This window comes from Chlorogloeopsis fritschii PCC 6912 (assembly GCF_000317285.1).
Classification (GTDB): domain Bacteria; phylum Cyanobacteriota; class Cyanobacteriia; order Cyanobacteriales; family Nostocaceae; genus Chlorogloeopsis; species Chlorogloeopsis fritschii.
In genome coordinates, this window is sequence record NZ_AJLN01000100.1 from 288,357 (window position 1) to 336,181 (window position 47,825).

Below are 47,825 nucleotides of genomic sequence, written 5' to 3' on the forward strand. Positions count from 1 at the left end.
GCCAAATTGACGCTGAGAGTCGTTTTGCCGACACCACCCTTCATATTTGCAGTTGCAATTACATATCCCATTGCTTAATTCCTCTGATGAAGCATTCCCATCTAGGTAGCTTACACGTCCTGTTATCCCGTAAAAATTTTTGCTAAATTTAACATTTCCGACACTCAACAATTTAGCGTCGGTGGTAGTGCCTTGGTTAAGCAGTCAGATTATACCAGTCAAGGGATGTTTTTGCTCTCACAATAGCTCGTAATTTACAGTTTATACCCCTAGCCAGTAAATATTGAACATGACTGTACTTTAAGCAATATCTATAAGTTATTGAAAAAATATTTAGCCATTTATCATTTTTTTACTTTTTTAAAAGTAATTTATACTACACAAAATCATTTTTGATGCAATAAAATATAATGTATTAAATAACACTTTAACTCAAGGCTTATCCTTACCCTTACTTAACTAAAACATAGAAGAATTTACTCTCTCTAGAATTTAATCAGAGATAGGAAGTCCAAGAAAAACATTAAATAACCGAGAAGCATTCAGTTATCAGTACTTACTAATGGTTCCTATTTTTTAGAGGTAGAACGAGATTGTCTTTTAATCCTGAACTTTGCCGTAACGAAAGCGAAGTTGAAAGTAAACTAATCGTCCAATACTTGCTACCACAACTGGGTTATACTCCTGATACCTGGCATCAAGAGATTACATTTGGCAAGATTCGTTTAGATTTTTTAGCTTTTGCCGCGCAGGCTATTCCCTTTGTGTTGGATGCTAACTCACCTTTGAGTTTGGTAATGGAGGCAAAAAGTCCCAAGCAGAATTTAAATAATCATGTTCATCGACTTAAGAATTATTTAATCAGCTTGAATGTAGAATATGGGTTGCTTACAAATGGCAAAGAAATTAGAATTTATCAAAAATCTCAAGATGATATTCAGCTAGTATTTCAATGTGCTGGCAAAGAATTAGACCACAGAATAGAAGAAATAAAAGCTTTAATTGGCAGGGATAGCTTAAAAGAGAAAAAATCCACAGACAATTCAGAGACTCAAACTACTGAGAAGAATAAACCAAATCCTCAAACAATTTCTGATCCTAGTTCTGAAACTAAGAGGCAACATTCAATGAAAGTAATTGCTGTTTATCATAATAAAGGCGGCGTTGGTAAAACAACAACTGTAGTAAACCTGGCAGCTGCTATTAGAAAAAAGGGAAAAAGTTTTAGTTGTTGATCTTGATAGTCAAGCTAATACTACATTTGCTACAGGTTTGGTAAAATTTGATGATGAGGACTTAGATGATATTAAAGATTCAAATATTCTTCAAATCTTACAATCGGAAGAACATTTTCCTATTTTAGAGGTAGCTAGAAAATCTAATTTTTCTAATCCGGAAATTGATGTAGTTCCATCACATATTGATTTAATGAAGAATGAGCAGGATTTAAATAGACTTGACTATAGTAGATTAATACTAATTGAAAAATTAGAGCAAGTAAAAGATAAATATGATGTTGTACTTATTGATACACCTCCATCTTTAAATTTGTATGCAAGGATCGCCTTGATAGCTGCTGACTATCTTATCATTCCATCAGATTTGAAACCATTTGCTAATCAAGGATTAATAAATGTAAAAGAGTTTGTTAAAGCTGTTAATGGATTTAGAAAGCAAATCAAAAAACCATCTATTGAAATAATAGGAGTTCTTGCCTGTAAAATTTCAACAAATAATCAATTTGTGAAACATACCTTGCCCAAGCGAATAGAAAAAATTCCACAAAGATATGGACTAAACATAATGGATACAGTTATTTATGAAAGAGACGATCTAGCTAAGTGTTCAGAAAACTTTCAGATTCTCGGTAATATAGAAGTCGCTGATCCAATATCGATACTGGATTTTAAACCTAGTTCAACTTCAGCACAAGAATTTGAATTACTAGCAAAAGAAGTGTTACAAAAAATAGGAATGACTACATGAAACTCCCTACTTCACTTGTTGCTGTCAAGAAGATTACTTCCAATAAGCCTCGTTCAAGTTTTGATGATGATAAGTTAGAAGAAGCTGCAAAATTAATTTTAGAATCTGAAGGAGTGATTAACCCTATAGTGGTTCGCAGAACAAGCCTTCAGTCATACGAGGTAGTAGATGGAGACTTTGAGTATTATGCTGCTGCTAGAGCTAGAGAAATAGATTCTCATAAAGGTGAGATGATAGGAGTATTTATCATTGAACCTGAAAATGAAGAAAATATTACAAAGCAAATCCAACTACTTAGAAAATCTCAGCCTGTTCTTCCTAGTAATGAATTTGTTATTCTAGATAGCAAAGAATCTATTTCAATAAATATGGAGTCGCGATTTATAAATGCAGAAACTCGTATGACAAATCTAGAATCTCGTTTTGAAAATCGGACAAATGAACTACAAGTCAATTTTAGGTATGAAATTCAGAAAATTAATGATAGGTTGAATGAAATTGAAAGCAAAATGCCTAAACCTATTGAACTATTGGAGGCGCTTAATACTCTAAGTTTAGCTGCTCTGACTTCTAAACTAAAAAGTGTGAATATTAATAGCAAAACAAAAATAATTGAATCAATAGTCAGTGAACGTAAGAAAGGTAAATTTATATCTTTTAGCAATGTAGTTGAACGTGTTAAAGGTTTAGGCGATAAAACAATGCTTAAAATAATTGATAATTTTTCTGAAAGTAGTAAATAACTAATAAATAAACTAACAAATAATGATATGAGCTAATAAAGTGTAATCTGTAGAAAATGTATCTCACCTGGGTTCTGCAGAACAATACTTGGAGGCTGAAATGAATGCTCTGGAATCAAAAATCATCGAAATTTTAAAACAAGGCACTCAATTAAGAGCAATAGAAATTGCTAACCGCCTTAAGGTAGAAAGGCGAGAAGTAAACCACTACCTCTACTCTTCATTGAAGCATCTAGTTATCCAAGACAGCGATTACAGATGGTCATTAAAAACAACTAAAATCACTAATATTCCTCATCCCTCTACTCAAGCACCAACTCGTCAAACTGAATCATCACAATCTGTAAGGCAAGCTAACACCTATAGATTTACTAAACAAGAGATTCAACAAAATAGCCAACTTCAACAGCCAACGCCTCAAACTCAATCATCACAACCTATCAAGCATAATAATCCATATGAAGTTATCAAAAGAGAACTTGCCCAAGCCTCACCAGAGGAGAAAGTAAAAATTTTAAAGAATGCTTTTAGACAAGAGCTATTTAGCAAACTAGATGATGATGAGATAAACGCTCTCCAATCAATTTTGGAGCAGTCTAAAAGAGAAACTAGTATAGCTCACTCTGCTTATCAGGAAGGAAAACTAAGTACTCGAAAAAATATTATCTTAGCAATAGTAGCTATATCCGTTTCTTTAGCTCTTGGTGCATTGTTTGCTATAAACCAATTGACACTAAAGCCAACGTACCAACCTACTCCTCTTCCTCAAAATCGCTAGTTATAGTTATCCTCTTTTTACCTTTGCACCCTCCTCAGTCTAAAAAGCATTGCTGATTTAGGGTAATGAATAATTTTGTTAGATACCAAAACCCTTGTAGAGACGCGAAATTTCGCGTCTCTACATCTAGATTTATACTGTGATTCAGCAACTCCGTCTAAAACGCTATATTTTTCGTTTACCCAATCCTACCTCTGCACCATCTTCGCTAACTCAAACGCCTTACCCCTTACCCCTGTTGGCAACAAAGATAACCCTAATCCAGTCCACGCTTTCATCGGAGCAAAAGACTTACCTGCCAAAATAAACTCCCTTCCTTTATGTGTTTCTCCCTTTTCCAGCAAGCGCAGCCCCAACAACAACCGCGTTTCTGCAAGCCGCTTTCGCCTGATACACTCCAATTTTTCAGACTCAAAGTTATAACTATCCAAATACCGCAACTTATCAGTTAAATAAGCAATTGCTCGATCCAGTCCTTTTTGTTCTGAATGTACGCGATATTCCATTAATAATTCTGGTAAATAATAACCATTTTTACCCGCCAAAGCCAGTCGCACAAATAAATCATTATCTTCACAATTTTGCCAATTAGACCGCATAAATCCAACTTCTTCAAGACAGCGGCGACGAAATAAAGTTGCGCCTATTTGGAAACTTTGCTTAACAAATACAACTTCCACTAAGTTATTCACCACGCCTTTTGGTAAATTAACTCTATCCCAACGCTCTCGATTTTCTTGAGTTTTCGCATCATCTCGAACATTGTTAATATCTATGATCCAGTGATCGGTACTTACAAAATCAACTTTAGAGTCACGCTCTAGAACAACGGCAGTACGCTCAAGAAAATTTGGGGTTAACCTGTCGTCGTCATCAAATTTAACAAAATATTCGCCTGTTGCCGCTTTAAAGCCAGAGCGCATATTATTACTTTTCCCAATATGTTGCGAATGACGAATATATCTAATACGTTTATCTGTATATTGCGAGATTAATTTAGGTGTACCATCCTGCGAACCATCATCACAAACAATGATTTCAAAATCCTGATAAGACTGTTGCAATACACTTTGAATAGCTTCAGAAAGCAGTTTAATTCGATTAAAAGTAGGAATGCAAACACTAATTTTTGGCATATCAATACTTTAAAAAAATTGGTGGAAATATTAAAAAATACATTGAATATGCGATTATAAATATTTCAATTCTTACTAGATAGACGGTTGCTGGCATATACTGTAGCAAAAGTCATTCTATATACATTGCTGTACTTATTAAGATTATTCCCAAATAATTGCGTTTATGAACATTTTGATGCTGTCTTCTACCTTCCCCTATCCGCCCACACAAGGGGGAACTCAAGTGCGCACGTTTAATTTACTCAAATATCTTAGTCAGCGCCATGCAATCACGCTTGTAACTCAACGGGAAGCTCATGTCACAGACACAGAAATAGCTGAGTTACAACATTGGGTAGATCGTCTAGTTATTTTTGAGCGCCCTCCAGATTTGGGAAGTCAGAAAGGAATGCTCCAAAAACTCCAGCGTTTAAATTTATTTTTGCAAGATGGGGTGCCGCCTAATGTCTTAAATCGTTACTCACCAGAGATGCAGAACTGGATTGATAATTTTGTAGAGGCAGGAAAATGTGATGTCATTACTTGCGAGCACAGCGTTAATGAAATTTATGTTAGACCCCATTTCCAAAAACAAGTACGAACATTAGTTAATGTGCATAGTTCTATCTACTGCACCTGTCGCAATCAACTTGAAACAGGCACTTCCACTAACCCTGTCAGGGATAAAGTTAATTTGCCGCTTCTGCGACGCTACGAGCAAAATTACTGCTCAAAATTTTCGGCGATCGCTGTGACAACACAAGAGGACAAAATTCAACTGCAACAATTCAACCCCCACAAGGAAATTACTGTCATTCCCAATGGTGTAGATTTAGAGTCATTTCCTTATCGCAGCAACGATCCGGGGGGACATCGCTTAATTTTTATTGGTGCAATGGATAATTTGGCAAATATTGATGCTGTCTGTTTTTTTTGCAATGAAGTCTTGCCAAAAATTCAAGCACGTTATTCAGATGCAACTTTCGAGATTGTTGGTTCTCGCCCAGCACCAGAAGTTTTAGCACTGCAAGCAAAACCAGGGGTGATTGTCACTGGTAAAGTTCCTTCTATAGCAGAGTACTTGCACAAAGCAACTGTTTGCGTTGTACCGATGCGAACAGGATTTGGAATTAAAAATAAAACTTTAGAAGCAATGGCAGCAGGTGTACCGATAGTAGCAAGCGATCGCGGTTTAGAAGGACTAGCTGTAGATGGTGCAAATGTATTACTTACAGCTTTACGAGCGAATCACCCGCCTGAGTATGTTAATGCTATTAGTCATTTATTTACTAACGCACAATTAAGAGAAGAATTATCTCGCAATGGCAGACAGTTAGTAGAAGCTGAATTTACTTGGGATATTGCTGGTAGGCGCTATGAGCAATTATGTTTGGAAAATTGAAGAAGAATCCAGAAGTCAGAATTCAGAATATTCTGACTCCTGGCTCCTGGATTATATCAGCGCAGGGGTGTAAAAACGCCGCTTATTCATCCACGCCTACATACAAAATTCAATTGGAAAAGATTCAATTGGAAAAGAATCCAGAAGCCAGAATGAAGAATTTATTCTGGCTTCTGGCTCCTGACTTCTTTCTTGATAAAAAAATCCCCCTCTATCCTGTCGGGTAGAAGGGAAAAATGGCTAAGTCAGAGGATATCAAAACGGTTTAGTTGAACTTACCAGCAGTTGCGGCAATGAAGAAGGCTGCGTAGGTAAGAATGTAGCCAACCGTGAAGTGAGTTAAACCAACCAACCAACCTTGGACGATAGATAGAGCCACAGGCTTATCCTTCCAGCGAACCAGGTTTGCCAATGGAGTGCGTTCGTGTGCCCAGACGAGAGTTTCAATCAACTCCTGCCAGTAACCACGCCAGGCAATCAGGAACATGAAACCGGTTGCCCAAACCAGGTGTCCGAACAGGAACATCCAATCCCAGACAGCGAGGTTAGTTGTGCCGTAGGGGTTGTACCCGTTCATTACCAGAGCAGAGTTAGCCCATAGGTAATCACGCAGCCAACCCATCAGGTATGTAGAAGACTCGTTGAACTGAGCTACGTTGCCTTGCCAAATACCTAGATGCTTCCAGTGCCAGTAGAAGGTAGTCCAGCCAAGCAGGTTCAGCATCCAGAATATAGCGAGGAAGAAAGACTGCTCCCAAGCGGAAGTTTGGCAAGTACCACCACGACCAGGGCCATCACAGGGGAAAGTGAAGCCAAAAGCGCTCTTATCTGGAAATAGCTTGCTACCACGGGCATCCAACGCACCTTTGACACATATCAAGGTGGTAGTGTGCAAACCGAGAGCGATCGCATGGTGAACCAGGAAATCACCAGGCCCAATGGTCAAGAATAGAGAGTTGGTGCCAGCGTTAATTGCATCTAGCCAACCTGGTAACCAGACGTTGGCGTAGTTGGGCCATGCAGTATGGGCAATGCTGTCTGGATTAGACAACAATACATTCATGCCATACACCGCTTTACCATGAGCAGATTGGATAAATTGAGCGAATACTGGCTCAATCAGGATTTGCTTCTCAGGTGTGCCAAATGCAACTACTACGTCGTTGTGTACGTACAAACCGAGGGTGTGGAAGCCCAAGAATAACGACACCCAGCTTAGGTGCGAGATAATCGCTTCTTTGTGCTTCAGTACACGCTCCAGCACGTTGCCCTTATTTTGTTCGGGGTCGTAGTCCCGCACCCAAAAGATGGCGCCGTGGGCAAATGCACCAACCAGGAAGAAGCCAGCTAAGTACTGGTGGTGAGTATACAGACACGCCTGGGTTGTGTAATCCTTAGCCATGAAGGCATAAGGAGGCATTGCGTACATATGCTGCGCTACCAGGGACAGAGCTGTTCCCAAAGCAGCTAGGTGAATACCTAACTGGAAGTGAAGGGAGTTGTTATAGGTGTCGTACAGTCCGTGGTGCGGCAGGTTAAACTGACCTTCAGTTTGGATGCCAAAGAATTTTCTGGCATTGAGCATCTCTTTGATGCTGTGACCAATTCCGAAGTTCGTCCGGTACTGGTGCCCGGCGATGATGAAGATAACAGCGATCGCCAAGTGATGGTGAGCCATATCAGTCAACCACAGCGATTCTGTCTGCGGATGAAAGCCACCCAAGAAGGTCAGAATTGCAGTACCAGCACCTTGGGAAGTACCAAAGATGTGGTTTGCAGTATCGGGGTTAGAAGCGTAAACACCCCAGTTACCCGTCCAGAAGGGTTGCAAGCCAGCTGGGTGGGGCAGAGTTGTCAGGAAATTATCCCAACCTACGTGCTGTCCGCGAGATTCAGGGATAGCAACGTGAATTAAGTGACCAGCCCAAGCCAGAGAGCTAACACCAAACAATCCTGCTAGGTGGTGGTTCAGGCGAGGTTCAGCGCTCTTAAACCAAGCCAAGCTAGGACGGTACTTGGGTTGCAAGTGCAGCCAACCAGCGAATAAGAACACTGCTGCCAACAGTAGAAGGAACACTGAACCCATGTACAGGTCACCATTTGTTCGCATCCCGATGGTGTACCACCAGTGATAAACGCCAGAGTAAGCAATGTTTACCGGATAGTTAGCTCCACCTTGGGTGAAAGCTTCTACTGCGGGTTTACCGAAGTGGGGATCCCAAATCGCATGGGCGATCGGGCGGATATGAATGGGATCTTTAATCCATTGTTGAAAGTTTCCTTGCCAGGCTACGTGGAACAACAAGCTAGAAGCCCACAAGAAAATGATTGCCACATGACCGAAGTGAGTAGCGAAAATCTTTTGGTAAAGATTTTCTTCCGTCATCCCATCATGGCTTTCAAAATCGTTGCCCTGAGCCATCGCATACCAGATTCGACGCGTTGTCGGATCTTGCGCGAGATCCTGGCTAAATTTTGGAAATTTTGTTGCCATTTATTTCTTTACATCCTCCTTTTAGCTAATCCAAATTGCTGGCTCACTCGAACCAGCAATGCCTAGCAATTGAATAAATATCCTTGCGGCATCAAGTCGGAGGCCAAACTAATAGAAAAAGTAGAAAAACTGACGAATATGAGAATAAAACAAACTTATTCTCGGAGTTGCCTTCCTATGCAGGACAATGCAATTCAGTTTCATGTAAGTAATAAACAAATTTAACTATCACTACTTCAATAGCATTTCCTACTAAGGAGAGAGATTCGTATTAAATAAGTTTGTAACCGTCAATACAACAAATTAATTTTAGGAATCTCAATGATTAAGTACATATAGGCTTCAACACTCATACCAAATTCTCTATAAACTTGTGCTTAATATTTGTTAATAAAAAAAGGTTTTCAAACAAGCTTGTACGAAATATTAAGCTTATCTGCATGGGAAATTAGTATCAGTTTTTAATCTTCTAAAATGAAAATATTGCTCTTGCTTTGATTGCATTAGATGGTGATATTTTTAGAAGCAAGCAATGGAATGTTCCCTTTGTTGTCACCCAAAAGCCAATAAACATGGAAAAGCCAGTAAAGGTAGCTAACGCGATCGCTGCCCGAATAGCGTTGGCTACCTTTACGGTTACCTCTGATAGTGTCTATTACCGTCGTTAGATCAGTGAAGAGACGGTTTGCATTGTCTTGTAATCTCGTGCATAAGGCAGCAGCTTGCTTCTGGTGAGTCGAATTAGCCGCGTTATCCATGACGCTGTTGATGCCACTGCCAAGCATGGGAAATAATTTCGTTCAAGCTTGGGTACTGGGGATGCCAACCCAATACTTGACGTGCTTTGTCGCTACTACCTACTAAAATTGGTGGGTCGCCTCGTCGGCGATCGCACTCCACTATTTTTATTTGTTTTCCTGTTACTTGCTTGGCAGTTTCTATTACTTCTCTGACTGAAAATCCACTGCCATTACCCAGATTAAATACTTCGCTATTTTCTCCGTTCAACAAATACTCTAAACCCAAAACATGAGCTTGTGCTAAATCAGCAACGTGAATATAATCCCTAATACAAGTACCATCTCTAGTAGGATAATCAGTGCCGAAAATAGAAATGGATTCCCGCTTACCCAAAGCAGTTAATAGCACCAGTGGTATGAGGTGAGTTTCTGGTTTGTGATCTTCACCCAGTAGTCCATTAGGATCAGCACCTGCGGCGTTAAAATAGCGAAATCTCACAGACTTGAAGTTGTAGGCTGTATCGAAATCAGACAAAATTCGCTCCACCATCCACTTGCTAGTTGCATAGGGACTGATAGGATCTTGTGGGTGGTCTTCGGTAATTGGCACAAATTTGGGCACACCATAAAGAGCGCAAGTAGAAGAAAAGATAAACTTGTTGATAGAAGCACTAACTATTGCTTCTAAAAGCGTTAGTGTACCTGTGACATTGTTGTGGTAATATTTGGCTGGGTCAATAACAGATTCACCCACGGCAATATAAGCGGCAAAATGCATCACCGCAGCTATATTATGGGTTATAAATATATTATCCAAAAGAGCGCGATCGCTCGTATCACCAACAATTAATTTGACCTGCAAAACCTCTTCCACAAGTTCTCGGTGTCCATAGGACAAATTATCAAGAACAATTACCTCATAACCTGCTTTTTTCAGGGCTAATACTGCATGGGAGCCAATATATCCTGCTCCACCTGTAACTAATATGGTTGTCATGACTTGCTACTATTTTGAAAAATTAGTGATTCACTAGGAGCAGGGGTGTAGGTGAATTGTTTCCCTCTACACCCTTACACACCTTATCCTTAAAATTATCTGTTCCCTGTTCCCCGTTCCCTTTTATTCGCACTCATGGCAGTAGCGAGACATTGCACTGTCAAGACAAGATAGTAGTTCACCTCTGTTGCTACCAAGAACGCTGTAAGATGGACGGGGAGCAATTAAACCCAGTTCTCGCATCGGCAGAGCAATCAGATTGCTGACACTCACGCCTGCTTTTTTCGCCGCTAGCCGCGCCAAATCAGCCCAGGCGATCGCACCTTTGTTTGCCAGATGCCACACGCCACTCTCGCCATCAATCAATAAATCGAGGCTAGCATGAACCAAATCGGGCACGTAGGTAGGCGAAACAATAGTATCTTCTGCGGCGACGAAACTATTGCCAGCACTTAACTGACGCAGCGCAATGGTTACAAAATTGTAATCATCCCAAGGGCTGAAAAATGCACTAGTGCGAATTACTAGGGATGAAGGATTAGCTTTTAATACTAGCTTTTCTGCCAAAGCTTTGCTGCATCCATACACATTGAGAGGAGCAACGGCATCACTTTCTATATAAGGGTTGGATACAACACCATCAAAAACCAAGTCTGACGAAAAAGTCACCAGTGGCACCTTATACTTAGCGCAAGCAGCAGCTAACATCGCTGCCCCCGTGGTGTTCACTCGCAAGCAAACCTCAGGTTCGTGTTCTGCATCATCCACCCGCACGTATCCCGCAGCATTTACAACCGCCCACGGCTTCAACTCATCCAAAACCCTATCGACAGAGTCAGGATTGGCGATATCCATTTCTTGGCGTGAGAGTAAGCGATATGTGATACCACGCATTTCGCACAACCGTGCAAAAGCCCTACCTAGAGTTCCTGTCGCGCCCACGATCGCTAAGGGAGAACAGGAGTGAGAGAGGGAGAGAGGGGGAGAATCCTTCCCCTTGTCCTCTTCTATTTTCTGGCAACTCACAGGTGGGTATAACAGCCGACTTTGCCGACGCCACCATCCCGGTGTTTCTAGTATCGGGTGATCTGGTTGGCGTCCAGCGGCTAGATCGCGCACCATCTTGGCAATTGCTGTTGGTCGTGGATGTGGCGATTCTCCAGAGGAGATGCTACGCGAACGCAAGTCAAACACACCTGATTCATAGTAGCCAACAAAGCGAGTCAATAAGCTATTCCAATCGTAGCTACCGAGCAAAGCCCAAGCTGTGACAGCACGGACATCTACATCTTGAGTTCGCAATTCCTGTGCTGCACTCCAGATTTCGTACAGCCAACGCAACTGCTCCTCACGGGTACAGCTAAGGTGAGCTTCTGTAACCGCAAGAGGTAGTTTGTAGCGTTCCCATGCTTCTTGTAGTAAGGTGCGCGGGCCTGCTGCACTTTCGGCACAAACCCGCACTGCCTCTACATCTGCGTATTCGTCCCGTCCATTGCCTCCATGGGAACAAGCCGGATAGCGTTCTTTGCGCTCATCCAAAAAGCGATCGCTTGTCAGGTAGTGATTAATCCCGATTATATCTGGCGGGCAGGGATTTTCTAGAAACCATTCTAGATCAGTATCATTCACACCGCACTTGTGCAGATATCCCCACATAGGATGAGTCGGGGTGACTCGACCGCACAATAAATCAAAGCTCAACCAGCGACGCTCGTTCTCAAATTCTGCTTGATAAGCTAGCTTTGGCGTACTGTAAACCTTACCCAAATCCTCGGTTTGTATAAGTTGGGCGTTGGAGTTGACTTTCCGGATTGCCTGCATTGAAAGAGCGATCGCCCGGCACTCAACCAGTAAAGCACGAGCAAAAGTTAAATCATCTCGACCGTGAGGATACCAGTGGCCGTACATTCCACTGAATCGTGCCGTTGTTAATGGCTCGTTTACGGGTGTGTAATGTGTTATCCAAGGATAGCGATCGGCAACTGCACGAGCATATAAAGCTAATTTTTCTGGAAATTCTGGATCTACCAAGCTCGTGTAACGCGGCCCGCTACCATGATGTACTAATCCCACAATTGGACGAATGCCGAGTTCGCGCAACCGCTCCAATCGCTCATCCGCCCACGACCAATTAGCATTCTCCAATCCGTTAGGTGCAATCCGTTCCCAAAGCACAGGGTAACGGATAGCGTGTATTCCTAGTTCGGCAAATAATTCCAAGTCATTCAAGCGTGTTGCATGACCGTTGTATTCCAACTGGTCGAAATACTCATCACCCACACGATTTACTGTACACTCTACACCAGCCCACACCTCTAAAGGAAGTGTTGAGTTTAAGACAGAAGCCATAAGTTAAAATTCTAGTTGATATTCTCTTTTTTTTACCTCTGTGTCTCAGTATCTATGCGGTTCGTGTTATTAACCACAAAGACACAAAGTAAGGTGGACATTTTTGCCCACCCTACAACTCAAGCTTCAACCGCAATTTGTTTGTAAACAGACAGAGCTTGAGCAACACATTGATCCATGTTGTAATACTTGTAGGTTGCTAGCCGTCCTACAAAATACACACCTGGCGTTGCATCAGCCAGTGCCTTGTATTTCTTGTAAATTTCCTGATTTTCAGCACGTGGCACGGGGTAATATGGATCTCCAAAAGCCTTAGGAAACTCGTAAACAATGCTAGTTTTGTGATGTTCCTGTCCCGTTAGGTACTTAAACTCTGTAACGCGGGTATAGAGGTGTTCGTTAGGATAGTTGATTACTGGCGCTGGCTGGAACACGGGTTTATTATGTGTTTCATGTTTGAAATCGAGTGAACGATACGGTAGTTTCCCGTAGCGATAATCAAAGAACTCATCAACAGGCCCGGTGTAAACCATCTCGCGGCAAGGTATGGCTTTTTCAATTTCACGATAATCTGTGTTTAACATTACCTTGATGTTCGGATGATTTAACATATTCTCGAACATTCGGGTAAAGCCATGTAGCGGCATTGCCTGGTAAGTATCTGTGAAATATCTATCGTCGCGATTAGTACGAGTGGGAATACGGGCGATTACTGATTTGTCAAGTTCCGATGGATCTAGTCCCCATTGTTTGCGAGTGTAGTTGCGGAAGAGCTTTTCATATAGTTCCCTACCAACTTTGCTCACCACCACATCCTCTGAGGTGCGGATGTATTCCCTTGGTTCAGCTAGAGATTTGAAGAAATCTTCCACCTGAAATGAATTGAGGTTCATTCCATAGAGTTTATTGATCGTGTCGAGGTTGATGGGAATAGGAACAAGCTGCCCGTCTACGCTAGCGAGGACACGATGCTCGTAAGCCCGCCACTGGGTGAATTGTGAGAGGTATTCAAAGACTTCGCGGGAATTAGTGTGAAAGATGTGAGGCCCGTATTTGTGTACGAGGATGCCATTATCGTCATAATGATCGTAAGCGTTGCCACCAATGTGGTTGCGCTTGTCAATCACCAATACTCTCTTGCCAGACTGAGTTGCTAAACGTTCAGCTATTACGCTTCCTGAAAACCCCGCCCCGATCACCAAATAATCAAATAGAAACTCTCTGGTAATAATACTTGGTGCTTGGGGGATATTTGTAACTGTAGTATCCTGACGGGCAGCGATCGCAGAGTCTAACAATTTGAGCATTGATGCCCAAGTTCGATCCCAAGAAATCTGCTCTAGGAAGACATCTACCCGATTTAACCAACCCGATTCTGGAGTGTCTTCTTGCATAGCCTTTTCTACTGCGGCAACGAATTCAGAAACCGTGTCTGCTATTCGCACCAACTTCAAGTCTCCATAGGGACGCACTACATCCCGAATCGAGGTAGATACTACAGGTTTACCTGCGGCAAGATATTCTGGAGTCTTTGTCGGACTAATAAAGCGTGTTGATTCGTTCCGCGCAAACGGCAGCATCGCCAAATCCCAACCCGCCAAATATGTAGGTAAATCTTGATAATCTTTACCACCGAGATAATGGATATTCTCCCGCTGTGGCAGAGTTGCTGGATCGATTTTCACAATAGGCCCAATCATCACTAAATGCCAGTCAGAACGCACATCAGCAATACCAGCCAGCAGTTCAATATCCATCCGTTCATCAATCACCCCAAAGAACCCAAGGCGTGGGTGGGGAATATTCGCTTGATCTGATGGTTCTTCTTGAATTGTCCTACCCTGCGCAAAGTGTGCTACATCCACACTGCTGGGAAAGGCATACACGTTCTGGTGCTGGTTCACTTTGCTTTCGTAAAGACTCTGTCCGCCTGTAAATACCAAATCTGCACGGCGGAAAAGTTCGGCTTCGTAGTTCTTTAGAGCAGATGATGCTCCTTTGAATGCGGACAATTCATCCATGCAATCATAAACAACTGCTTCTGGTTGCAAGTGGTGTGTAAAACCAAGTGCCATTGGCGTGTAGTACCAACAGATATATTTGCGGATCTTATGCTCTGCAAACAATTCATCAATTAGCACTCGTAAATCTGGGTTGATAGCGTCTTCACTTAAATTTTGTGGCAGGTGAGGAACCACAACCCAAACTCCGCTCTTGTCTTGGTTGACTTCCAACCGCCACACCTCTTCAGGTGTAAAAATTGGCTCCTCGATAAAGAACACCCGCCTCCCTTGAGAACAGCGGCTAAGAAGATGTTGCGGTCTTTGATAGACGAAATTCCACCGCAAATGAGATAGACAAACTATATCAGGTGTATCTGTAGAAACTTCTTTAGAGCTTTTGTTGGATACAGATATATTTTGTGATAATGCAGTTGATGACAACGGTTCAGCTAAATCTGTTCGCTTAACTTCACCCATATTTAATGATTTACTATTACCGATGCCGTTATTTTTTATTTGAGTATTTTTGTTGGACATATATGTTTGTTCTCAGATTATTTTCGTTACTGACAAATCAAATAGTTCAGAAATGTTCTAGCCAATGAAGCCAATGAAGTGAATCAAGGCTTTCATACCTTATTTCAAAGAAGGCAAGCTAAGTAATGATAAGCTAGTCAATCCTTATACCTTGATGGAAATCCCTGTTAATAAAGCTTATTTTGTACATTAATTTTTAATTTGTTTTGTTAGCTTCTACCAAAAGTCTAAAATTATTTATATTTGTCTATATCTGTAGGATTGAATCAAGTAAGCTTATGTTAATTTTTGTCTATTTAATCATTTATACCATTTCAATCAAATATGCATATATCTGGGGTAAGTTGTCGCACAAAGCAGCGACATTATCCACATATGAATAAGACCAAAGTCTAGGTAAAATCTTAAATAAATGCTAGTGAGAGTTCTACCAATTCAACCTTGGGAGTGCGAATTACATTTATTGCCTAAGCAAATAATTCATTACTATACTCCGCGTTGGCTAAATGCGTGAAGTTGAATTTTAATCCAATTACCACCCCTCGCTATGCATTGAGGGCAAATATCTCCATAACTATCACCTTGATCATTATATACAATTAATCTAGCTGCATTCATTTGAAAATGTTGATGGCAAATTAAACATTTTTGGCTATTGTTTTTACTATTACACTCTATTTGAAATTGCATATTTATTCTCCTAAAATAAAGATTGGAACCAATTTAAAATCAATATAGCCACTTCCAAACATCTTAATTCTATGATTGGAGAGCTAGCATCTATAAAATGAAGTGAAAATTGTTAAATTTCAATGTATTCATGAATACAATTGCATCTTGATTAAAGTTATAAGAACTTAATAATAAATTCCTCTTTTATGACTTAAGGCGTAGTAAAGTCACAATTTTAGCTCTAACCTTAATTGTGATATTTAAGCGTAGGTCTAGGATAGGTTAGTCATTGGCATTGAAGCCATTGTGAATATAAGTCTTCCTCTAAAAATCCTTTCTTATGACAAGTTGCAGATTTAGCTACTAAGACTTTAAGCGTTGTTTCATAACCACTGCTGAGTATTTGGTGTCCATAACCAATTACTTTGCCAAGGTTCCCAGTTTTTTGATTTATTACATAATCACCAATGTTAAACACAATGGTAACCTCTTAATTTCAATAGGTTTGGTGAATTCTTCTTCTCTTAATTATTAACATTATTGGATTTGTAGAAATTACAGCTTCATCCTTACAGCTTTTCTTGTCTCTACTAAAAGAATAATTCTGTGTTAACTCACTCGGTTACCACTGATACAAATAATCCCATTTCGCTTTCAGGGCGCTACCCATGGGCAGCAGGGTAGGAGAGGAGATGATTTGTAGATTTAATTTAGAAAATTGAAATCAGGCATTCCCTAAGAATAAGCACAAGCTTATAGCGATCGCCTTCTTTAAATTCAGTCTTTGTCTAACTTTTGGCTCAGAGTATCAAGGAACTTTGCCAAGCCGTAGATGAGCGATTGTAACAGAACCGTTGAAAGTGTATTTCTAAGTGCTGAGTTATAAAGTGTATTCTACTCAACACAACTTACGGGAAACGCGAGGGATGGGTGCTGCTGTTTACAGCACTACTGAATCCTGAGTCAGGCAGTATAAGAATCACAATAATTATCAATTTCTCGCTTTTTAATGCATAAAAAACGCTTTCCAAGCATTTTAGCTACGATTGCTTCCTATAAGCTGCTGCCACATTGTATAGTAATAAATTTCAAACCACAGTTTATCTACACAAATTCACCCTTAAAATAGATAGTATGAGGTGATATTTTTAGATCAAACATTAAAAATTTAACTATATTGATTCTGAAATCTATATTCTCGATTCTGTATTCTTTTTTGATGTTAATTTTAATGTTAAAAATTCATCTCAAGTATGCCATAATGTCACGAGCCGAAAGCTAATACCTAATTTGATGCCTCCAACTAACTTGGGGGTAAATTTGGCTATTTGCTTACAGCCAAGCTCCAACCTTAGGCATTCGCTACTAGGGGACAGTGTGGTTTGAAGTGAATGATGCCTTTAGGTATTTGTACAGGCAGAACTCTTGGAATGTTTGAGAATAGGCAAGTTTTCCAAAAATTTTTCTGTTGCAAAATTGGGAAGAAATTTCGATGAACTTGTTGAAGTTGGAAAATAGCGCGGTGAAATTAACCTCTGATGCCAATACGAAGACGAATTTCGCGTTGAGAGAATCGGCATACCCACGTCCCCAGTTAAGACGCTCGCATTGGCAAAGTCTCAACGGTCGGTGGAAATTCGCATTTGATGACCAAGGCAAATGCACTCAACCCAGCGACCTTAGCGAATGGACACATCATATACAAGTTCCCTTTGCCCCTGAATCTACCAAAAGTGGGATTGACGATCCGGGCTTTCACCCCAATTGCTGGTATGAGCGGGAATTTGAAACACCTCCAGGAGAGGGCAGATTACTATTACACTTCGGTGCTGTGGACTATCGCGCTCGTGTTTGGGTAAACGACCAATACATAGCAGAGCACGAAGGTGGACATACTCCTTTCACCCTCGATATTACCCATGTCTTGAATGACAGTGGTACAACGAAGGTGACAGTGTGGGCGCAAGACGATCCTCACGATCTTGCTAAACCTCGTGGCAAGCAGGATTGGCAGTTGCAACCACACAGTATTTGGTATCCTCGCACCAGCGGGATTTGGCAGACAGTCTGGGTTGAGCGCGTGGGTACGACTTATATCGATCACATCCGCTGGACACCCGATTTTGAGCGGTGGGAAATTGGTTGTTACGCTGCCCTTGCGGGTGATGTGCCTGCTGCGGGCATACAAATAAAGGTGAAATTGAGTGTTGGCGATCGCGTGCTGGCGAACGATAGCTATGAAGTCTTCAACGGCGAGATTAGCCGCCGCATCTCTCTTTCAGACCCCGGTATCGATGACTACCGCAACGAAATGCTATGGAGTCCAGAAAAGCCAACCCTCATCGATGCTGATATTGAAATGTGGTATAAAGGCGAACTATTGGATGCGGTTAAATCTTACACTGCCTTGCGGACAGTTAGTATACAACGCGATCGCTTTATGCTCAACGGACGTCCCTACTATTTGCGGATGGTTCTCGATCAGGGCTATTGGCCTGATAGCCTCATGACTGCACCCGATGATGAGGCTTTACGGCGGGATGTGGAACTTGCCAAAGCAATGGGTTTCAACGGAGTACGCAAGCACCAAAAAATTGAAGATCCGCGCTTTTTATATTGGGCAGACGTGCTGGGGTTGTTAGTATGGGAGGAGATGCCCAGTGCATATCGTTTCTCACCTAAAGCAGTGGAACGCATGACGCATGAGTGGATTGAAGTCATCAAGCGTGATGTCAATCACCCGTGTATTGTGGCTTGGGTGCCGTTCAATGAATCTTGGGGAGTTCCGAATCTAGTCGAGACACAAGCTCACCGCAACTATGTTTTGGCAATGTATCACTTAACAAAGACGCTAGATCCGACTCGCCCAGTAATTGGTAACGATGGTTGGGAGAGTACAGATACTGACATTCTCGCTATCCATGACTACGATACCAATCCCCAACACTTAGCTCATCGCTACGGCCCAGAAGTGAAGCTATCAGATTTATTTGATCGCAAGCGTCCCGGAGGGCGTATCCTAACGCTGGACAACTATCCTCATCAAGGACAGCCAGTGATGCTAACTGAGTTTGGCGGCATCGCCTATGCTCCTGATGACAAGCCCGATGCTAACAAAGTCTGGGGATATGAGCGTTGCTGGAATATTTCCGAGCTACAAATGAAATACGCTGCTCTGCTGGAAACAATCAATAACCTTGAGATATTCAGCGGATTTTGTTACACGCAATTCGCTGATACCTTCCAAGAAGCTAACGGGTTGTTGTACGCCGATCGCACGCCGAAAATTCCCCTGGAGGCGATCCGCGCTGCAACTCTTTCAGGAGAGGGATTATGTACTCCCACACACTGTTAAAGCCAGATAGACGCCAACTAACCTTATACAGTCGCTACCCCATTCCAGAAGACATAATTGCTACTAGCCCTAGCAACGAGCCAGTGCAAGCAAATCCGCATCTGCGCTGGCATCCCTTGCGGGGCGAATGGGTAGCGTATGCCAGTCACCGTCAGGGGCGGACTTTTATGCCGCCTCCAGAGTATAATCCCCTCGCACCCACCACCAATCCGGAGTTTCCTACGGAACTGCCCCAAGGTAAGTATGACGTGGCGGTGTTTGATAACCGCTTTCCGTCGATGACAGTAGCGGCGCACGATCCACCAACTAGCATCGTGGAAACTTTGCCTGCTAATGGGGCGTGTGAGGTTGTAGTTTTTACTCAAGATCCTCATGCCTCCCTTAGTTCACTCGAACTGGATCATCTAGATTTGCTGTTGCAAGTGTGGGGCGATCGCACCCGCGTCTTGGGCGCAAATCCTCAAATTCAGTACGTGCTGCCGTTTGAAAACAAAGGTGTGGAGGTAGGCGTAACACTGCACCATCCCCACGGGCAAATCTACGCCTATCCTTTTGTCCCGCCTGTTCCAGCAAGGATGTTGGAACAACAGCGGCGATTTTACCAAGAGCATCAGCGCGGTTTACTGGAAGATTTGATTCAAAAGGAGATAGCCGACAACAAACGGATTATTTATCAGGATGATTATGCGATCGCATTCGTTCCTGTGTGCGCTCGTTACCCTTATGAAGTTTGGATTGCCCCGATTGAACCAGTGTCTACCTTTTATGACCTTAGCTGCAAGCAACGTCAGGGACTTGCTAGGGCGTTAAAAACTGTAACTCTCAAGTATGACGGTTTGTGGAATCGTCCGTTTCCTTATCTCATGGCTTGGTTTGGTGCTCCTACTGATGGGGAAGCACATCCCGAAGCTCATTTACACGCCCAGTTTTATCCACCATATCGCACCAGCGACAAGCTGAAGTATTTAGCGGGGACGGAACTTGCGGCAGGGATGTTTGCCAATGATGCCTTACCAGAGGAGAAGGCGAAAGAGTTACAGGCAGTAGTTGTAAATATTGAGTTAAGCGAATCGCGATCCAAAAAGTATTAAAAAATTTTAAAATATAGAAAAAATTCTTTTGTTTGTGGCTTTTGCTATCAAACAGATTTAGAAATCCAACATAAAATAACGTTTTTTGAAAATTTCATTTTTTGGAGTTGTTTTCAACAGATCGCGATTACAAATCACTTTATACCCCCGGCTCGATCCAGCCTCATGGCGTGTTACTGGCACTCAGCGAGCCGGAACTACTAATCCTGCAAGTTAGCAATAATACTCAAACCTATTTGGGTAGAAAGCCTCAGGATTTGCTAGCCCAACCTTTGAGCTTTCTGTTCGATCCTACGCAAGTCGAAGTTATCAAACAGTATTTGCTGGAAGATTTTAGTGGTGTCAATTACCTGAAGCTGTTCATCTGCACAGACGAAGACAGGCAATTTTTTGATGGATTTATACATCGGACAAAAAATAGTGTGATTCTGGAGTTAGAACCCACAGATTCATCTGCTCAGGTAACTTTTGGGAATGTTCATAACTTAGTAAAAGAGGCGATCGCTAAACTCAAACGAACATCAACACTGCAAGAATTTTTACAACTAGCGGCACAAGAACTCAGAATAATTACGGCTTTTGAGCGGGTGATGGTTTATCAATTCGATCAGCATGGAGCAGGAGAGGTAATTGCTGAAGCCAAACAAGAGGAGGTATCACCCTATTTAGGACTCCACTATCCTGCAACAGATATTCCAGAACAGGCAAGGGAGTTATATCGGCGTGGCTTGGTGAGGGTAATTCCCAATTTGAAAGCTCAAGCGATCGAGTTAGTTGCAATTGAGAATTATGAAACTCATTCTCTGCCACTCGATTTAAGTTTATCTGTCTTCAGAAGTGTTCATCCCTGCTGTGTTGAATTTCATCAGAATATGGGCACTGCGGCTATTGTAGTGATTTCACTCATCAAAGATGAAAAACTTTGGGGATTAATTTCTTGTCATCATCAAACACCAAAAAATATCACGAGTGAGGTGCGGAGTGCTTGCGAATTTTTGGGACAATTCATATCATCAGAGCTAGCCAACAAAGTGATTCAAGAGGAAGTGCACTATAAAGCCAAACTGGAGTCACTGCGTTCTGAGGTGATAGAATCGATTTCGCAGGCAGATGACTTTATAGATGCACTAGTGCAGCCTGAACCCCGCTTACTAGATCTTGTTGGTGCCAAAGGAGCAGCAGTTTGCCTGGATGGTGAAATTACATTGGTTGGCTCCACACCTGAGGTGGAGGATGTTTGGGAGTTGATTGATTGGGCAAACACCCAAGTTAGGGAGAACTTGTTTTACACCGATTCTCTGTCAAAGCTTTACCCAAAGGCAAAAACGTTCAAAGATACAGCCAGTGGCTTGCTGCTGCTGCAAATTTCTAAAGTCAAGCAGTATTATATTCTCTGGTTTCGTCCCGAAGTTCTACGTACAGTCAATTGGGCAGGAAATCCAAACGAATCGATCAAAGTTGAAGCAGATGGCAGTGTAACTCTTTGCCCCCGCCAATCTTTTGAACAGTGGCAGCAAACAGTTAGGTTCACCTCAGAACCTTGGAAATTATCTGAAATTGATAGTGCCTTCGCCTTGAGGAATGCAATAGTTGGTATTGTGCTCAAAAAAGCAGAAGAGTTAGCCAAGCTCAATCAGGAATTAGAGCGTAGCAACCAAGAGCTAGCCTCCTTTGCTTATGCTTCTTCCCACGATCTCAAAGAACCTTTACGGGGTATCTATAACTACTCGACAATCCTACTAGAAGACTACGCTTGTGTGCTGGATGAGGATGGAATTGAGTATTTACAGACTGTTGTATCCTTATCAGTGCGGATGGAAACTCTCATTAATACTTTACTTCGGTTGTCGCAGTTAGGGAAAGCGGAAATAAATCTGCAAGCAACTAACCTTAACCAATTACTCAACGAAGTTATTAATGTCTTTGATGCTAGTCGCCAGCAAGCTCAGTTTCATATTCATATTCCTCGACCTTTGCCAACTGTTCAATGCGATTCGGTTCTGATGGGTGAAGTATTTAGTAACTTAATTGCTAATGCATTGAAATACAATGACAGGGCAGAAAAATGGGTTGAGATTGGCTACGTGGATGAAGAGGAGTGGGAGAGGGGGAGAGTGGGAGAGGGGAGCCAGCGCTGTGGGCGGGTTTCCCGACTTGGGGCGACTGGCGTGGAGACAAGGGGAAAATATTTCTCCGCGTCTTCAGAAGCGTCTTTGCATCTCAACCTCTTGGCATCTTCTTCCCAATCCCCAATTACTTTCTACGTCAAGGATAACGGCATTGGCATTCAAAAACATCACCTAGAAACCATTTTCAAGCTCTTCAAGCGGCTTCACTCCCAGGAAAAGTACGGTGGTGGTACTGGTGCGGGGTTAGCCATTACCAAGAAGATTATAGAGCGTCACGGTGGTCGGATCTGGGTTGAATCTAGCGTAGGTGAAGGCTCAACATTTTACTTTACGCTGGAATAGTTTAATATACATAAAAAACCTTTTTAATACCAAAATTTAAGACCGAAGACAACTAATGGCAACAAAACTTAAAGACTCGCTGCTCGTTGTTGAGGACAGCCATGAGGATTTTAAGATGCTGCAACGCTTGATGCGGCGGATGGCTGTTCAAAACCCAATTTATCGTTGTAGTAGTGGAGACGAAGTTTTTGACTTCCTTTATCAAGAGGGAAATTATCAAAATCCTGATTTAGCACCACGACCTTCTGTAATTTTACTCGATCTGAATTTGCCAGGAATTGATGGTCGTAATGTTCTAGAGCGGTTAAAGCAAGATACTAGTTTTAAGGAAATCCCCATTGTTGTCTTTACTACATCTTCCAATCCCAAAGATGTGGAATTCTGCTATGAAAAAGGCGCGAATGGCTATTTAATTAAACCAATGGATGCTCAAGAGCTTCGGAAAATTGTTCAGGCATTTGTAGACTACTGGCTGGAAGTTAATACTCCTCCAGCGTAAAGGGGAGTGGAGACTAAATAAAAGGGACAAGGGGAAAAGGAGACAAGGGGACAAGGAGAGATGGGGAAACTGGGGGAGTAAACGTGAATAACGATTCTCCCCTTTCTCCACGGCAGTTGCTACAAGTCTCTTAACCCGCAAGGGCGCACTGCCTCCCCTGCTGCACCTCTCCCCCTGCTCTCTTCTTCCCTCCCCTCTGCTCCTGGTACTTCTTTCCTAGTCCCCAGTACCAAGTACCCAGTACCGAGTAATAATATGAATTTAATTTGGTTTCTTTTGCGCTCATCTTGGCTGAATGTAGCGATCGCAGGAGTAGCAGGCTCAATTAGTGGTGTGTGCAGTGCTGCTTTGATTGCATCAATCAATACTGCTATTCGCGCCAGCGATCCTGAGTTGAGTCAACTTTTTCTGAGGTTTCTGGGGTTAGTAGTCGCTGCTCTTGCCACCAACTTAATCTCTCAGTTTCTGCTCTCAGGTTTATCTTATGAAGCAGTATATAAATTGCGCTTGCAACTGAGTAATTGGATTCTTGCTTGTCCTTTACGACATCTTGAAGAACAAGGCTCGAATCGAATTCTTGCCACCTTAACCGAAGATACCAACGCGATCGCTGACACAATTGCTGTCGTTCCCTTTTTATGCATTGACTTCGCAATCGTTGTGAGTTGCCTGGTGTATCTTTGCTGGCTTTCTTGGAGTGTTTTTTTAGTAACTGCGGGATTGCTGGTAGGAGCAATGATTTGCATTCAGCTTTTAGTGGCAACAGCTTATGGATTGCTCGAACGTGCCCGTGAAGAGCAGGATCGCCTGTTCAAACACTTTCGTGCTATTACAGACGGAATCAAAGAGCTAAAATTGAATGTCCAACGCCGCCAAGCATTTGTGGCTGAGAACCTGCAAAGAACAGCAGCTGCATCGCGTCGCTACGATACTACAAGTATGAGAATTTTGGGTGTTTCTCTTGGCGTTAGTCAACTGCTGTTTTTTGTAATTGCTGGTTTTCTGGTTTTCGGATTGCCGAGGTTTACATCTGTTGATGTTACAGTTTTGTCAGCATATATCCTAGTCGTAACTTACTTAACCGATCCACTGCAAAGAATTTTGCAAATACTACCCGGTTTAAGTCGTGGTAGTGTAGCGTTGCAGAAGATAGAAAAATTAGGCTTGGTGATCGCGAGCCGCTCTGAAGAGATTCTTGCTCAACCTACTACACTCAACTTCCGAAAACAAATTTGCCTTGTGGACGTTTGTTACACTTACCAGCAGGAATCAGGAGAAAATTTTACACTCGGCCCTATCAACTTAATGTTTCACCCTGGTGAACTAGTCTTTATTATCGGCGGTAATGGCAGTGGAAAATCAACGCTTGCGAAGTTGATTACAGGCTTATATGTTCCACAAGCAGGAGAAATTTTATGGGATGAGCAGCCAGTAACGGATAAAAACAGGGAACAATATCGCCAATTGTTTTCTACTGTATTTTCCGACTTTTACCTGTTTGAGCAACTTCTGGGCATTGCCCCGGATCTTCTAGATACAAAAGCTCAGAATTATCTTGAGCAGTTTCAGCTCAATCAAAAAGTCAAAATTGATGGCGATCGCTTTTCTACAATTGAATTATCGCAAGGTCAGAGAAAGCGATTAGCATTGCTGACAGCATATTTGGAAGATCGTCCCATCTATCTGTTTGATGAATGGGCAGCCGATCAAGATCCATCCTTTCGGGAGAAATTCTACAATCAGCTTCTTTTGGAATTAAAACGTCAGGGAAAAACAGTACTGACAATTACTCATGACGATCGCTACTTTCATTTAGCTGACCGAGTTATTAAACTAGATTACGGAAAATTAGTTTGAGAGTCTAAAGTTGCTGTGAGACTGCACGCATTAGTATAGCCTCAATAGGCTGAATTCCAACCTCAAGAATTTGCTGCCCAAAGCATGGAAACGTCGTACTGATTAAACATGGAATCAGCGCTCAAAATCACCATATCCTCTAGTTGAGCTTGTGCAATCAACATCCGATCAAAGGGATCTCGATGGTGTAAGGGTAGTGTAGCCGCTTGTAATGCATGAGGCGCTCTAATCTCTAGCGATGTCTTCCGGTAAGGGAGCGTTAAAGTCTTCTGGTACTGTGAACCGCCCTCGATCTTGCCCTAAACTATTTCGTCGATTTGATGAGGAGCGAAACGGAACTAACTTTGCGATGGGAATGCCTCGGTTGGAAATAATGATTTCTTCTCCAAGTTCAACGCGTGACAAAAGCCGCGAGAGATTAGTTTTAGCTTGATGGATGTTTACGGTTCCCACGATCAAACTAAGTCTATAAACTAAGTTTGTTTTAATTCTAGTTGCAATATAGAAGCAAGTTTATGAGCGATCGCCTTTGCAACTGTGAGTTATTAGTGGAGGCGTAGTTTTGAGGCGATCGATGGAGCGATCGGCTATGCTTGAAAGTGCAACAACACATAGTTAGTGCGGAGTTGTCTGTATGCCCCAAGCTCTCAAGGCAATTTACCGAAACGGCACATTTATTTTACAATCAGCTTGCAACTTACCAGAAGGGGCTGAGGTTGAGCTATTCATTCAAAGCCCTCAAGTTCTATCACCTTCAATCACCGATCCTGAAACTAAACAGCGTTTTCTTAAAGCACTAGTTGAAAGGATGCAGCAAAACCCCATTCCCCTGAATGCTCCTTATTTCACGCGGGATATGCTGCATGAACGCTGTTGATACCAACATCTTGATTTACGGCATAACAACCTTATTGCGGCGGGCGAGCGCTCTACAGTTAAACTATGAATAAACCTAAAGCGATCGAGGTTTAACAAATGAGAGTTAGATCTGCTAATCCTGATGACGTGTCGCTGATTTTTTCGTTTATCAAGAAGAAAGCAGACTTCGATCGCAAGATTGGTGCTTTTTCTGGCGAGTTGGGGGTATCTGAGGAAAAAATACGCAAAACTCTTTTTGGAGCAGTTCCTTTTTCTTACGTATTGTTTGCAGAGATGTCAGGGCGTGAAGTTGGATTTGCTTTGTATGGATTTAGGTACTCATCATTCGCAGGGCAACCGAGCCTTTGGCTGGATGACTTATATGTGGATGAACAGATGAGAAGCCAGGGAGCCGGAGCAGCATTAATGAGTCATCTTGCTGAAGTTGCCAAGGAAAATGACTGTACCCATCTAGCGTGGAATGCTGATGCTCGCAACCTTCGCGGATTGAGTTTTTATCATCGCTTGGGCGCAAAGATTACAGAACAAAAAGGTAATCGATGTTTTTTGATGTGGATACCTCAGGTGAGATAGGAAATTTTATATTTTATTTAGATTTTCTTCCAAATGTTGCCATTTATGACAATCTAAGAGAAAGAGCTTTCAATCTCTCTCTTAAACTTCTATGCCAGATGCCTGGACGATACTCATTATTGATGATAGTGCAGCGGATCGGAAGATCTATCGTCGATATCTTTTGAAAGACGCTCAACAGTCTTATCAAATTTTAGAGGCAGACTGTGGAGAGGATGGACTTGTTTTATGTCAAAAAACGCGATGCAATTTGATTCTGCTGGATTTTTGTCTGCCTGATATGAGCGGGCTAGAATTTCTCGATCGCCTCAAGCAGCAAAGATTAGAGACTTCTATCCCTGTGATTATGCTTACAGGGCGCGGCGATGAAGAGATCGCTGTGCAAGCGATGAAAAAAGGAGTTCAAGATTATTTAGTCAAGCAAAACTTGACACAAGATGTACTGCAACTTGCTGTTCGCAACACGATCAAGCAATCGTACTTGCAAGCGCAATTGCAAAAAACTCAGGAGCGGCAGCGCTTGATTGCTATGACTGCTCTGAGAATTCGTCAGTCTCTGGATTTGGAGCAAATTTTACATACAGCTGTAACAGAGGTACAGCAACTTTTGAAGTGCGATCGCGTAATGGTATATCAGTTCTTGCCAGATCAAAGTATTGCCAAGATTGCCTGCTCAAGTCAGCCCCAAACAACAGCAGATCGTAACAACCTTCTAAATAGCTGCTGTAAAGTTGCGCGATCAGAAGATGAGTCAGTAAATAATTCTCAATTATTGCTCAAAGATGGTGCATTAGATATTTGCCAGCAGATGGAATCTGACTCAACAATTTGTCACATCTGTCAATATGCAGTCATCAAAGTTAATGAGACTAGCTGGAATTATGACTGTTCCAACCTGTTAGAAGCATCCAATACTGGCGCAAATCAGGTAGTGCCCATTACCCTAAGTAAAAATGAACAGCCACAGTGCAAACCGTGGGGCTTTTTGATGGCTTGTCAATGTTCTGGCAAGCAACATTGGCAAAACGATGAATTAGAGATTCTCCATCAAGTATCAGTGCAGTTAGCGATCGCGATCCAGCAGGCGGAATTACTTGCCAAAACTCAAGCAGCTCTTGTCAAAGAAAAGCAGCTTAACAAATTTAAATCCCAAATTATCACTACCATTTCTCATGAATATCGAACGCCATTAGCTTCTATCTTGGCTTCAGCATCAACACTTAAGCAAAATAAAGATAAGCTAGACGAATTTAAACAACAACGATTCTTAGAAATTATCGAGCAAAAAACACGTCATCTGTCCAAATTAGTAGATGATATGCTTGTCATCGACCAATTAGAATTGGACAAAGCCAAATTTAAGCCTATTGTGTTAGATCTGCGCCAACTTTTCTCTGACTTGCTAGAAGAACAGCGCCAAATAGCAAGCGATCGCCATAAATTGATTTTTAGAAATACAGGCAATCATCAAGGTTTCTGGGGCGATCGAGGACTTTTGCGGCTAATTTTTTCCAACTTAATGTCTAACGCAATTAAATACTCACCGCAAGGTGGCAATGTAGAATTCCATCTTATTAACAAAAACTCACAGGTGATTTTTTACGTCCAAGATGAAGGAATTGGTATACCTATACAAGATCGGGCAAACTTGTTTCAATCTTTTAGCCGAGGCAGTAATGTTGACACTATTCCTGGAACTGGTTTAGGGTTAGCTATTACTAAAGCTTGTGTAGAATTACATGGCGGTAGTATTGCTTTAGAAAGTCAAATACAGCAAGGAACTAAAGTTACAGTTAGCTTACCGAACCAAATTAGTAAATATATTGTGACATCACAAGATAGAAGTTGCTCGTGATATTCTTCTAGTTTTAGAAAGAATACCCCTTTCCTATTTGAGATTTTTGATTGCAATTTTATAACTTAATACAAATTTTGACTTAACTTATACTGTTGCATTTTAGCAATATTTATGAAATTATCATCTCCAGATACAACAATATGTTTATCAATATGTTGTAGCTTTTCTTAAAAAAAGTTAATTAAATGCCCAAAAGTAAACAAATTAGTTGTTGCAAAAGCACCAGAAAGTAAAAGCAGTAAGATTTGTGGGTATGCTATAACAGGTAATAGGGCAGTTGTTTGATTTACTACCAAGCAGAGGTAAATGGCTCTACTAATATAAAGATTTGTCTTAATAAACAAAGCGAGCCTATTTACATCTACGTTATCGATCAAGGTTATAATTTCATCCTGCTGGTATGTATAGAAATCCAACGAAGAAAGCAACAAACAGCAACTAACTTCTTGCAAATTCAAAGATTTAAAAATTGCTAATTTTAAATCTTAAATTGACATTGTACTTCCATATTTTTATTGGAATTTCCCATGAATCACACTACCATTCAGGAACCGCTTGCAGAAGACCAATGGTTTATAGATAGTTCTGAACTACGGCAATTTGTGACTATAGTTCATGAGATAAGCTCTCGCACAAGTTACGATCGCGCGGAAACACTTAGCCTGCTTGAACCTTATTTCAAGCAACTGTTGACAACACAAAATTGGCTATCAGAGCGTTTTGTTCAACCAAATCCTGACAGCAGAATGGGTGGTGGTATTGGGCAATGGCTACTGTATCGTTCTAAGGATCGTTCGTTGAGCGTATTTAGTTTGGTAATCCCCCCTAATTCAACTACTCCTGTTTACGATCATTTGGCTTGGGGATTAGTTGGCTTGTATAAAGGCAAACAAGAAGAAACTGTTTACCGCCGTGTAGATCAAGGCGATGTAGAAGGATATGCCCAACTAGAAATAGTGGGAGTGCGACAACTGAAAGTAGGTGATATCTACAAACTTCTACCGCCAGATGATTACATCCATGCAGTCAAAACAACAACAATCTTTGCACCTTCAGTATCTATTCATGTTCTTGGCAACGATACTGGCTGCATTTGGCGACATCAGTTTCACCCAGAAAAAGAAAGCGTGCATTCTTTTCGCTCTGGATATTCCAACATATTCTGCAATTGAAAAATGTCACTAAAATAAGGCAAAAGAACCGCTGTGCCCTGGTTACTTCGATTGTAAACCAGGGCATTAGCGCGCGATAGGTAGATTATTGTGGCTGGAGTGTTGTAAAAGTCTACCCCTAGCACATTTCTCTCGCTAGAGTTATTTTGAAAGTAGATGTATTCTGAATAGCAGTATGTTAGACAAGCTAACTCCAGAACAAGAGAATTTGATTTTATTCTACCAGGAAAAGTGGAGGAATATAGCACTTTCAACCGAGAGAATAAATCGACCACAAGCAGACTTAGCAGTAAAAGAAATTTATAGATTATGCAATCTGGATGAGCCAGAAGTTGTCTTTTGTGAAAGTCCTTATGAGGCGATGAGTAAGACTTTACCAAAGCTGGAACGTCTTATTATTCAACCGCTACACTGGGGATTTTTGCAGTTGCGTTTTGGTATCTTAAATTTATTTTCGCCAAGAAAGGAAATTTATATAGATAATTTAGCTCTAGAACGTTCTAGTGATATCTATACACATATTCAAACAACATTGTATTTTCAATTTATTTTACAAATGAAAGATATATGTCAGCAATTACAAATTGACATAGCAGATGCCATAGAGTTACAAATCAACACTAACATAACAGAACTATATCATCAATTAACAGAGCAATTAGGGGAACAATATGATAGTAACTTTATTCCTGCTGCTAGCTTTTGTAGTTACTGCAGTTGGTTAGATTATTGGAGTTCCGGATTAAATTACAGCGGCGATCAAAAACTATTACAAACTTTTCAATTAGTAGCAGAGTCTTGCGGTTGGATTTTTCCTTATCAAAGGGTAGCAGTAGTGTGCGATCGCCCCACTAAACTCTGCTTCGACAATCAAAACCGCCTCCATGCTGAAGGTGAACCCGCCATCCAGTTTGCAGATGGCTACAGCCTTTACGCCTATCATGGTGTCACCTTACCAGAAAAATACGGCAAGTTACATCCACATCAATGGCAGTCTTCGTGGTTATTAGCAGAAAAAAATGCTGAACTCAGGCGCGTGTTGATTCAGGGTATTGGCTACGCGCGTATCATTGCAGAATTGCAAGCAATAAAGTTAGATTCATATCAAGAATATACATTGTTAAAAATAGAAAACGAAGTTGATGTCGAGCCAATTTATCTATTAAAAATGACTTGTCCGAGTACCGGATTTATTCATGTGTTGCGCGTGCCACCGGATGTAAAATCAGCGCGGGAAGCTATAGTTTGGGTGAATTGGGGCATTACACCCGAAGAATTTGCGGTGCAAACTTGAAATCTTCAATAACAGAAATAATGTAATAACATACGTAATAACTACTTAGCTGCGGAGGTGATAGTATGCACGCTATCAAAATTAGACAAATAGGTAATTCTCTTGGAGTCACCTTACCTAAAGAGGTTTTACATAAGTTGAATCTTAAGGAAGGCGACACAATTTACCTTACAGAAACAACAGATGGGTTCCAAATCACTCCATACGATCCAGATTTTGAAGCGGCAATGCAAGCATTTGCTGAAACTCGTAAAAACTACCGTAACGCTTTACGTGAATTAGCAAAATGAAAGAACCTCAGTGGGTTCCAGAGTCGGCTGTAATAGCCATTCAACAAGCCTTAATTGCTGAACATGGGAACACCAGGATTAATAGACGCAGGGTTACTTTCAGCTACTCTAGCTAGACCTAAACATTCATTTTGCTACAGTGAGAATGTAACCCTATTTGACTTAGCAGCTGCCTACGGTTACGGTTTGGCAAAAAATCACTGTTTTATAGATGGCAACAAACGCATTTCTCTTGCTGTCATAGATGTATTTTTACGATTAAATGGCTATATGTTGGCAGCACCAGAAGCCGAGGCTGTAGTGATGATACTTGGCTTGGTGGAAGAGACGGAAAATCAAGATACCTTAGCAGTCTGGATTAAAGATAACTCTCAACAACTATAATTTGATTTATTTCAAAACCCGCGCAGAAAAATGTTTTTGATCTAGCCAAAATTGGTGTAAACAAATGCGATTAATTTTATACAGCAAGCCGGGGTGCCATTTATGTGAGGGTTTGCAGGAAAAGCTAGAACAAATTATACAGACGCGACAGCAGTCGCCACAACAGGCAGAACTCCCGTCTTTACAGCTCGAAATTCGGGATATTACCACCCGTGAAGATTGGTTTGGTGCTTATCAGTATGAAGTTCCTGTTTTATTTGTACTGAAACAGGATGCCAAAGAGGAGAATATGCAACTCATACCCCGCCCTTCTCCCCGTGCGACAGTGCAACAGCTAGAAAAAATACTGCAAAAGTATCTATAAGCTATTTGTAGAAATAAGAAATATAGTGCAGAATAAAGCCCAAGAAACTAGGGGCTAGAGTCTGGAGGTTAAAGGTGACAAGCAGACATGGGGACACGGGGAATGTAAATGAAAATTTCTCCCCCACTCTCTCCCTAGTCCCTAGTACCTAGCACGCCAGTCGCTTCAAGTCGGCAAAGCCGCCCAACGCGCTGGCTCCCCTAGTCCCTTTTTTAACGAGGTTGACAACATGAAACTGCGGGAGTTAATCGCTACTGTAGAAGGAATTTTGCAATTACCTGAACATCCAGCGTTAGATGGTGAGGTGAAAGGGCTGACAACTAATTCTCATGCCACAAATCCGGGTGATTTGTTTATTGGTATGCCCGGCACTCGTGTTGATGGTGGAGACTTTTGGCAAAGCGCGATCGCATCCGGTGCTGTGGCAGCGATCGTATCTCCTGGTGCAGCCCAAAAACACCCTCCCACACCAGAGGCTTGTGTAATTAGTGCCACTGACATGACGCAAGCCTGTGCCCAAATATCAGCTGCTTTTTACGATTATCCAGGGCACAAACTCAAACTTGTGGGTGTTACGGGTACTAATGGCAAAACTACAACTACCCACTTAATTGAGTATTTTTTAAACAAAGCCAATAAAAACACAGCTTTAATGGGAACTCTTTATACCAGGTGGCCTGGGTTTACGCAAACTGCTGTACACACAACACCCTTTGCTGTGGAACTGCAACGCCAGCTAGCCGAGGCTGTTGCTGCTGGTAGTGAGTATGGTGTGATGGAAGTTAGTTCCCACGCTCTGGCACAGGGACGAGTACTAGGTTGTCAATTTGAGGTAGGGGTATTCTGTAATCTCACCCAAGATCACCTAGACTTTCACCGGGATATGGAAGATTACTTCGCAGCCAAAGCTTTGCTATTCAGTTCTGATTATCTCAAAGGCAGGGCGATAATTAACGCCGACGATCCCTACGGCAAGCGATTAATATCATCTTTAGATACAGATAAGGTTTGGAGTTATAGTGTTGGCGATTCCACCGCTGATTTGTGGATGAGTAATTTAAGTTACGAGCCAAATGGTGTTAGTGGTACCCTGCATACACCAAAAGGAGATGCAGCTTTTAGTTCACCGTTAGTCGGCCAATACAACCTCGAAAATTTACTGGCAGCAGTAGGAGCAGTTTTACACTTAGGATTAGATTTAGAGTTAGTGACATCTGCCATTCCTGAGTTTCCTGGAGTACCCGGACGAATGGAAAGAGTGCAGATTAGTCAACAGCAGGATATTAGCGTAATCGTGGATTATGCACACACTCCTGATAGCTTGGAGAATTTACTCAAAGCTGCACGTCCATTTATCCCCGGTAAGATGATTTGCGTGTTTGGCTGTGGTGGAGATAGAGACAGGACAAAACGTCCAAAAATGGGTAAAATAGCGGCTGAATTAGCTGACGTAGCAGTAGTTACATCTGACAATCCCCGTACTGAAGATCCAGAGCGAATTTTGCAAGATATTTTGGCAGGGATACCCCAAACAGTGCAACCAATAGTTATATGCGATCGCGCTACCGCTATTCGTACTGCTATTTTACAAGCACAACCCGGAGATGGTATCCTGCTTGCAGGTAAAGGTCATGAAGATTACCAAATTCTTGGAACTGAAAAAATTCACTTTGATGACAGAGAACACGCACGCGATGCTTTAGCACAAAGGATGAAGTAGAGATGCGATGTTCCTCGCGTCTGTACATTGGTAGGGGCGGGTTTTTTTGATGGTTTTCGGATCAAACCGATAATTTATCTTCTTAACCCGCACGGCAGTCGCACTCGACGCGCTTAACCCGACGCTAGGTGCTACAAGTCGGCAGAGCGCAAGGGCGCACTGGCTCCGCAACGCGCTGCCTCCCGTACTGTAGTTAGTAGTGTAGTTTTTATCACTAACTACTAACTATTTTCAATTTATATTGTAAACATTAAATACTTACAATAAAAAAACAGGCAGTATTAATTATTGCTTTATTATTCTTGGTACAGCCCTACTATGCTCGGCTCATGAATTTTTCTTTGACTAAGAAACTGTCAATCTATTACCTGGCTTCGGGTGTACAACCGCCACCTCCGCCCTTATTTTTAAGTCCTGCTAACTTGCTGTCACTGCTGAGGGCGCAAATTGATTTACTAATTGAGCAGCAGATTGCAGCCACTTTGTGGGTGAAACTACCACCAGGAAAAATTTGGCACTCAGAAATTGAGCGCTACCAACAAAAGTTTGGTGAATCTGTAGTTATCTATACTTGTCATGTTGCAAATCGGGGGAAAGTAGAACAGAGAAGCCGCGCACCGGGTGTTTATCAGGTGCCTACTGTGCAAGGTACGCAGTTGCCCCTTGAGAATACTCTACGAGAAGCCGCGCCAAGCACATCTACGTCAGTCGTACCTTACGAGCGTTTACATGAGGCAAACCACGCCAGTTCCCACCCTGCGGGTAGATACGTAGACAGGCGTAATCCAGCTTCTCGTCAAGTAGTGGCTTCTGTACGCAACGAAATGTCTCCTCTGCCACAATCATCAAACTCAAAGGAGACTTCTTGCCTGTCATCCTCTTGTATTGACGTGCAATTCTCACCAGATAGCGAGATACAACGAGAATATTTTCTGATAGTTTTGTCGCCGCAGTTTTGTAGTTTAACTGTGGCTCGTCGAGTCATCAAAAGCCAACAAAATTTACTGGCTATAAATACTCTTGAGGGGAAAATTATTCAGCCAGTTTTAGATGGCATCCAACAGGCAACTATAGCAGGTTCTTTAACCAGTCCACTCGTTGATTTTGTTTGCCCCACCACGCTCGAACCAATACTTATCCATCAACTGTTGGTAAAACAACTTCAGCGACAAAAGGAAATTAATCATGAAATTAAACTGAAGCAAAATCTCAGGATAAAACGACAAAAGCAAATGCTGCACAGCAGTTTGCAGTTCAAAGATGACTTTTTGAACAATGTCTGTCAAGAACTGCGTACACCTTTAACACACATGAAGACAGCGCTGAGTCTATTAAATTCTCCAAGTCTAAAAAATTCTCAGCGACAACGTTATTTACAAATGCTCAAGCAAGAGTGCGATCGCCAGACTTCTCTCATCAATGGTGTAAGAGAATTGATGCAAATCGAACGGGATTTGAAGGAAACAACCTTAGAATTGTTAAACTTGGCAGATGTCGTACCTGGTGTAGTCAGTACCTACCAGCCATTGGCACAAGAAAAAGGCATCATGCTAGCCTACACCGTATCTAGCGAGCTTCCTCCTGTGTGGTGCGTAAATGGAGGGCTAAGACAGATTGTTATTCATTTACTTTCCAATAGTATTAAATTTACCCCTCGCGGGGGTAAAGTATGGGTAAAAGCCCGTACTCAAGGAGATTACGTCCTACTAGAATTTCGCGACACTGGTATTGGTATTGCTGACAGCGAGATTTCCAAAATTTTTGATCGCTTCTATCGCGTGCGCCCGCTAGTTAGTGAAGAGCAAGGTGGTTCAGGTTTGGGCTTAACAATTGTGCTACAACTACTAGAGCGCTGTGGTGGCTCTCTGACTGTAAAAAGCAAGCCCTCAGAAGGCTCAACTTTTACTGTGCAATTGGTAAGTGGCAGTAATACCAATTTTGGATTTTAGATTTTGGATTAAAACCATTTATTAATTGGCTATTCCAGAATTTTGAAGACTCCCCATGCCAATTTGGTGTAAAAAATCCAAACAAGATTATTAAGTTTTCTTAATTTTTAATTTAGAACTTTCTTTCTTTTCTTCTGCTTCCAAAGGCAAGAAAATGGTCAGTACTTCTCCATATTGAGGACGCTCCCGCACGATTAATTTACCACCAATTGCTTGAAATAGATGCTTAGTAGCAGCAAGATTCAAGCTAATAGTACCCGTTTCCGGTTGGAAGGTCAGTAATTGACCAAGGGCTTTACGAATTGGTGGCGTACAGGTAGATGTTGTAACTGTACCGCTGTCTCCTGACTGAGGTTGGGGCAACAATTGTAACTTGAGTTGATCGCCAGCAGGAATTACTTGTACTTGAATATGGCTACCAGCAGGTAAACTGCGGGTGAAATTTTCCATCAAGCCAGTCAGAACTCGATCTAGCATCGCTGGATTGCTGACTACGGTTGGCAAATTTTGAGGTAAAATCACATCTAATGTCAAGTTACGCCGATTTGCCGCTTCTTGCCAACGGGGAATACTTGCCTGTAACACTTGCTCTAGGCACATTGCTGTTAACTGAGTGTTTGTCGGTTTGTCTGTGGCAGAAGTTTCTAATTCAGCCGCCCGAAACAGCAATTCCATCCGATCGATTTGTTCGGTACACTCGCGATCAATAATTTTTAAGCGCTGAATTACGCTAGCAGGCAAGCTGCGCTGCTTAAGCAGTAATCTGGTAATCGTGCGAATGGTTGTTAGAGGAGTGCGAACTTCATGAGCAAAGGCTTGTAGTAATTCCACATCAGAGCGAGAAGAAGGGGAATGGGAAGAAGGAGGATTTGGGGAATTAGGAGAAAACTTCTCCTGATCGAGTTGTGCAGCCGTCGCCTCGTTCGGTTTTTCCTCTGGTAACTCCGCTAGTAGCAGTTGGCTAAACTGCATGATTGTACGGTAATCTGGCGTCGTGGGATGGTACTTTTGTACCAAATCTTCTAATTCGGCAAATAAATCTGGATTGCTCAACATTACCCGTGCGCCCAAGGCTCGCCATGCTTGTTGAGCTACCTCTGGATCGAAGGAAAATAAAAATGCTTTTTTGCCGTCGTTTTCTTCTGCCAAAACCAGCACTAATCTGAATTTATCTGTAAAAACCAGGCAAAACTGCTCTGTTGCTAATGGATCTGTTTTTAGCAACGGTAATATAGACTCATTAGGAGCAGTAACATTGGCGATCGCAACTTCCCCTTCAGGCATCTGAAAGGGCATTAGTGCTAGTGGGTTAAATGGCTGTGCCGTAAAAGTGATTGACTGCAAGCTTTGAGTTAGTTGGGAATGGCTGAAGACAGGTGCAGGTGCAGCCAAAACCAACCCTTGTTTGACATTAGCTGAAATAGTCGCTAGGTTTTTTAATAGTAATTGCTCTGTGGCTGCCAGGCTGATACGCCACTGTTGCTGTGCTTTTGCAGATGAACAAACAGCCGCAGTTGATTGACTATCGTTTAATACTTCGCTCAGACTCGGCAAGATCCATTTGTACACAGGTTTTCACCCCTTAATTCAACAGCGACATCCAGCATTTTGGCAGGCTTTCCACTACTTAATTACGAGGTTATCTGTATTTCGGTGCTGATGAAAGTCGTAGAACCGAACAACAAAGGCGGAATTCCCGTTGCTCTTGGTCAATCCTTACTCAACACTACTAGAAGCAACCACTTCTTTGTGCTCCTCTTTTTTTACGCTCCGTCTCCCCCAAGGCTTGATAACGGAAATAGCAATGATGGCTAAAAGGCAGGAAGTCTGAATTATCGCACCCACAAGTATTGCTTTTTGGTCAAACACATACAATGGATTTTGCAATGCTTGTAACCTTTGTACGTCTGAAATGGCAGTCATTGCATTTGTCCACGGCCCCAGCCACAATGTACCAAAAACAATGAGTGTTACAGTCGCCACCCATTTCACAATTACCCAGTAGTGTTTGAAAAATCCCCAAATTGTCAACCAGCAGAGCAGCCCACCTGTTAATAATGCCAGATTAGCAGCAGGGATAATCACAAAGTCATCTAGCAGTTTTAAAACTGAGTTGATCGCATACAACTCATCTCCGTTGGGAGTGTTGCGGTTACTCAAAGTGATCGCAATCATACATAAAGCTGTTCCAAACCAAATCCCTCCAAAGGCAACATGAAAGGACAGCAACCAGTTTTTCTGCTTGACACTTAGCTTTTTCATAGTGATTTTATTTTGCTAGTTGTAATTAGCTGGCTTATAGTTAGGCGCCTAATTACAAGTTACAATAAGCGAGACTCTTTGGCAATAAATAAGCTAATTTAAGTAGGTAGACATAATTAAATGTAAAATCTCTATCACCAAAACTGGATAGGATAAGCTTTCTAGCTTCTACTAGTTACGGTTCAAGCATTGCAGGAGTTCCAGACTTTAACTTTCCTAATAGTTCAATCAGCGTCTTTTTCTCTTTGTCAGTCAGATTCGCCATTAAACCAGTGGTACGGCAAAAGTGATCTGGTAACATTTGGAACAGTAATTGCCGTCCTTTGTCTGTTAACTGCACGCTCAACATCCGCCGATCATCTGGGTAAGGTTGACGTTGAACTAATCCATCTCGTTCTAATCCATCTAAAAGTCCCGTGATAGTTGCTCTTGTTACACCTGCACGTTCTGCACATTCGGATGGTGTTAACCCTTTTTCGTCAACGACAAACAACTGCATTAACAAAGTAAATTTTCCCATCGAAAGACCATAGCGAGCAAAATGAACATCTAAAGCTGCATAAACATCAATAGTAGTAGCAAGAAAGGCTAGACAACTCTCTACAGAAGCTAGATCTAATTCTGGAAAAATATTGGCAAGTTGTTCTAAAGCTTGGCGATTGACAAAGGGGCGTAACGTAACCACAGTCTTGAATCATTTTAATTAGCTGACTAACTATAAGTTAACTTAAAAGATTAATAGACAAGACCAATTCTTAAAAAGACTCATAAACCACAGAAGCGATTCTCCTCCCCAGAGGCTTTGCCAACACCCAAACCAACTAATTTTAATGAGATGATTTCTTATTAAGAGTTAAAATTTTGATCTCTCTCAAGCGATCGCTATGACAATCACCCTTTCCCAGCAAGCTTTTGATGAACTATTTCATGAGATGGTGGAACCTTCCCAACACCCAGATCCAGATGATGAGTTGGACGTAGTATACAAATATCCGCGCCGACTGGGACAGGGTTACTGGCGAAGAATCGAGTTGCGTCAAGGGTTGGAGTTGATTGTTGGAAATGTACAAATGCGCACTCGCATGATCATCATACAGCCAGAACAGGAACATGAGTTGTTAGAGTATCACTTTCATTTTTCTGGGGAACATCATGATAAATACAGAACTGTTAACGGAGGTGAATATAGTTTCTTAGGGAGTGGACTAGATCCAAAGCAAACCAGTTATTGTTCAGATCAAAACTCTTTTCTGGAGATAAGTATCTATATGCAGCCCAAATTACTATATTCTTTTGCTGCCAATCCAGAAGGACAATTACCCCAGGCACTGCAACCGTGGATTCGGCCATCTCATCAAACATATTACTGCCGCTGTGGAACTGCAACACCTGCAATGCGAACTGTTGCAAAGCAAATTATCCAGTGTCCTTATCAGGGAATTACCAAGCGCCTGTATTTGGAAGGTAAAGCTTTAGAGTTAATGGGGCTGTTGGTTGCACAGGAGATAGAAATAAAGGATGGTAATAACCACCTACACACTTTGAAGCCAGATGTAGTAGAAAGAATTTACCATGCCAGAGATATTTTGCTAAAACGATTGAATAATCCGCCTTCGTTTATGGAACTGTCAAGGGCAGTGGGTTTAAACGATTATTTGCTTAAACAGGGATTTCGTCAGGTATTTGGCACAACCGCTTTTAATTATTTACATCACTATCGCCTAGAACAAGCCCGTGAACTCCTAGAAACTGGAGATTTGAAAGTGTCAGAAATTGCTAACATTGTTGGGTTTGTTAGCCATAGCTATTTTGCCACAGCCTTTAAGAAAAAATTTGGTCTTTGTCCAAAGCAATATCAAATGCAGCAGAAAAAATCCTTCCAGCGATAAAAAAAAATCCCTCTAGCGATAAAAAAGTCTTCAAATCACACCAAGAAATTAAGTAAGTTTGTTGACAATTAATATCAACTTTGGTGTGAGCAGTGTTGAATTTGTGGCAGCGATCGCTTTTTCTAACAAGTATGTTTTGTCTTCTAGGTGTACAAGTAGTATGGGCAGAGAATGATAGTGTGGTTGCAAGCGATGCCTGCGGCGCGGAATGCCAACGCACAGAACCGTCAACTGTTGCCACACCAGCACAATTACAACAGAAGCAAATTTCCATCCGTCAGGTGAGAGATTTAGAGAAGGTTTCTAAGCGTGTGGAAGATTTGTTTGCTCAACAGCCAAATACCCCAGCACCCGCACTCATCCAAATCACAGGAGTGAAAGCCAATCCTACCGACAATGGTGTGGAGGTAATTTTAGAAACAGATCAAGGGCAACAACACAGCCTACAGAAATTCAGGTAGTTTTATCGATTTTTACAATAGTGAACACTTCAATATATCACCTGTCGTCAGTGTGGCGATCGGTGAAAGAACTAACTTGACTTTAGAGGGAGACTATATCTATACAAGAGATTCTGGATTCACACCTTTCGTACCCGTCGTTGGCTCTGTACTATCTAACCCCAATGGTAAAATTCCCCGTCATCGCAACGTTGGTGAACCATCCGATGAAATAAACGCATCATTGACAAGGCTGGGATACCAACTAGAACACAAATTTAGCGATAATTGGTCATTACGTAATGCTTTTCTCTACAATTTTCGTGATTACAGTGACCAAAGAACGCTTCCCGGAGCATTGCAAGCAGATAACCGTACCCTGAATCGTTCCTACCGAGAATTCGACTTTGAAAGCACGTCTTATAATCTAAGTACAAATGTTGTTGGCAACTTTTTTCCCTGGCAAAGATGGAGGTATTCCCCCGGAATTAAAATTATTGGCAAAGGAGAATAATTGGCAAACTCTAATTTATCCAGAAATGACTCCATCAGTGCGATTTTTGACACAACAAATATTTAATTGTCCCTATCAAGGAATTACAAAACGAATTTATTTACAAGCGAAGGTGCTAGAGTTAATCGCTTTACAAATATCTCCTATCCTCACGGGTGGAGATTTGACCCAAGCATCACCATTAAAATCAGATACCATTGCCCGGATTCATCATGCCAAACAAATTATTCTTTCTTGCTTAGAAAACCCTCCCTCGTTAATAGAATTAGCTGCATTGGTGGGGGTGAGTGATAGAACTCTCCGCCGAGGATTTCGAGAGTTATTTGGCATAACTGTATTCGGTTATCTCACTCAAAAGCGGATGGAGAAAGCCGAGCAATTTTTGCGCGGAACTAATATGACAGTTGCCGAGGTTGCAAATCTTGTAGGTTATACTCACCTCGGACACTTTGCCGCCGCCTTTAAGCGCAGGTATGGCATTACCCCCAGAGAATGTTTGTTGGGTAAAAAGTCCGTATCGGGACTGTGATAGTTTTTGAGGAACTATTATAGATTTGCAGCAGCCTTTAAGAGAAAGTATGGTATTAAGTAAGTCGGCAATAAAAAATAATGTTATGTAGAAGGGTGTAAAATATAGGACTATACATACTCTACGTATATATTCAAAAATCAAATATTATATATACAATTCTATTCTTGTTCTTCAACTTTTTTTTGTTTAACATAATTGCGAAAATCATCTATTGTAAGTTGATTGAGCCATTGGTGACGTTCTTTAGTATAATCACCATAACCCACTTCTAACTGCTGTAAAAACCTCAGCATTCCTGCTACCCCTAAAGCATCAATTAGGGCTTGATATCCTTTTTGTCTAATTTCCCTCAACCTCATTGTTTTCTGCCTCTATTTGCAAAATATTCATTAACCAAATCATGGGGTTTTCGACTTCTATGCTGAAAATATTTTGATATTGCTTGGCTTTCCTAAGAAGTCGGTCATCAGTTGTCAACAATACATCAGCATCTCCTGCTTCTGCAAAAGCTAAATGTAGCGCATCATAAAATTTGAAGCTCAACTTCATTAATTCTTCTCCTCTCAAGACAATATTTTCAGTTGATTGAATATAAGTATTCGCTACATTTAATATTGATTTGACCTGTTGTTGTTTAAATGAGTCTGAATGTTGACTAACCTCAAATTCAATCATATCGCTATTCATCAATATCCACTTGCCATCTTCGCAATATTGAATAATCTGCGTTACAGCTTCAGCCTCCATGCGAATCCGAAATTGTTCTAAATTATCTAGAGTTCGATTTAAACAACAAACATCAAGATAAATTTTGTAAATTTTACTCATACTATATATTAATTCACGCTAGATATCTGTACCATCCTTTTCTCAAATCGAAATTACACCAAGAGAATGTTTGTTAGGTAAAAAGTCCGTATCGGGACTGTGATGCCGTTTGAGGATAGACTTGACTAAATATACTCCTTTACACTCTGGTTTATTGCAATTAAGAAATATACGCAATAAATAATATTGTTAATTGTGTGGGGAGTGGTATGAAAAGTTGGCGATCGCTCAACGTTTATCTTTGGTTGGTGGTGAGTACAGTAGGAATCATCACTGCTATATTTGCTCAACCTGTGCAAGCATTAGAATTAGGAAAAAAGCAGCTCTCGGTATCAAGCCCATCGGTTTTGCATCCTACAATAGCGGAGGAAAAGAAGGTCTTTTTGGTGTATCTTTTGAAGAGGTTAAAGGAACTAAGAATGTCGGGGACTCATTGCAGCCTTCATTAGAAAAAATTTTGATGCTCAAACCCGATTTGATTTTATCCTCAGATTTCGGCAACGCTCATCAAAAATATAAGTTATTATCAGCGATCGCACCTACTGTTTCAGTCCCGAATGATGCTGACATCCCAGCTATAGATTGGGAAAACAAAACTTACTTTAAAGAAAATCTTCGATATATTGCCAAATTAATTGGTCAAGAAATAAAAGCAGAGGAAGTTTTAAATAAATACCAAAAACGAACTGAAGAATTGAAGAAACGTTTAGGAAACCATTTACAGCAAATAGAGGTTTCCGTAATTTTTTATGGTGAGGGTTATATTTGGACAATTGCTAAAAGCGATACCATTTCTCATGTTTTAACAGATATTGGGCTACGTCATAAATTTGTACCTCGTGGCGAGTGGAATCTCAGCATTGAAACCATCAACAAATACGATGCTGATGTCCTATTTATTGTTGATGTTGACGAGCGATCGCCAAGCTTTTATTTCCAAAACCCCATGTTTAGCAGTCTAAAAGTAGTCAAAAACAATCGAGCTTATGTTGTCAGTCAAGAAAATTGGCGAGGCTTCGGTATATCAGGAGCTAATAAGATATTGGATGACTTGTTTAAATACTTGCCGGAAGCTACATGAGAAATCCTGTTCTAATAAAAAGATGGTTTGTCTTGTGGCTGATGAATTAAAGCCTATCCTACCGAAGACAATTCTAGTCATTGGTTTTTGATTCTTAACCAATGACCAAAACCTAATCCAACTCTCGCCTTCCTTCCAAAGCTCGTGCTAGCGTTACCTCGTCAGCGTACTCCAAATCTCCACCTACAGGCAAACCAAAAGCAATGCGCGTCACCTTGGTAAATGGCTTGAGTAACTGACCGATGTACAGTGTTGTTGTCTCCCCTTCTACACTGGGACTAATTGCCAAAATTACTTCTTGTGGCTTTTGCTGGCTGACTCGTTGTATGAGAGGTTGGACAGTGATTTGTTCTGGCCCTATACCATCTATGGGAGAAATTACTCCACCTAATACATGATACTTGCCTTTGTACTCTCTAGTTTTTTCTAAGGCAATTACATCACGAGAATCAGCAACAACACAAATAGTTTTGTTATCACGGCTGGGGTTGCGGCAAATTTCACAAATCGGTTCAGCAGAAAGATGAAAGCACTCTTTACACAAGCCTATTTGTTTTTTGGCTTCAATTAAAGCTTGTGCCAAAGCCTGTACTTCTGTTTCTGGACGTTTCAAGATGTGCAGCGCCAGCCTTTGGGCAGTTTTAGGGCCAACTCCTGGCAAGCGTTGCAATTGCTCGATTAACCGTGCTAAAGGACGTGCGTAAACCGTGGTTTTGTCTCCAGTATGTTCTTACCTTAACTATGATGACATTCTTACAAGATTTTTGATTGGCTAGGTGAGATAATCCGATCGCCTGATGTAAAAATTTATTCTAGCTGTTCTTTAAATACAACTAGCAAGCAATTACACAGCTTGAAATTGGCACAATAACAGCCCAAACCATTGATTCTCGTCAGTCCACACTTTTTGTGGAATCAAGCCCTTGGCTTTCAGTTCCTGCTGAATAGTATTGAGGTTAAATTTTCGGGAAATTTCAGTGCGGATAGTTTCACCTGATTCAAAATTTACTTTGAGTTTGAGAGCGTTCAATTCGACAGTTTGCGATCGCTCACTTTTGAGATGCATCTCAATTTGATGTGCAGTTTCGTTATAAAATGCCCAGTGGGTAAACTGCGTCGGATCAAAATTGCCTGCAAATCGCCAATTTAGATGCTCAAGCATATTCAGGTTAAAAGCAGCCGTCACTCCTTGAGCGTCGTTATAAGCAGCCTCTAAAATATGTTTTGGCTTTTGCAAGTCTACTCCTAATAAGAAATACTCTCCCACCTGCAAGGCTGCTGTGATTTGAGACAAGAAAACATTACACTCTTGAGGGTTCAAATTACCCAAAGTACTACCAACAAAACAAATCATCCGACTGGTTAATTGTCTAGGTTCCAGTTGAGAAAGCGCTAACTCATAAGTTCCTGCTAATGCATAAACTTGCAGTGAAGGATAATCTGCTAGTAGTTGTATAGCACTACTTTCCAGCATCCCTGCACTCACATCAATGGGAAGATAGCGCAGAGGTAACCCTTGCTGTTGATAAGCATTTAGTAAAAGACGAGTTTTAGTTGAGCTACCACTACCTAGTTCAACAATTTCACAAGCACCAGTTATTTCAGCAATTTCGCAGGCATAAATTTGTAAAATTTTTGTCTCTGTTCGAGTCAGGTAATATTCTGGTAATTCACAGATTTGCTCAAATAACTCAGAACCGCGATCGTCGTAGAAATAGCGTGGCGGTAAAGTTTTAGGCGTCTGAGTTAATCCTTGAACCACATCACTTCCAACACCAGAAGAAATAATCAAAGTTGGTTCTAGCAAACATTGTATTTGTAAGCGGTTTTCTATGCTGTGTTGAGAACTAATACCGCTGTTGCCAGGTTGAGATCTTGTCATTACTCCTCCGTTAGCTTGGTTTGGCAGGATGCTTAAGGATTGCAAACCTCAAACCAGAAATAGTGAAACATAAAGCCATATTTGATAACATCACGCCTGAGCTAGATTTATTCAGCACTATAGTTATCTTTTCGGATCTTCCAATTAAATAGGCAAAGATTTGTGATTTGTTGATGGGTACAGACGCGATTAATCGCGTCTGTACAATTACTCCCCTTATCCCCTATTCCCCATTTTTGGCACAGCGAAATCCCGCCAAAATTTGCCGCACGCCAGGATGATACCAGTTACGAAAGCTAGCTCGTAGCGCCCAAGGGCGAGTTGCCCAACTACCGCCTTTTAAAACGCGATGCTGACGGTCAAAATAAACTTGAGAGTAACCAATGTAAGGGTAATACTGAAAGCCTTCGTAACCATCAAACCAGGTAGCTGTCCACTCCCAGACATTGCCTAAAGTATCGTACAAACCATAGGCACTTTGCCCACTAGGATAAGCATCTACTGACGTAGTTTTACCAATTTCTGTATCATGATTGCAATATTCAGGTTTTGGTTCTTCATCCCCCCAAGGATAGGTGCGACGATGGTTAGCTTTTGCATCCCAAACTACAGCTTTCTCCCACTCAGCTTCTGTGGGTAAACGCTTACCGACAAATCGTGAGTAGGCTTGTGCTTCGTACCAACTGACACTACAAACTGGATGATTATCAAAGGCTGGATTGTCACACCAGTAAAGAGGCTGCATTACTTTCTGTGTTTGCAACCATTCCCAACCAGCTTTTGACCACCATTGTGGATTATTGTAACCTCCCGCTTCCATGAATACTCGATACTGGCTACAAGTCACAGGGTAACGGTCAATATAATAAGTATCGAGATAAACACGATGTGCAGGGCGCTCATTATCTAAAGCATCTGGCGAGTCACTACCCATCTCAAATTCACCAGCCGGAATTTGGATCATCTCGACGGGAGGGGTGCAAGGGTATAAGGGTTTAGGAGTGTAGGGGAATTTTTTGATACTTGATTGTTGCCTCTTGCACATTTCCAGCACAAAGCAAATAATCTCGCTATGCTGACTTTCATGCTGAAGCAAAAATCGCCAAAGACTTTCTTCTGTTTCTAAATCAGCTACTTCCAGGTAATTTAAAACTTTGTCTCTAACTGTGTTTAGGTAATAAAGAATTTCCTCTAAATTAGGTAATTTGACACGTTCTGATTTGGGTAAACCATCAGCTGCAAATAGCTTGCGATATTGTGGAAATGCACACGGCAAGCCTGCGCTGCGTTCTAGCAACCATAAAGACTCGGTGTAAGCAATATGCCCTAAGTGCCAACCAACAGGGCTAAAGTCAGGATGGGGCTGACAACAGAAAGTTGCTTCATCCATTTCCTCGAACAAGCTAAGAGTTTTAGTACGGCACTGAATAAAGGCACGAGCAAATATTTCGTTTAAATTAGATTTGTTCAATTCGGATATCACAGCCTTTCCCCACACTAATAATGCTGTTTTCTGGGCAAGAGTTCCAATTTCCTGCAAATAGAGGTTCGGATGCAATGATTGTGGCATCGGGAAAATTTGGATCTTTAGCTATCCAATAAAGAGAAGGAGCAGGTGACTTTGTGCCAAAGCGAGAAGCAATTAGGCGATCGCCATCACTAATAACTAGGTTGGCATAAACGTAGGTTTGATAACTTTGTGCCATCTGTGCCAGTTGTAGCAATGTTGTGTGTAATGCCTGTTCCAGACTTTTGCCAGGGTTAGTTTGCCGCTCGTGCAACAGTAAAGCAAAAATGTGTTCAGAATCAGTGGTTCCACCAAGCCATTGATAAATTTCATCACTCAGCTGGTTGCGAATTGGGCGATATAATGTTTGCCGAAATTTGTTAATGCGACCATTGTGAATGAATAATAAACGCTGATACTGGAATGGCTGAGAGTTACTAAAATCAAGAGCTTGACCTGGTGTGGCACTGCGAATGTAAGCAAGTATGCAGTTAGATTCTACATAGCGGCTAAGACTTGGCAAGTTGATATCATTCCAAATCGGCAATGTATTTTTATAAATAAAAGGTTCAGTATCTTTTTGCGGATGATACCAACCGACGCCAAAACCATCAGCATTTACCACTCCAGAAAGCATCTCGCGGGGTTGATAGCTCTGAACTATCAGTGAATGTTCTGGTTTGTATAGGAGAGGTTCCAAAGACACAGGCGAACCAAAATAAGCAAGTAGACGGCACATAGTTAAGGAATTTGCTCCTGATTACTGTAGAGAATAAGCTTGTAGGCTGAGAATTCCCTGAAAATTATATAAATTTATCCATGATTGCGCTTGCTTACTCGTTGTTTTTGGCAGGAAAATATGTTCATCAATCATCTAGGCAGAGCGATCGCTTAGTCAAAAAAAGCAACGGCGACTGTTTTATTGCTCAGTCGCCGCGATGTTGATGTTATTGCTAATTAGGGATTGTTAACAGCGATCGCGTTTCAAATCCCATATAACCTTCTCTAGATACCAATCGAGTGCCTGTCCTGGATTGATGTTCTGCTGGTGTTTGAGCAATCGATAAGCGGCTAATGCGTCGCCATGAAGTAAGCTTAGTAGCTCGATCTGCAGTGCTTTGTCCGCTTCTACTAAAGGTCTTGCTTGGTTTTCCATCTGCTGTTGCAGATCCAATTCTTTGTAATGTGTTTTAACTATTAACTTGTCTACCTCGGATTGCTTTTGAAGTAGTTCTGCCATTTGTATTTCTAGTTCAGCTTTTTTGTTGGTTAATTGAGCTTGTATTCTGCGTAATTCTAGTAACTCTTGCTGTAA

General features: G+C 41.6%; 43 protein-coding genes and 2 pseudogenes (1 of these 45 only partly in view). 26 read left to right on the forward strand and 19 right to left on the reverse strand.

The features are described from left to right. On the reverse strand, window positions 1-71 hold the beginning of the coding sequence (locus UYC_RS0120700; protein WP_016875400.1) for a ParA family protein. Its footprint begins 835 nt before the window's first position; the window shows 71 of its 906 coding nt (coding positions 1-71); the start codon lies at window positions 69-71; its stop codon lies beyond the left edge, outside the window. A 588-nt stretch (window positions 72-659) separates the two neighbouring features. On the opposite strand from UYC_RS0120700, the pseudogene UYC_RS35675 reads away from it, so the two are divergent. The 3 genes and pseudogenes from UYC_RS35675 to UYC_RS0120715 all read left to right on the forward strand — a co-directional run bounded on the left by UYC_RS35675 (window position 660) and on the right by UYC_RS0120715 (window position 3,507). After that, a pseudogene (locus UYC_RS35675) lies at window positions 660-1,986 on the forward strand (ParA family protein). Further along, window positions 1,983-2,729 carry a ParB N-terminal domain-containing protein gene (locus UYC_RS0120710; RefSeq protein WP_016875398.1) on the forward strand — a complete coding sequence of 249 codons (747 nt, stop codon included), beginning with the start codon at window positions 1,983-1,985 and terminating at the stop codon, window positions 2,727-2,729. The pseudogene UYC_RS35675 and the gene UYC_RS0120710 overlap by 4 nt, the downstream one beginning before the upstream one ends. 100 nt (window positions 2,730-2,829) lie before the next feature. Further along, entirely contained in the window at window positions 2,830-3,507 is a 678-nt protein-coding gene (locus UYC_RS0120715) for a hypothetical protein (protein WP_016875397.1), read from the forward strand. A 188-nt stretch (window positions 3,508-3,695) separates the two neighbouring features. On the opposite strand, the gene UYC_RS0120720 is transcribed toward UYC_RS0120715, so the two are convergent. After that, complete coding sequence (locus tag UYC_RS0120720; RefSeq protein ID WP_016875396.1) at window positions 3,696-4,643, reverse strand: glycosyltransferase family 2 protein; 948 nt, start codon at window positions 4,641-4,643, stop codon at window positions 3,696-3,698. Between the two features lie 166 nt (window positions 4,644-4,809). Here UYC_RS0120720 and UYC_RS0120725 point away from each other — a divergent pair, with 166 nt between their 5' ends. Both UYC_RS0120725 and UYC_RS0120730 read left to right on the forward strand, forming a co-directional pair. Next, window positions 4,810-6,027 carry a glycosyltransferase family 4 protein gene (locus UYC_RS0120725; protein ID WP_016875395.1) on the forward strand — a complete coding sequence of 406 codons (1,218 nt, stop codon included), beginning with the start codon at window positions 4,810-4,812 and terminating at the stop codon, window positions 6,025-6,027. After that, on the forward strand, window positions 6,012-6,254 hold the full coding sequence (locus tag UYC_RS0120730; RefSeq protein ID WP_016875394.1) for a hypothetical protein: 243 nt from the start codon (window positions 6,012-6,014) through the stop codon (window positions 6,252-6,254). The genes UYC_RS0120725 and UYC_RS0120730 overlap by 16 nt, the downstream gene beginning before the upstream one ends. 38 nt (window positions 6,255-6,292) lie before the next feature. Here the strand turns inward: UYC_RS0120730 and psaB are convergent, their stop codons facing one another. Next, window positions 6,293-8,521: a photosystem I core protein PsaB gene (gene psaB / locus UYC_RS0120735; protein ID WP_016875393.1), complete on the reverse strand. Its 2,229-nt coding sequence runs from the start codon at window positions 8,519-8,521 to the stop codon at window positions 6,293-6,295. Between the two features lie 494 nt (window positions 8,522-9,015). Between psaB and UYC_RS39030 the strand changes: the two genes are divergently transcribed. Continuing rightward, window positions 9,016-9,189, forward strand: a complete 174-nt coding sequence (locus tag UYC_RS39030; protein WP_200862389.1) for a hypothetical protein — start codon at window positions 9,016-9,018, stop codon at window positions 9,187-9,189. Between the two features lie 82 nt (window positions 9,190-9,271). Here the strand turns inward: UYC_RS39030 and galE are convergent, their stop codons facing one another. The 4 genes from galE to UYC_RS0120765 all read right to left on the reverse strand — a co-directional run bounded on the left by galE (window position 9,272) and on the right by UYC_RS0120765 (window position 16,297). Beyond that, window positions 9,272-10,258, reverse strand: a complete 987-nt coding sequence (gene galE / locus UYC_RS0120745) for a UDP-glucose 4-epimerase GalE (protein ID WP_016875391.1) — start codon at window positions 10,256-10,258, stop codon at window positions 9,272-9,274. A gap of 123 nt (window positions 10,259-10,381) precedes the next feature. Further along, complete coding sequence (locus UYC_RS0120750) at window positions 10,382-12,607, reverse strand: family 1 glycosylhydrolase (protein WP_016875390.1); 2,226 nt, start codon at window positions 12,605-12,607, stop codon at window positions 10,382-10,384. Between the two features lie 119 nt (window positions 12,608-12,726). Continuing rightward, on the reverse strand, window positions 12,727-15,147 hold the full coding sequence (gene glf / locus UYC_RS0120755; RefSeq protein ID WP_016879642.1) for a UDP-galactopyranose mutase: 2,421 nt from the start codon (window positions 15,145-15,147) through the stop codon (window positions 12,727-12,729). A gap of 958 nt (window positions 15,148-16,105) precedes the next feature. Continuing rightward, window positions 16,106-16,297 (reverse strand): hypothetical protein, encoded by a 192-nt coding sequence (locus UYC_RS0120765; protein WP_016879643.1) that lies wholly within the window; start codon window positions 16,295-16,297, stop codon window positions 16,106-16,108. A gap of 1,014 nt (window positions 16,298-17,311) precedes the next feature. Between UYC_RS0120765 and UYC_RS0120770 the strand changes: the two genes are divergently transcribed. The 5 genes from UYC_RS0120770 (at window position 17,312) to UYC_RS0120790 (ending at window position 25,092) form a co-directional block, all read left to right on the forward strand. Continuing rightward, window positions 17,312-19,174 (forward strand): glycoside hydrolase family 2 protein, encoded by a 1,863-nt coding sequence (locus UYC_RS0120770; RefSeq protein WP_016875386.1) that lies wholly within the window; start codon window positions 17,312-17,314, stop codon window positions 19,172-19,174. Continuing rightward, window positions 19,153-20,265, forward strand: a complete 1,113-nt coding sequence (gene galT / locus UYC_RS0120775; RefSeq protein ID WP_016875385.1) for a galactose-1-phosphate uridylyltransferase — start codon at window positions 19,153-19,155, stop codon at window positions 20,263-20,265. Before UYC_RS0120770 ends, galT begins: the two co-directional genes overlap by 22 nt. A gap of 101 nt (window positions 20,266-20,366) precedes the next feature. After that, window positions 20,367-22,736, forward strand: a complete 2,370-nt coding sequence (locus UYC_RS0120780) for an ATP-binding protein (RefSeq protein WP_016875384.1) — start codon at window positions 20,367-20,369, stop codon at window positions 22,734-22,736. 55 nt (window positions 22,737-22,791) lie between these two features. Next, window positions 22,792-23,235, forward strand: a complete 444-nt coding sequence (locus UYC_RS0120785; protein WP_026087502.1) for a response regulator — start codon at window positions 22,792-22,794, stop codon at window positions 23,233-23,235. Window positions 23,236-23,490: 255 nt separating this feature from the next. Next, a complete protein-coding gene (locus UYC_RS0120790; protein ID WP_016875382.1) occupies window positions 23,491-25,092 on the forward strand; it encodes a cyclic peptide export ABC transporter in 1,602 nt (533 codons plus the stop codon). A 62-nt stretch (window positions 25,093-25,154) separates the two neighbouring features. Here UYC_RS0120790 and UYC_RS36720 read toward each other — a convergent pair whose 3' ends face one another. Beyond that, window positions 25,155-25,385 carry a type II toxin-antitoxin system VapC family toxin gene (locus UYC_RS36720; protein WP_127011293.1) on the reverse strand — a complete coding sequence of 77 codons (231 nt, stop codon included), beginning with the start codon at window positions 25,383-25,385 and terminating at the stop codon, window positions 25,155-25,157. Beyond that, window positions 25,318-25,545, reverse strand: a complete 228-nt coding sequence (locus tag UYC_RS36725; protein ID WP_016879644.1) for a type II toxin-antitoxin system Phd/YefM family antitoxin — start codon at window positions 25,543-25,545, stop codon at window positions 25,318-25,320. Before UYC_RS36725 ends, UYC_RS36720 begins: the two co-directional genes overlap by 68 nt. Before the next feature lie 181 nt (window positions 25,546-25,726). Here UYC_RS36725 and UYC_RS0120800 point away from each other — a divergent pair, with 181 nt between their 5' ends. The 10 genes from UYC_RS0120800 (at window position 25,727) to UYC_RS0120850 (ending at window position 35,575) form a co-directional block, all read left to right on the forward strand. Further along, the gene (locus tag UYC_RS0120800) at window positions 25,727-25,969 is read left to right on the forward strand and encodes an antitoxin family protein (protein WP_016875380.1); all 243 of its coding nucleotides are present in this window, start codon (window positions 25,727-25,729) and stop codon (window positions 25,967-25,969) included. 98 nt (window positions 25,970-26,067) lie between these two features. Then, the gene (locus UYC_RS0120805) at window positions 26,068-26,544 is read left to right on the forward strand and encodes a GNAT family N-acetyltransferase (protein WP_016875379.1); all 477 of its coding nucleotides are present in this window, start codon (window positions 26,068-26,070) and stop codon (window positions 26,542-26,544) included. Window positions 26,545-26,635: 91 nt separating this feature from the next. Continuing rightward, window positions 26,636-28,399 (forward strand): ATP-binding protein, encoded by a 1,764-nt coding sequence (locus UYC_RS0120810; protein ID WP_016875378.1) that lies wholly within the window; start codon window positions 26,636-26,638, stop codon window positions 28,397-28,399. 530 nt (window positions 28,400-28,929) lie between these two features. Continuing rightward, window positions 28,930-29,574 carry a cysteine dioxygenase family protein gene (locus UYC_RS0120820; RefSeq protein ID WP_016875376.1) on the forward strand — a complete coding sequence of 215 codons (645 nt, stop codon included), beginning with the start codon at window positions 28,930-28,932 and terminating at the stop codon, window positions 29,572-29,574. A 175-nt stretch (window positions 29,575-29,749) separates the two neighbouring features. Further along, entirely contained in the window at window positions 29,750-30,868 is a 1,119-nt protein-coding gene (locus UYC_RS0120825) for a DUF6745 domain-containing protein (protein WP_016875375.1), read from the forward strand. 65 nt (window positions 30,869-30,933) lie between these two features. Then, window positions 30,934-31,158: an AbrB/MazE/SpoVT family DNA-binding domain-containing protein gene (locus tag UYC_RS0120830; protein WP_016875374.1), complete on the forward strand. Its 225-nt coding sequence runs from the start codon at window positions 30,934-30,936 to the stop codon at window positions 31,156-31,158. 63 nt (window positions 31,159-31,221) lie between these two features. Then, the gene (locus UYC_RS0120835) at window positions 31,222-31,542 is read left to right on the forward strand and encodes a type II toxin-antitoxin system death-on-curing family toxin (protein ID WP_016875373.1); all 321 of its coding nucleotides are present in this window, start codon (window positions 31,222-31,224) and stop codon (window positions 31,540-31,542) included. A 64-nt stretch (window positions 31,543-31,606) separates the two neighbouring features. Continuing rightward, a complete protein-coding gene (locus tag UYC_RS0120840) occupies window positions 31,607-31,906 on the forward strand; it encodes a glutaredoxin family protein (RefSeq protein ID WP_016875372.1) in 300 nt (99 codons plus the stop codon). A gap of 229 nt (window positions 31,907-32,135) precedes the next feature. Further along, window positions 32,136-33,626 carry a UDP-N-acetylmuramoyl-L-alanyl-D-glutamate--2,6-diaminopimelate ligase gene (locus tag UYC_RS0120845; RefSeq protein ID WP_016875371.1) on the forward strand — a complete coding sequence of 497 codons (1,491 nt, stop codon included), beginning with the start codon at window positions 32,136-32,138 and terminating at the stop codon, window positions 33,624-33,626. Between the two features lie 329 nt (window positions 33,627-33,955). Next, complete coding sequence (locus UYC_RS0120850) at window positions 33,956-35,575, forward strand: DICT sensory domain-containing protein (protein ID WP_016875370.1); 1,620 nt, start codon at window positions 33,956-33,958, stop codon at window positions 35,573-35,575. Between the two features lie 90 nt (window positions 35,576-35,665). Here UYC_RS0120850 and UYC_RS0120855 read toward each other — a convergent pair whose 3' ends face one another. The 3 genes from UYC_RS0120855 to UYC_RS0120865 form a co-directional block, all read right to left on the reverse strand. Further along, entirely contained in the window at window positions 35,666-37,144 is a 1,479-nt protein-coding gene (locus tag UYC_RS0120855) for a sensor histidine kinase (protein WP_016875369.1), read from the reverse strand. 147 nt (window positions 37,145-37,291) lie between these two features. Beyond that, entirely contained in the window at window positions 37,292-37,837 is a 546-nt protein-coding gene (locus UYC_RS0120860; protein ID WP_016875368.1) for a hypothetical protein, read from the reverse strand. Between the two features lie 175 nt (window positions 37,838-38,012). After that, complete coding sequence (locus UYC_RS0120865; protein ID WP_016875367.1) at window positions 38,013-38,522, reverse strand: MarR family winged helix-turn-helix transcriptional regulator; 510 nt, start codon at window positions 38,520-38,522, stop codon at window positions 38,013-38,015. Between the two features lie 199 nt (window positions 38,523-38,721). Between UYC_RS0120865 and UYC_RS0120870 the strand changes: the two genes are divergently transcribed. The 4 genes from UYC_RS0120870 (at window position 38,722) to UYC_RS0120880 (ending at window position 41,209) form a co-directional block, all read left to right on the forward strand. Next, window positions 38,722-39,726, forward strand: coding sequence for an AraC family transcriptional regulator (locus UYC_RS0120870; protein ID WP_016875366.1), 1,005 nt, complete (start codon window positions 38,722-38,724; stop codon window positions 39,724-39,726). 92 nt (window positions 39,727-39,818) lie between these two features. Next, on the forward strand, window positions 39,819-40,187 hold the full coding sequence (locus tag UYC_RS0120875; RefSeq protein ID WP_235082968.1) for a hypothetical protein: 369 nt from the start codon (window positions 39,819-39,821) through the stop codon (window positions 40,185-40,187). A 52-nt stretch (window positions 40,188-40,239) separates the two neighbouring features. Beyond that, window positions 40,240-40,680, forward strand: coding sequence for a TonB-dependent receptor domain-containing protein (locus UYC_RS37980; protein WP_127011292.1), 441 nt, complete (start codon window positions 40,240-40,242; stop codon window positions 40,678-40,680). Continuing rightward, window positions 40,604-41,209, forward strand: a complete 606-nt coding sequence (locus UYC_RS0120880) for a helix-turn-helix transcriptional regulator (RefSeq protein ID WP_016875364.1) — start codon at window positions 40,604-40,606, stop codon at window positions 41,207-41,209. Before UYC_RS37980 ends, UYC_RS0120880 begins: the two co-directional genes overlap by 77 nt. A 161-nt stretch (window positions 41,210-41,370) precedes the next feature. Here UYC_RS0120880 and UYC_RS0120885 read toward each other — a convergent pair whose 3' ends face one another. Then, window positions 41,371-41,571: a hypothetical protein gene (locus UYC_RS0120885; RefSeq protein WP_016875363.1), complete on the reverse strand. Its 201-nt coding sequence runs from the start codon at window positions 41,569-41,571 to the stop codon at window positions 41,371-41,373. Further along, the gene (locus UYC_RS0120890; protein ID WP_016875362.1) at window positions 41,552-42,040 is read right to left on the reverse strand and encodes a PIN domain-containing protein; all 489 of its coding nucleotides are present in this window, start codon (window positions 42,038-42,040) and stop codon (window positions 41,552-41,554) included. Before UYC_RS0120890 ends, UYC_RS0120885 begins: the two co-directional genes overlap by 20 nt. Window positions 42,041-42,233: 193 nt before the next feature. Between UYC_RS0120890 and UYC_RS0120895 the strand changes: the two genes are divergently transcribed. Further along, window positions 42,234-43,121: an iron-siderophore ABC transporter substrate-binding protein gene (locus UYC_RS0120895; protein WP_235082967.1), complete on the forward strand. Its 888-nt coding sequence runs from the start codon at window positions 42,234-42,236 to the stop codon at window positions 43,119-43,121. A gap of 112 nt (window positions 43,122-43,233) precedes the next feature. On the opposite strand, the gene recR is transcribed toward UYC_RS0120895, so the two are convergent. The 5 genes and pseudogenes from recR to UYC_RS35680 form a co-directional block, all read right to left on the reverse strand. Beyond that, window positions 43,234-43,791 (reverse strand): recombination mediator RecR, encoded by a 558-nt coding sequence (gene recR / locus UYC_RS0120900; RefSeq protein WP_016875360.1) that lies wholly within the window; start codon window positions 43,789-43,791, stop codon window positions 43,234-43,236. Window positions 43,792-43,965: 174 nt separating this feature from the next. Further along, entirely contained in the window at window positions 43,966-45,003 is a 1,038-nt protein-coding gene (gene egtD / locus UYC_RS0120905; protein ID WP_016875359.1) for an L-histidine N(alpha)-methyltransferase, read from the reverse strand. 223 nt (window positions 45,004-45,226) lie between these two features. After that, window positions 45,227-46,486, reverse strand: a complete 1,260-nt coding sequence (egtB, locus tag UYC_RS0120910) for an ergothioneine biosynthesis protein EgtB (protein WP_016879646.1) — start codon at window positions 46,484-46,486, stop codon at window positions 45,227-45,229. Further along, window positions 46,461-47,249 carry an ergothioneine biosynthesis protein EgtC gene (gene egtC, locus UYC_RS0120915; protein WP_016875357.1) on the reverse strand — a complete coding sequence of 263 codons (789 nt, stop codon included), beginning with the start codon at window positions 47,247-47,249 and terminating at the stop codon, window positions 46,461-46,463. Before egtC ends, egtB begins: the two co-directional genes overlap by 26 nt. A 228-nt stretch (window positions 47,250-47,477) precedes the next feature. Then, a pseudogene (locus tag UYC_RS35680) lies at window positions 47,478-47,825 on the reverse strand (hypothetical protein); the annotation flags it as partial.

Excerpts from the sequence above, each read along its gene's own strand:
- UYC_RS0120715 (WP_016875397.1), top strand. The coding sequence starts at position 2,830 with ATGAATGCTCTGGAATCAAAAATCATCGAAATTTTAAAACAAGGCACT.
- UYC_RS0120825 (WP_016875375.1), top strand. The coding sequence starts at position 29,750 with ATGTTAGACAAGCTAACTCCAGAACAAGAGAATTTGATTTTATTCTAC.
- UYC_RS0120870 (WP_016875366.1), top strand. The coding sequence starts at position 38,722 with ATGACAATCACCCTTTCCCAGCAAGCTTTTGATGAACTATTTCATGAG.
- UYC_RS0120850 (WP_016875370.1), top strand. The coding sequence starts at position 33,956 with ATGAATTTTTCTTTGACTAAGAAACTGTCAATCTATTACCTGGCTTCG.
- glf (WP_016879642.1), bottom strand. The coding sequence starts at position 15,147 with ATGTCCAACAAAAATACTCAAATAAAAAATAACGGCATCGGTAATAGT.
- UYC_RS0120860 (WP_016875368.1), bottom strand. The coding sequence starts at position 37,837 with ATGAAAAAGCTAAGTGTCAAGCAGAAAAACTGGTTGCTGTCCTTTCAT.
- UYC_RS0120835 (WP_016875373.1), top strand. The coding sequence starts at position 31,222 with ATGGGAACACCAGGATTAATAGACGCAGGGTTACTTTCAGCTACTCTA.
- UYC_RS0120805 (WP_016875379.1), top strand. The coding sequence starts at position 26,068 with ATGAGAGTTAGATCTGCTAATCCTGATGACGTGTCGCTGATTTTTTCG.
- UYC_RS0120730 (WP_016875394.1), top strand. The coding sequence starts at position 6,012 with ATGTTTGGAAAATTGAAGAAGAATCCAGAAGTCAGAATTCAGAATATT.
- UYC_RS0120710 (WP_016875398.1), top strand. The coding sequence starts at position 1,983 with ATGAAACTCCCTACTTCACTTGTTGCTGTCAAGAAGATTACTTCCAAT.
- UYC_RS0120845 (WP_016875371.1), top strand. The coding sequence starts at position 32,136 with ATGAAACTGCGGGAGTTAATCGCTACTGTAGAAGGAATTTTGCAATTA.
- galE (WP_016875391.1), bottom strand. The coding sequence starts at position 10,258 with ATGACAACCATATTAGTTACAGGTGGAGCAGGATATATTGGCTCCCAT.
- galT (WP_016875385.1), top strand. The coding sequence starts at position 19,153 with ATGTACTCCCACACACTGTTAAAGCCAGATAGACGCCAACTAACCTTA.
- UYC_RS0120770 (WP_016875386.1), top strand. The coding sequence starts at position 17,312 with ATGAACTTGTTGAAGTTGGAAAATAGCGCGGTGAAATTAACCTCTGAT.
- UYC_RS0120750 (WP_016875390.1), bottom strand. The coding sequence starts at position 12,607 with ATGGCTTCTGTCTTAAACTCAACACTTCCTTTAGAGGTGTGGGCTGGT.
- egtD (WP_016875359.1), bottom strand. The coding sequence starts at position 45,003 with ATGACAAGATCTCAACCTGGCAACAGCGGTATTAGTTCTCAACACAGC.
- UYC_RS0120790 (WP_016875382.1), top strand. The coding sequence starts at position 23,491 with ATGAATTTAATTTGGTTTCTTTTGCGCTCATCTTGGCTGAATGTAGCG.
- UYC_RS0120720 (WP_016875396.1), bottom strand. The coding sequence starts at position 4,643 with ATGCCAAAAATTAGTGTTTGCATTCCTACTTTTAATCGAATTAAACTG.
- UYC_RS0120820 (WP_016875376.1), top strand. The coding sequence starts at position 28,930 with ATGAATCACACTACCATTCAGGAACCGCTTGCAGAAGACCAATGGTTT.
- UYC_RS0120840 (WP_016875372.1), top strand. The coding sequence starts at position 31,607 with ATGCGATTAATTTTATACAGCAAGCCGGGGTGCCATTTATGTGAGGGT.
- egtC (WP_016875357.1), bottom strand. The coding sequence starts at position 47,249 with ATGTGCCGTCTACTTGCTTATTTTGGTTCGCCTGTGTCTTTGGAACCT.
- UYC_RS0120830 (WP_016875374.1), top strand. The coding sequence starts at position 30,934 with ATGCACGCTATCAAAATTAGACAAATAGGTAATTCTCTTGGAGTCACC.
- UYC_RS0120725 (WP_016875395.1), top strand. The coding sequence starts at position 4,810 with ATGAACATTTTGATGCTGTCTTCTACCTTCCCCTATCCGCCCACACAA.
- UYC_RS0120810 (WP_016875378.1), top strand. The coding sequence starts at position 26,636 with ATGCCAGATGCCTGGACGATACTCATTATTGATGATAGTGCAGCGGAT.
- UYC_RS0120880 (WP_016875364.1), top strand. The coding sequence starts at position 40,604 with ATGTTGTTGGCAACTTTTTTCCCTGGCAAAGATGGAGGTATTCCCCCG.
- UYC_RS0120885 (WP_016875363.1), bottom strand. The coding sequence starts at position 41,571 with ATGAGGTTGAGGGAAATTAGACAAAAAGGATATCAAGCCCTAATTGAT.
- UYC_RS0120890 (WP_016875362.1), bottom strand. The coding sequence starts at position 42,040 with ATGAGTAAAATTTACAAAATTTATCTTGATGTTTGTTGTTTAAATCGA.
- UYC_RS0120800 (WP_016875380.1), top strand. The coding sequence starts at position 25,727 with ATGCCCCAAGCTCTCAAGGCAATTTACCGAAACGGCACATTTATTTTA.
- psaB (WP_016875393.1), bottom strand. The coding sequence starts at position 8,521 with ATGGCAACAAAATTTCCAAAATTTAGCCAGGATCTCGCGCAAGATCCG.
- UYC_RS0120785 (WP_026087502.1), top strand. The coding sequence starts at position 22,792 with ATGGCAACAAAACTTAAAGACTCGCTGCTCGTTGTTGAGGACAGCCAT.